We start from the raw sequence: 57,671 nt of genomic DNA on the forward strand, positions 1-57,671 counted from the left end.
GGCTCACAGGCTGCTTGTCGCTCCCGCTTCCCCACACCTGGAAGGAAGCAGCTTGGGAGACACCGCTCTGCTTGTCAAGATCAAAGCCATAGAACACAAGAGAGCGGTCCTTCGTATAGAAAATCCTTCCAAACGGCTTGGCGGTCTTCCCGTTCTCTCCAGTATCGAAGATGTCCGCGATATACAGATTCCGAGCTCCAATGAGGTCTCGGATATCCCTATCGTGGGCAAGGAAGTCCTTGTCCAACGCGAGCATGCGCTGATTTGCATCGAGTGCGGTTTCCTTCTCCGTGAGCTCGACGCTCAACAGATGAACCTTGTTCTCCAGTGCTTCTCTTTGCGTCGCTTGTTGGAGAGCACCAGACGTGGCCGAGGCAACTTGATCTCGGAGCTTCGTTTCCTCCGTCTGGACGGCAGCAAGTTGCTGTTTCAGTTGCTCTCTCTCTGTATCGATCTGCTCGCGTTTAGACTCCTCGTCCAGCAGCTGCTGTTCGGCATTCTTCTGCGCGAGTCGTGATTGAGCCACTTCATTTGCTGAGGTTTGGGCCTGTCGCTCGAGTGCCCCAAGCTTTTCTTGAGCACTTGCGAGTTGCGCCTGCAACGGATCGGGTTCCGAGTGCCGGATGCTAGGCACTGGAGGTCCGCTCTGCCCTGTCGCCGATACATCATGTTTTCGCTCGCTAAGATGGTGCGCGCCCACCATAGCGGCTAGTCCAAATAAACAGGCCGCCAGCGCCAGGCTCACGACTTTCCAGGGAACCACTCGGCTAGGTTCACTCGGCTTCGACGGCTCTGTCGCGGGAAGACTTTGCATGAGCCTGCGCTCTGCGGCCTCAAAGCTTGCAGCGGACTCAATCGGGAGATCCAAGATCTCGCGGGCAGCGCTTTCAGCCATCGCCGGAACGATCTGGGAGAGTATCTGTTGGTATTGCTCAAACTTCGCGCTGCACTCAGGGCAGTACGCGAGGTGAACCTGGAGAAGCGCCCAATCTTCCTGGGTCAACTCAGATTCATGGAGAGCCGTCATCGCTTCCAACTCGATGTGTAGTTGACGGTTCACGAGCTTCGGCCCCCTTGGGAGCAATTCTCTACCATTTCTCTCAATTCAATCGCGCTTTTCTGAGAAGAGCCCGGAACGCAGACATTCCATCCCTCGGTAGTAGTGGTTCCGAACATTTCCAAGGCTCTGGCCGCTCTTCTCTGCAATCTCGCGTAGTGTGTACCCCTCAAAAAAATGCATTTCCAGAGTCAAGCACTGATCTCCCGAAAGCGTCGACCGGAGACGTTTCAACATGGCGCGCCCATCGATGGCGTCTGTCGATGGCAATCCAACATCGGAGGGGACGAGATCCTCATCGAATTGGTCTGTCTTGTAATGACCGCGTGAGATGAGGGATTTGCGACGGTTAATCGCTCGATGGTACGTGATCTGAATAATCCAAGAGATCGCGGTACCTTTCTCAATATCGAATAAGGCCGCTTTCTGAAATAGATAAAGAAAAACTTCTTGGCGAACATCCTCAGCCTCGGCGTGGTTCCGAAGCAGCCGATAGGCTGAGTTGAAGACTACTTGGCCATGCCTTCGGAATAAAGCGGACAGCGCATCCCGTGAACCTAGTCCAACCTCCTTCAGCAGCAGTTCATCGGCATCGATCGTGTTCGACGGAGGCGGGACAACCGATACGGCAACTCGGCTCATCAGTGGCTCCCGCTCTTGGGGCAGCTCTGCGTGCTCAATCTTCGCGCCTTGGAGTTGGCTGGGATAGCATACGCCAGCGTCGGTGCTCACTAGAGGCCTCCGCACAAATATGACAGCAGATGCATTACCATTCCCTCGCTTTCCGCTTTAGGAAAACCAAATTTAGCTATTCCGTAGTGACACTCGGTGTTCCAAAAACCTCAGTCACACCACACTTCGAAGTGTGGCAACATTGCGAAAACAATTCGGCAAGAAATTGCGCTCTATCCGCAAGCGACACGGCCTGACGCAGGAGAAGTTCGCTGAACTACTCGATATTTCCGTCGATTTTCTCAGTTTAGTGGAACGCGGACTGAACGCACCCTCCTTTGAAACCATCGAATCTTTCTCAATCACATTGGGAATTCCTGTGCGAGAGTTCTTCGACTTTGCATCTGAAACCTTAGACAAAAGCTAATCGCGGCCTAACCTACCCGGATCATAACCCGTAGTCTCGCTCGGTGTCACCTCGAAACGACGAACGATTCTCGACCGGGGAAAGCGATTCCGCCTAATTCGAAGATGCGCATGACACATGAAAGGCACGACCGAACGTCAGTCGGCTGTTACTGTTCCGTGAGAAGATGTCCTCACACGGTACTGTGGCGAAGTGTGTTCTCTTATCTGACGGCACGGTTTCCCTGACCTGTTTCAATCTACGCAGGTGCCCTGGTGCACTCGCGAATGATGAGGATTCTCCACACTAATCGTTATCGGCGCCGCACACAGACTTCGCTAAGTGAGCGCTAAACAATGAGGATTATGATGACCCCTTCCATGCCATGGAGACGCGCAAACGCTAAGTTATTGACGGGTAGGCACTTATAAACCGGCAGAGCCGGCAAAACCGGGCATGTGGCCGGTCTTTGACACCAAATTGACACCAAATTTTGAGGGCGTGAGCTGGGTCGTGGCGGGCCAGCTCACACATCACTTTCCTAATAATTTTCCACAATGCAGGGGTCTCAGCTCAACGCTCAGGGCTGAGTAAATCATTCCCATCTGCGGGAAGGATTATAATTATGCATAAGGTGGATCACGATGGAGATGGCGTTCGACAGTCTCACGACAACTGAAGCTGCGGTTGTGGCCGGCGTTTCTGTAGACGACGTGAACCGCACGATCGACCGGAGAATTCTGCCCGAAAGTTTGTACAGCATGACTGCGGTTCGCACTTTGAAACGCGATGCCTGCCTGTGGATTGCTTTTTGGTTTGAGACATCCGAATGGCTTACTCCAAATGCTCGGCAGCGAGTCATTTTGGATGGTTCAAGCCGATGCCCGTCCTGGACGGCTTTGCGGTCGTGCAAGCTACAGGAATCGCGGATGATTGAGGTTGGAATTCAGGAGCTTTGGGACGATGTCAATGCCCGCCTCGAGGAACTGCAAAGCGCACAGGAAATGGTCGTGGAAGACCCTGAGATTCTGTCGGGGACCCCAGTCATCCAAGGCACCCGAATCCCTGTCTATGAAGTTGCCAGTCTGGTAGAGGAAAAGACCCCCATGGACGAATTGAAGGAACTCTATCCACGCTTGTCCGAAAGACAGTTCCGTCTGGCTTCTGTCTACGCGAAGGCTCGGCCTCTCCGAGGCCGGCCAAAGCGGAGATCGCTGCCCGAATCGGACATAATCTCCGTCTCGAAGAAACACCTTCGAGGGGCGTCCGTGTAGGAAATAAGCGTGCAGAAACTGCTGATCGATGAGAACCTCAGCCCAAGTCTGGTCGAACAGGCCAACGCCAAGGGATTCGTCTGTTCACACGTCAATCACTTGGGCTTAGCGGGACTGAAGGATTGGGAATTGAAAGCGACCATTCTCGAAGGAGATTGGACGTTCATCACGAACAACGGAACGGATTTTCGTGGCCCTGCTAAGCATCCGGGAAGTCATGGCGTTTACGCAGGGATTACCCTTCACGCAGGCCTGATCTGCATCGACGCTCCTGGCGGATTGAATCTGGAGCGTCAGAAGCGTCTTTTCGATCTCATCCTGACGAACCTAAAAGAAGAGGGCGACCTCATCAATCAGGTCCTGGAAGTGGTGCTCTTGGAGGACGGGTTTGTACGCCTCACTCGTTACGGAATGCCTAAGTGAAGAGAGAGAGCACACCGCGAGAAAGACCATGATTGGGATGAAATAACAGGAGGCTAAATGTTTGATCGAGAAAAGATGAAAAAAGCGTTTGGCGCGCTCTCCTGGAAAGACGTTTTAGAGACTCTTAACGCAGATGATGAACCCAGTGCTGAAACTTATGAGCGTCTGATTGAAGACGTTGTGCGGACTGGCTGCCTCATCAAGAAGCATGCGACCGCTTCGCAGCGCAAGAGCCGCGATGAATTTCGAGATAAACTCCGGGCATTCATCGTTGAAAAGTGCAGCTCTGATGAAGTGGAATACCTGGACGTTCATATCGATGAGTGCAAGCGTATCGACGACGCTTTCAAGAGCATTCTCGACAGTGTTGGCCAATGTGTAATTAGCAAAAGAACGATCGATGAACAGGCGTGGGCGATTGTTGCTAGGGCTGTTGCCGAGATCGCGCTCGTTCACGAAAAGCTCGGGGAGTTCGTAGTCAAGAGCCCGAGGGCCAATGGTTTTGCGTTTATGAGTCCTCTGAACGTGAAGATCAAGGACGATAACGGCAATCTTTTCAGTCCTGATGCGTTAGTGAATAGTTTTATCAAAGGCATGGGCAGTTCGCTCAAGATGCTGGCCTATCAAGGCCTGCGAGATGGTTCGAGAATCGTTATGCCTCCTCTGTTCGAGCCGAGCGAAGAACTTCAGTTCGAAGCTGGTTCGCATCAGTACTATTCCCAAGTCTGGGAAGAGATAGAAAAGGCGAGCGAACACATCCGATACTGGAATGAATTGCTTACCGTTCAGGACAACGGAGTGGCCGTCGGAGATTCGGGACGACAAGAGCTTCTCCGCTTCAATCTGGAGCTTGGGACAGACGTTCTTTTCAAAACTGCACGGCTGCGTCTTGATCAGCAATTTCTGCAGAACCGAATGAAGCTGAAAAGTGTTGCGAAACTGACGCTCCTTGATCCCCGGACACAGAATGTCCCTTTCGAGAAGAACACTTTCGTCTCTGAAGAAGAAGCTGATGCCTTCCTTTCTCTCGACGCTGTCTACAACTACCCGGTCACCACTTCCATCAAGGAGTACGGCGGTCTGAGGCTACACGAGTGGATCAGGGCCTATGCCGTTCTGGAACGTTGGTTCGCCAAAGATGCTACCGGAAAGCTTCGTCTCGAACTTGTTTCGGTCGATCGACCCAACCTGAGAGACACGCTTGTAAGAGCGTCGCTGACGCCAGCAAAGGCTGATACGTTCATCAACGCCTTGATCTTCTCGCTGGACAAGCTGGACATGTACGACGCCCCGCTGCTTGAGGATCGCAACGGCAAGCTCTATTTCTTCGCCCCAGCGTACGCCGCTGTCTCACTGCCGAGGGTTATCCTCTCTCAGATTCACCACCAAGAAATTCAGGTTGAAGGCAAGGGAGAGCTATTCGAGGCTGAAGTACTGCTCATGTTCCAGAAAGCTGGGATCCAGGCGGTGGGGTTCAAGTACAAGATCGGAGACGAAACATTCGATTGCGATGCAGCCGTCCTGTGGGACGGTCAGTTGTTCCTTTTCGAGTGCAAGAACTACAGTCTACCGGTTGGCCGCGCAAGTGATGACTTCTTCTTCATAAAGAAGTTGGAGGCTGCGGCGCGTCAAATCCGTCGCATATCGAAGCAGCTTCAGGAAGATCCCGAACCCTTGAGAAAGCACCTCGGTAAGAATGCTTCATGGGAAAAGGTGCACCTTGTCGTGTTGAATGCGATGCCGGTTAGCATCGCGGGTAAACAAGAGGACGTTCATTTCTATGACGCGTCAGCTCTCGGCAAGTTCCTTCGCGAGAAGACGATCAACATCCTGGTCGATCCTTCTGGTTCCCTTGGGGAAACGACAGTCGAGGCCACGCATACTCTTTGGACAGGAGATTCACCTAGCGCGGAGGATCTTGTCACCCAACTCAACGACCCGATCCAACTAAAGATCTTTAGACGCAAGCTCACGCAAGATTGGCACTACGTCCGACTGTCCACGACCCTTCTAGCGGCGATCCCATTCATAAAAAGCGGAACTCTTACACCAGAAGAGATGCTTGAGGCTTTAGGTCATAGCAAAGAGAGTATCGACACACTTCTAAACAACGTTAAGCTAAAGATGAAGCAGTCAGAATCCATCTAGTGAGCTCCGTGCCACTCATCACTCTCAATTGCATACTCTACTGCTGCAGGCTATTGTGACACTAGAAAGAGGATTCCAAATCGTCTTCGCCTGAGAATCTTCCCCAATTGTCCCTTCTGTAATCTTTTGATCTTTGACCTGGTTCGGTAGCTGCCAAGATCAGCATTCTCCCAGAATCTAAAACTTCCTCAACGATTTCGGAAAGTTTGTCAGTCTGTCCTTCGCTTGATCCGATCCAGCCGTTGCGAAGTAGGTTTGTAAATTCTCCGTTACTGAAGCGACGTGTGCAGTTCTCCCAAGTGACAACAATGCCTCCTTTTGGGCCGATCACTTTAGGAGAACTCAGCAGTGTTTCCCAAAGCTCGAGAGGCAAGTACATTCCGGCAACCATTCCTGAGTCGAGCCCGATCGATGCTTTCGCTTCGCATAACTTGATGAAGAAGGGAGCCCTGTTCAGACGAAATCCAGAGGTGTCAACGGAGTTTTGTTGCGGCAGAGCTTGAAGTAGCTGCCCTGCGATCCGCATGCGCACAAGTTCTTTCTCATGGTTATCGTCAGAATGGGGACGGTACGTCGGGATACCGTTGTCGTCGACCATCCGCTTGTACTGCACGAGGACAAAGGCTTTGTATTTATGGCTGTAATAGATCAGATCTACGCCCAATGTGCGTTCCAGAGGTTGCCGATTGCAATTCAAGATGGTGATCTGATCCGAACCATCGGTGAGTGTTACCGAGCTGACGATATCGCGCCGCGAGATGACCATGCCGGGGAAGACCGTGTGGTCGTGATTGATTTGAGGATCTTCTCGTGAAATCACATCTCGCAGGCGGGCTAAGAACGGCGCTCTCTCGTCGTCCGTTGGAACTGCTCCTCGAAGCACCTTTCGTCGTACAGTCGGTCCGCCCCATGCTTGCAATGCCGACGCTATGGCATCCCTTTCGAACGCTTCGAGGCCACCATCATTGGCACGCCGGCCAACCCGGTTCGCTTCGGAGAAGGCCCTCTGTAGGGCTCTCATACGGATTTTGTTGTTAGGCGTATCTGGGATCAAGATTGAGAGCAGTTTTTCCCACAACCGAGGAGTCGGCCGGTAAATACCTACTAGCGGTGGCGAGAAGTTGGCTCGGAAACGCTTCGGCAGAGATGCAATGATTTCAGCCGTGCTTAGGCGTTCGACCGATATGAGATTCGAGATCATGACGTTCATTTGGCCGGTAGTGCCAAATTTACTTCGAACGCTTATGCCAAGGTAGTCCGGTTTTCGCCCCTCCAGAGAAACGATGACTAGCTCAGCCCTCCGTGGGTGATAGTCGCCCTGTGGTATCGGATAGGAGAATTGGCCATGTCGGTCAATGGCATATTCGATCTTCTGACCGAGTATCCCGCCATTAATAGCAAGCCAAAGACCGTCTTGCTGCGTCATCCGACTCCTGCCTCCTGAGTATCAATGCAATTCGATGATACGGTCTTGTGATCGCACCAAGTACCGATTTAACTCGACAACGTATTGAACATTGGGGCAACAGTCGAGCCTCATTTGTTGGCTGCTTGCGTGTTCAGAGCACCAACTTCGACAACGGTGACTAGAGACCCCGAAACAGCCGGTTTCGGTCCGACCAACTCCAGGTCCTGGTTCTTGCCCTCAGGGTTTCGAGATGCTGATCTCCCGGTTTCACTCCGGTTTTCCATGCTTTTGCTAGTCTCCAGCAACTAGAATTGTCATGAACATGCATCGTCCCGATTTCCCGTCGAATCTGGCTGAATCGAAGTGAAAACACGTGAAGCATCTCGATCTGCAGAACGAATTCAGAGAGTTGATCGCGCAACTGAGGTTTCAGGTTGAGTCCGCGAGTGCCATGGGAAACTATGACACGCACAAGGTAGCGGAGTTCGCTCTGTGCGGTCCTTTTCGCGAATTGTACGGATGGACGGCCCTTCGCAACGTAAATTCCGAAGAGGTGAACTTCCCAGGAATTGATCTTGCTGACGATTTGGCGAGGGTGGCAATCCAAGTGACAGGAACAGCTGATCTCGCGAAGATCAAGCACACAATAGAGGTCTTCTTCGATCAAGGGCTCGATCAGAAATATGACCGATTAATCATTTTCATCCTAACGAAGAAGCAAGGCAGCTATTCTCAGTCGTCGGTTGATGCTGACACGAATGGGCGCTTCAGTTTTTCCGTCACCAAAGACATCTGGGACTATCAAGACATCTCGGCAAAAGCGGCCAGCGCAACACCTCAACAATTGCGAGCCGTCGTCAACCACCTCACAGCCTATATGAGGGGCATTCCGGTCGGTCTTGCCGATGAAGATATTGATCCGCCTACGGAACCGCCAGAATCCCTCTTGTCCAATCTGGTGGAGCTGTACTTCCCGAGCACTCTGCACATCGCCCAAATGTCTGCAGACCTACTTGATCGGCATGGCAAGAGACGGCCTGGGCAAATGCGTAAAACGATCAGCGAGTTCAACAAGGACCTCAGGAAGCCGGTTCCGTCCGGATATGTCACGCACGGCAAACAGATCATCTCGTTTCTGGACCTGACTGATCCAGGTTCCCCGTTCCGTCATCTGATCGAGCCTGGAACCTCTGAGAAGCACACCCCCGAAGACTTCCTGAACACCGAGCCCGATCGTGAAAGAGTGTTCAAATCCCTTCTTCGGTCTACACTGCAACAACGTCTCTACCCGGAACATGTGCGTTGGGAACACGAAGACCGCCAATTTATCTTTCTCCCACGCGAAGAGGATAAAGACCAACGTTATATCGAGTGGCGCGGTGAGAAAACAGCAACTCGGGCAGTCTTCGATCGCAAGTACTACAAGAAAGATCCATCAAAGATCCTCCAGCAAAAGCATCTCTCATTTGCAGTTCAGTTTCTCCGTTTCGATGACTACTGGTATATGTCCATCACGCCGAGCTGGTACTTCAGCTTTGGTCTCAATTTTTATAAATCGAACTACGCTTTTCAAAGTTTGAGTTGGATAAAGCGAAAAGAGAGCAACCAATCTGTGGTGAACCACTTTAGATTCATCGCGACGTGGCTCAAAACGATAGATGAAGAGACCCTATTCAGTCCCGAGAGCCATGTGGTACTGCTTTCGTTCGGGAATATGTTGACATTCGACGGCGCACCAAGTCTCGATGATTCCAAGTGGCTTCCGATATCTGATTCGTCGGAAGAGGAAGACGAAGTTCCAAGAAGGTTATTCGACTTATGAAGCTATCTCATATCAAAGAACCTCGGCTGGCCTTTGCTGACGGAACTCACATCTGTCCGAGGCGGGGCATTGCCACGTATGGAGTCTATGACCGCCACTCGCAGACCCGGCGCACTCCGATACTTCTCGGAGTCGTTGGCGTCAGCGCCGATCTCGAAGCCATCGCGAGTCTGCTTGAAAGAATGAAGACACCGATTCAAGGTGTTTCGGATGAACGTAAACGCAACCTGTTTCCTGATTTCTGCGGCTTCAATTCTGGGACCGGCTTTTATGCAGAGTTTGTTTTCAATCAGGATCTCGGACGCCCAATCAAGAATTCGGACGTGAGCAAGATAGCAAAGATAAAAAACAGAATCGAAAGGATCGAAGCTGCAATCGATCTCTACTACAACGAGATCAAGTTTTTAGCGCAGAACCGACCTGTCGACGTTATAGTGTGCGTTTTGTCTAAACAAATCTACGATGCTGTCAGTAAAGACGCTGTTCTCGAAGAAGAGGAGCAGCTCGAAACCAGTGTCGAAGTGGATTCGGAACTGAACTTTCGTCGTGCACTCAAAGCGCGAACAATGCACTTCGGAAAACCTCTTCAATTACTGCGGGCTGAAACCTTCAAAACAGACGCAAAGAAGCAGCAAGATGACGCAACAAAAGCCTGGAACCTCTCTACTGCGCTTTATTACAAGGCGGGAGCGACCAACCCGTGGCGCTTGGACAGAGACGCCGACCACCCTCTGTCATGCGCGCTTGGCGTAGCCTTCTACCGAAGCCGTGATAAGAAGAGCATCAATACCAGTTTGGCCCAAGTGTTCGATGAGTTGGGCAACGGCCTGATCATGCGTGGCACTCCCGTCCACCTGGATAAGGATGACCGTGTGCCAAAGCTGACAGCTGAGCAGGCGTATGTCTTATTCAAATCCGCGTTGGAAGAGTACTGGAATGCGTTGCGCACGAACCCAAAGCGGGTAGTTGTTCACAAGACTTCCAACTTCTCGGACGCTGAAGCGGACGGCTTCTTATCTGCAGCGGATGAGTTGCATATTGACACCGTTGATTTCGTCACCGTCATGGATTCCAAACTTCGACTGTTTAGGTATGGGGACTATCCACCATACCGGGGCACATCTGTCGAAATCGGTCAAAATCATCAATTGCTTTACACCCGAGGCTCAAATTGGTATTACGGCACATACCCCGGAAAGTACATTCCACAGCCTCTTGAGCTCCGGGTTCTGCGTTCGGAACAGAGCGCAGACTTCCTCGCCCGAGAGATACTCGGTCTCACCAAGATGAATTGGAACAACACTCAGTTTGACGGTAAGTACCCCATCACTTTGAGTTGTGCCCGGAAGGTCGGGGAGATCATGAAGTACTTAGGGGAGCATGACCATCCGCAGATTCGCTATGGTTACTACATGTAAAGGATCCGAAGCCACGGCCAGTTGGACGTTGTCGAGGTCAACTTGCAGGGGGCGACAGCGAAAGCGATTGAGAAAGACCCAGAGCTTCAAAGATTTTTGACAAACCCTAGGGCCCAACAGGTCCCTGGGACCTTCAACAGCCCTGCCGCCGCAGACGAAATCTGGTCGATCAAGCGGCCCCGGCGAACCTCCTCAACCGATGACTCGATGACTCGGACTACTCTTGGTCATAAGATTGTTCATTCATCGAAGGGCGCCCCATCAATTATGCTCTTCGGGTTCGGCATGGCTATCCAGCTTTGATGATGAGCTAGGCAAGTGCAGAGGCTATAGGTGTGCTGGTATGGCTGTTTGGTTGCGACCTCACGCTGCAGGAGTGCGTAGAAGCCATCCTTGAATCCTAAGCGCGGGAATCGTCGGAGAACCTCCGCCACGTCGTCCGGATCCAGTGCAGATTCCGCATCACCACGTACGTCGAAGTAAATTCCTTTCTGAAGAAGTCGGCTAGTGTCATCGCGGTACAGATTGACGTCCCACTGGTGGAGCGCGATATTGTCCCAGACACGCCAGGCCCGATCATCCGCAATGTTCTGATCTAACAGAAACCTTCTAGCGACGTTCGCGCCCTCAATCTCAAAACGATGGGAGCCCTTCACGTAGTCGGTGAGACCTAAATCATGCAGGGCCGCCGACAGAAAAAGAAGCTCCTGATCCACTGCCGTACCATCGCGCTGCGCAAGTAGCTCCGCAAACCAATAGCAACGCATGACGTGATTGAAGAGCAATGGGCTCGATACCGAGCGTGCAAACTCTTCTGCCTGAGACACGATAAAGCTATTCGCCGGTTTGATTTCGGTGATCATTGTTTCCTCTCTTCTTGTTGGATCGACCGAATGGCAGGTACTTGCTACAGAGGGGTCGTTCGATCGGACGCAACGATTACATCAAACGCCTCGCTGTCGTGGTATTGTCCGAAGGTATTGAATCAGGGCTACTGGAAGCATTAATCAGCACCGTCAAGCGACGGCCTCCGATGACTCATTTAGTGCTGCAGAAAACACCAGTCTCAATGATGTTGCCAAGGTGGAGAAGCTGTTGAGCTTTGTCACTCCTCAAGTTCCCTACCGCAAGAACCGTGTCCCGAGCTTCGAGGAGCTGACGGGCGATTGAGACGCCGACAGCAGAGCCGATGTCGGCGGCGAGGACAACTTGTTCCTCACCACCAAAGAAAATGACTCGAAGAGACATGGCCCGTGTTTCTCTGGCCACTCTTTGGTTCCTTCACAGTTGTTGGGCTATCGGAAGTCTTCTTCTCGGCCGAGACGCTCCCCCATGTTTAGTTCCATGTCTCCAGGCTGCATGAAGCCGAGCTTTATCAGTCTCTGGAATCGTGCCTGCGTATCCGGCCACACCTGCGTTCCTTGGAACGCATGGTTGGAGTTCCACAATTGAGCTTCTGTGGGAAACCCCGTCGTGACGTTTACGAGCTTCTTGGCAAGTTCAAGCGGCTGCTTCAGGAAGCTTCCGACTCGGCGGGCAAAGCGATCGACAAACGCATCCAACTCGGCATCCGGTATGGACCGGTTCACCCAGCCATACCGCTCCGCCGTATCCGCATCGAAGTCGTCCGCTCCGCAAAGGATCTCGATAGCGCGAGAGCGGCCTGTTAGCTGTGCTACCCATTCCGTACCCCCTCCTCCGGGGACACAACCGACACCCACCTCGGGTTGGCCAAGAATGGCCTTCTCTTTAGAAGCAAATCGAATATCGCAGGCAAGAGCGATTTCTGACCCTTGCCCGCGGGCACGGCCTCGAATCTTCGCGACGCTGATGACACGTGACTGGGCGAACCGCACGACCATTCGGGACCACGCAGTGAATTCAGCGGCGCCAGGTTGATCCGGCATGACGTCGGCTCGAAGAAAGTCATAGTGTGCAATAAAGAAATCTGGGTTCGCGCTTTCGAGGACGATCACCTTGACGTCCCTGTCGCTATCGAGCGTATCCAGCAGAACGTTCAACTCCGCAAACATCTCGGGATCGTAGATGTTGATTGGCGGGTTGTCGAACGTGACGACCCAATATGCTGGTGTGATCTTGCTGATCTTGAGACGTTGGCGTGTAGGCATGATTTGACCTCTCTGTGAAGCTGCTTCATTACAGCAAGAGAACAACCCACCGTCTATTGTCTGAAGGTATTGACTCACGGGACGACACTGGGGTCCCTCGCCTTGTGCGATCAACGCTGCGCCACTTAGCGGAGGTGGGCTTCTATCTTGTGATCGCAAGAGCACAGGATTAAGTGTGAGGATTCTGGGGAAAAGCAGACTCGCAGATAAGTGTGATCTATGTCAGTTTTCGCCTTGTTTTTGTCGGACAATCTCAATCCTCCAAGACATCTGAAAACGTGTCGGTTGCCGACGAGGGCGTAACGACTGGGAGGGACAAAATATGAAAGCTTGGTTATGGGATGGATCTGCGGGAGTCGATCACTTGCAATTGGGAGATGCTCCGAATCCGGCGGCAAAGCAGGGCGAAGTTGTCCTGGAAGTTGATTACGCAGCCCTAAATCCGGCAGACCTCTATCTGGCCGAGAGACGATACCCTTACCCCGTAAATCCCCCTCTGCCACACGTGTTGGGTCGAGACGGTGTAGGAACGATTGTCCAGGTAGGCGAAGGTGTGATCGGTGTGCGTGTGGGTGATCGCCGCACGATTCTGCGCAGCCAAGCGGGAGTTTTCCGATGGGGAAGCTTTGCCCAACGGGTATCGATCCCAGCAGAGAGCCTGGTCGAGATTCCACCCGGATGGACTGACGAGGAAGCTTCCTGCGCAACCCTTGTCTATATGGCGGCTTATCGTGCTCTGACTATGTGGGAACCACTTAAGCCGAACTCCGTTGTGCTCGTCACCGGTGCCTCAGGTGGTGTCGGCGTCGCAGCTGTTCAACTGGCTGCTGCGATGGGTCACACCGTGGTCGCTCTTTCGCGCGATGAGGACAAGCAACGGCGCCTGAAAGAACTCGGAGCGGCTTTCGCATTCAATCCGCATGATTCGCATTGGATAAAAGATGTAAAGGACGCGTTGAACTCTCGGGGGGTTGATCTTGCCGTGGACAATATAGGAGGCAAACTGTTTCCCGAGGTTATCGCGACGATGGGCGAACTCGGAAGGATCAGCCTGGTCGGCGAACTTGCGGGCCCAGTGCCTAACTTCGACACTGGAACTCTCTTTTCTCGTCGCTTGCGGATTGGCGCAATGGCGCTCGGCTATTACACGCCGGAAGAAACCAGAACTATATGGCATGAACTGCTTTCGGTGATGGCAAAGTCAGGAGCCCGCCCACAGGTCGATCGCGTCTTTCCGTTCGAGGAATTGCCTGATGCGTTTGAACGTCTGAGAAGCGGTCCGATGGGCAAAGTGTTGTTGCGCGTGAAAGCCTAAGTAGGACGGCGCATAGGTCCATCAATGCGTTGAGAATAAGGTTCACATCACTCTCTTGTTCAAGGGAGCTTTATAAGAGGCGCGTGCTCATTCAAACCAAGGCTGCCAACGGTAGATGCTCTTCGGGGTTCAAATAACTCCGAAGAGTATCCCGCTCGTTCTGAACGAGCCTGGACTGCCAATGGAACTACTTTCACGCAGCCGCACAGCTTCTTCCGCTTGATCGACACACAAAGAGCTGAGCGCTAGGCACACGGTGTTGTGCGGGTGACCGCCAAGACTAAGCTGCCCGTTTACTGCTTCGCATATCGACCGCTATCGGAAAGAGTCTGAACAGCGGCGCAATCCGGTTCCGTCTTCGCCTTTTGGATCGCCCCGCAGACATCGCCGATGCTGGCGTTAGGCAGGAGGAGTTCTTTGATGCCGCCCGCAAAGTGGATGTTTACGCCACCGCCATCACGCGCGACGTAATAGGCGATGGCATCGAGATTTACGTAGTGACCGCAAATGTTGGCAAAGTTCATGGCGGGATCATACTCCGGAATCCACTTCACATGATTCGACAGGTATCGAATGCTTCGAAGCGAACGGATTATGGAGGCGCCGTGTGACGATCTGAGGCTTCGCCTATGCAAGATAGCGCATTGTGGATTCGTCAATGGGACCCGACAGGCGGCTTCCCCTTCACCCTTTGAAAGCACCACACTAGTGCGATACAGCCAAAAAGAAGGACGGCAAGGTACCGGAAGAAATCGACAAAAGCCCAAAGAAGAGCTTGCTGCCCCAGTTCTGTATAGAGCTGTGCTCTCGCAGCTTGTAAAGCGTTTGCAGATCCGACATGAAGCGAGAGGTAGTGCTCTAGGGCAATGATCCGCTCTTGAAACGGACTCGAGGTTTGAGGCACGTAGTTCAGGATTTCGTTCTGATGAAGCGCGCTCCGGCGAATGAGTAACGTCTGTGCCACCGAGATCCCAATCGATCCGCCTATGTTTCGAATCAAATTGTAGAGACCACTTGCATTGCCGATTTCGTCTGGCAGCAATGTTCCATACGATGCGGTGTTGATGGGTACGAAACAGAATGAGAAGGCGAAGCCTGTGGCGATGATGGGAATTAAGAGCGTCGTCGGGCCGATGGCCAGCGTGATGTTTCCGAAGTAGAGAGCGAGAAACCCAAAGAGCAGAAGCCCGAAAGTAAGAAGATAACGTGTGTCGACTCTCGTCCCTAGGTAAGTGATAATCGGGAGCGCGACAATAGCACCGAACCCACGAGGAAAGACGGCGACCCCAGCATTGAACGCGGTGTAACCGAGCATCTCCTGAAAGAACAGCGGGAGTGTCGTGATCAGGGAGTAGAGTGCCGTACCGAACGAAAATATCAGCAAGGACCCCACCAGAAAATTTCGATTTTTGAGGACCCGGACATCGACGAGAGCATTTCGACTGCGTAGGCAGTGAACGATGAACCAACTCAATGCGATGACGAGCGCTAACACGGCCCAACGGAGCCATATTGCCCCGAACCAATCGTCCTCCTGTCCTTTATCGAGTATGACTTGAAGACAACCGGTCCACACGGTGAGAAGGCCAAACCCAAGGCCATCAAACTTGCCCGCAACTGCATTCCTGATGTGGGGCGGATCTTGCACGTAGCGGGCGATCATGAAGAGTGCAAGCGCACCGACTGGCAGGTTGATGTAAAACGCGTAGCGCCAACTGTAGGTGTCGGTAAGCCAGCCACCAAGAGTGGGCCCGATGACAGGAGCGACGACGACCCCTAAGCCAAACAGTGCCATCGCCAAACCACGTTTAGCTGGCGGGAAGCTTTCAAGCAGTATGGCCTGAGATAGGGGTTGCAACGCCCCTCCGGAGGCACCCTGCGCGATGCGAGCGAGCAATAGAAGAGCCAAGGTGGGAGCTGACCCACACAGGAATGATGCAAGCGTAAATAGTGCAACGCAAGCCATCAGGAAGCGTTTTCGTCCGAAACGGCGCGCAAACCAGTTGCTCGCCGGAAGAATCACGGCGTTCGCGACCAAATAACTAGTCAGAACCCAGGTGGCCTCATCGTTCGAAGCAGAAAGAGAACCAGCGATATAGGGTAAAGCAACAGAAGCAATCGCGGTGTCAAGGATCTCCATAAAAGTTGCAAGCATTACCGCCGCTGCAATGAGCCATGGATTCGCGCTTGTTTGATCGATGCTTTGTGAGGGTGTAGCCGGCATGCTGCTGGATTCCTTCCGCGTCCTGACTCGGCAGCAACGCGTCAATCATCCGACTTGCCACCATTCTGGGCAGGCAGCGAAACACCGTGGACCACTGGCGTTACCTTGCGTTTGCTCCGGTTCAATTACAACAAGAGCTCTCGGCGGGGCATATTGTCTGAAGGTATCGAATCATCACACATGGCATCATTTGCATGGTTTTTGTCAATGTACTGCGCTAGGCCAACGAGGTAAGAGAAATGCATCATCACACACGTCAACGTGTCTACACGATGGTGTTGGCCGATACCATCGGATGATTTGCTTTCTGCTCTGGAAACAGCACCATTACCTTCATGAGACAGCGGTTTATCCGATGGTCGATGGCAATGTTGCATCTCGTAACTCCGAGCTTGATGGCGTTATTGCGCATCCTGTCGCGCTAGCTCTTACCAGCTTCGGTAACAACCAAGTATTCCGGCCGACGAGACGGACAACCTTTGGTCGATGAATGTAGATCAATTTCTCGATAGGCCTGACGACCAGGGAAGTACTTTGGGGTGTAGGTCAGGCTACCCAGGCATCTCCGAGGGGAAACGGCTTTCGACACTCCGAACCGCTCGTAACTCACCATCGGAAAACAGTTGCATTCCGCTCCAAGGTCGGCTCACGTCAGACGCCATAAACAAAACACTTGCAGCACTCTGTTCGATTGCCTTTGAGGGAAGACGTTCGCTCTTTTGGCTCTCACTATTGGAAGAACTATGCGAGAGATCGAACGCTCCGGATTCCTGATGCAATCGGCTGTCGCCGACGTGGCGATGAGTCACCACATTTACGCGTATTGAACGCGGACTCAAAACCTTTGCCCAGTGTTCAGCGACAGCTCCGAGCACCGCGGTGGCCAATTCGAACTGAAGCTCATAATTCGGTTGTGCTTCAGGAGCGAACGGGCTACAGAGCACGATGGTACCCCCGTCCGCCAGTAAAGGATGGAGAAAGGAAAGTGTATCAAGAATCGACATCGAGTAGGTGTCAGTAACCGAGGAGAAGTCGAGGGTTGGGCCCTCGTAATTGTTGAGGACGATCGTATCGAGTTTTCCGAACGTTGCCTCGACAAATGATGCGAGGGTGGGAGCGGAACCAACTGTCAGCGCCTCAATGCCAGTTGCTACTTGACGATCGCAGCGAGCAACTCGCTTAGCCTCTTCGTGACTCACGCTACCCGTGGTTAGGACGAAGGCCTTGGCTTGCAGGAATTGTCTCGCGAGTTCGATCCCGAGCTCTGGACTACAACTAGCGATGAGCACCACCTTACCGCTGAAGTTCATTTTGTACCTCGGCGCATAGCCCGATCGTAACCAACAACGGAACTGGAACAGGGCGCCGTGTATAACGGTCGCCCTGTTTCGTGTCGCCTAAAGGTTAGGCAGTCTTGAGCGTCTTCAGGCCATCCATTTGTACGCCAGAGATCAATTGGTTCTGGATCGGCTCGATAGCCGCGTTGGCGGCGTCAGCTCCGAACGGTAAACCGACCACAAGACGTGGGGGGCGCTGGCCGGCTGGTGTGTCGATCAGTTTCGCAATTTGTTCAGCCACGTCATGAGGATTAGGGGCGTCTTTGCTGCTAAACAAGGTTCCAATGAACTCACCGAACGCCTTCGGGATTTCGGCTATTGGACCGTACTCATCAGCGCGCGCACTGTCAGAACCAGCGATGTCGGAATAGAGATTAGTCGGATATGGGCCCGGCTGAACCAGCACGACGTCAATACCAAGCTGTGATAGTTCGTAGCGGTAGCTGTCTGTCATCGCCTCGACCGCGAACTTCGAGGCGCCATAAAGGCCCATAAAAGGAATTGTCAGACGCCCGAGAATAGAACCGACGTTGATCACCAGCCCCGAACCATTCCTACGAAGGTTGGGAAGCACAGCGCGCAGCACACGCTGGATTCCAACGACATTTACATCGAAAATCTGCAGAGCCTGCTCCGAGGTGATCGTTTCGGAAATCCCACTGAATAACGCTCCGGCGTTGTTGATGACCACATCCAGCTTGCCCCCCGTCTTGTCGAAAAGAAGCTTCACGGCCGCGGTGACGCTAGCGTCTTTCGTGACATCGAGCTCGATAACCTCTATTCCCGCAGCCTGGAGTGCCTTCGCAGCTTCACTATGCTTGCCACTAACTCCGCGCATGGTGGCGAAAACATGATGGCCAGATTGCGCGAGGGTCAGGGCGATATCTTTGCCAAAGCCGCTTGAAGTACCGGTAACGAGGACTGTTTTAGACATGATCTTTTTCCTTTCGGGTTGTGTGCTGGCGTTGACCAGCAAGTTGGGTTCAAAAAGACTTGGTTTTTTCAAATATGTGCGGCTGTGTTCAGCCGAGATAGTTGAGAACTTCGCGCCAGTATTCCTGGAGAAGATCGTTGACTGGCAGCTCTCGGGCAAGAGGTGCCGATTGGCCCGCCCACAATGGAAAGCGTTCAGGATCGCTCTTCGCAACGGCGTCGCCAATCATGCGAAACGCAAGCGCAAGTTGGATAGGGAAAGCGGCGGCCTTCGGAGCCCCATCTTCGGCCGCTGCTTCAAGGAAGTCGTTGCGTATTGCCCTGCCACTTCGGCCCGAGAAGGCACGCGTAAGGCGCGTGTCGTGAGCGGCTGCTTCGGCTATCTTTTTCGCCCAGGCAGGATGAATCTTAGCCTCGGGAGTCCGAAGCCATCCCGTACCAATCTGAACGGCACTAGCCCCGAGAATCAAGGCAGCGGCGATTGTACGGCCGTCCGAGATTCCTCCGGCTGCTACAACTGGGATCCTAGCGGCGTCACAAACCTGTGGAAGGAGAGAGAAAAGACCGACTGCCTCAGCTTCCGCGTTTTCAGCACGAAACGAACCTCTGTGCCCTCCAGCCTCTGAACCTTGCACGACAAGAACATCTGCGCCAGCAGCTTGTGCAGTCACCGCCTCCGCCACAGTAGTTACCGTTGCAAACCATTTGATCCCCTGCGCCTTCATTGCAGAAACGAACGTCGAAGGGAATACGCCTAAAAAAGAGGAAATTACAGTGGGCTTCGCCTCGAGGGCAGCCTGGCATTTGCCTTCAAAGTCCTGCTTCGGTATATCGACTGCACTAGAAGGAACCTCTGGTCCCCAGGTACTTAGAAACTGACGCTGCTTTGTCTCTAGGTCCACGTCACGGATTACCGAAGGGCCGGGAATCCAAATGTTGATGTTGAGAGCGCCAGAGCTCAGTGTGCGAAACTCTCTGGCCCATGCAGTGATCGCATCTGGTGCGATGAGCGATGTCCCACAAGCTCCCATCCCACCAGAATTTGAGATCGCGGCCGCCAGAGACACTGGGGAAGCTCCGGTCATCGGCGACATGAAGAGCGGGAATTGAGCATCAACTGAGGAGGCAAAGTCCACCGCTGCTAATAGTGCGTTCATAGAGTCTCCATTCGGTCGTTGACGTTCGCAGAAGTCTGTCCCGCGACCTCTCCGCCTTTCCGAATTTCTTCGTCGGTAATTTTTTGCAGTGTGAGTTCGATCCTGTCCGACCATTCAGCGGAGAGGGAGTACTCAACCCATTTGCTCTGTCTGCTGAGATCAGAGCGATGAACCCAACCAAGATCCTCGAGGGCATGAAGCGTATCGATGAGCATCTTCTTTCGTGCTTGTGGCATGAGGCGTTCGAGAGCACTTAGCCGTTTCGGCTCATTGCAGAGATTCCGAATGATGTCGAATCTCCATTTGCCTTCGAACAAAGTCCTGAGAAGGTCGATCTCGGAAATTTCGTTTGGCTTGACGCTCATGGCTGCTGACCTCACGTTTGAGACTGTCGAGATGTTTTGCCTGCCGGGCGCTCAATGCGTCCGACAGGCTCTAAGGCGCGGGGAGGTCGCCTTATCTCGTAAATGGATCGTTCACTTTGGAGCTTGCCATCCTCCACCAAACGAACGGAATACAAACACTGCTGCCCTAGCGGTGTCAGCACGGTTAGCCGCAAGCTGATCCTGTGCGACGAGCAGTTGCCTATCCGAATCAAGAACGTCGGTGAGCGTGATTGAGCCAGCGCGGTACGCCTGTTGCGAGAGGTCTCGAGCGCGAGTAAGAGACTGAACCTCGGCCTGAACCTCAGCATCGTAGGCCTCCGTTTCAGCGAGACCTGCAATCGCGTTCTCGACATCTTCGGCCGCCTTAAGCACCGTTTGGCGATAAATCAGGAGAGCTTCGGCATTGGCTCCGCGAGCTTGTTTCACCTCTGCACTAACTCGTCCAAAATCGAAGAGCCGCCACCGCAACCCTGCCACCGCAGCTGGTTGAAAGCTATCGGCGGTAAAAAGACTCCCAGAGTTCAAGCTGTCCACGCCGAGAACACCGGCGAGCGAAATCTTCGGGTAGTATTCAGCCACTGCGACACCGATTCGTTCGTTTGAGGCTGCAAGTTTTCGCTCTGCTGCAATAATGTCCGGGCGGCGACGCAACACATCGACAGGTTGCTGGCTAGCGATGCGTGGAATGGAGGGAATCGGCATATCGGTCTCCAATTCATGAGCGTACGTTCCTGGCTGAGCCCCCATCAGCACGTCCAATCGATTGAGCTGGCGTTCCACGGCCAAGCGAAGGGGTGGAAGTGTTGCACGCGCTTGTTCCAGAAGAGCTTCTGCCTGCGCAATTTCGCGTTTGGTGGCAGCTCCCGCTTCGTAGCGGTTCTGAACGAGCTTTAGCAAATGCTCATCCGTCTCGATCTGATTCTTGGTGATCGCAATCTGTGCCTGGTAACCACGGACCTGAAGATAGGCATCCGCCGCGTCCGCCGTCACGATGACCCGGGTGCCGATGCGATTCGCCTCCGCAACTTGCACCTCATCCCGCGCCTCGGCTGCGTTATGCCTTATCCCGCCCGCAACGTCGAGCTCCCAACTTGCAGCGGGGCCAACGGTGTACTCATGGATATTTCGGCGAAAAGACGGAACGTTGCGAGAGACGTTGCCCAAGTTTCCATCTAGACTCTGATGTTCGATGGTTGCAGCCGCATCAAACTCCCCTGAGGGATAGAGCCGCGCAGCTGCACCACCGGCTACTGCTCGAGCTTGATTAACGCGCTCTAGTGAGGCCGCGAGATCGAGGTTTTGAGCTAAAGCACGCTGGATGATCGTAACGAGTTCGGCATCTTTGAACCCGGTCCACCATTCATCTAATGAAGGCGAAGGCACCTTGGTCAAATCCGATTCAGGCAACTGATTATGAAATGGCGCCATCGCCGCACCTGGGGGTTGCGGAGCCTTGTACTTAGGCCCCACAGAACAACCCTGAAGGAACGCTGCTAGCAGAACACCGCTTAGAGCAACCATGGCGGTAAAAGAGTTCGACTGTTTCATGCTTTCCTCCCCGTTTTCCCAACGAGCGCGTAGAAGGCTGGAGTGAAAAGAAGGCCGAAGATCGTCACACCCAGCATTCCGGAAAACACTGTAGTGCCCAAAGACTGTCGCATTTCAGCACCTGCGCCTTCAGCAATGACGAGTGGAAATACTCCAGCAATGAAGGCAAAAGATGTCATAAGAATTGGGCGCAGGCGAACTTGTGCAGAATGAACAGCAGCTTCCTTTGCGTCCACTCCATCGTGATCTTGTCTTTGCTTCGCGAACTCGACAATCAGAATCGCGTTCTTCGCGGCTAACCCGAGTAAGACAACAAAGCCAATTTGAGCAAGGATATCGATGGGCAACGTCCTGATATTGAGCCCGGTGGTAGCTGCAAGCAGGCACATGGGCACGATCAAAACGATAGCGAGAGGAATCTTCCAACTCTCATACTGTGCGGTGAGAACGAGGAAGACGAAGAGAGCTGAGGCGCCGAAGATAGCTACAGTCGGAATGCCCTTCTTTGCTTGTTGGAAGGCGAGGTCCGTCCATTCGAATGAAATACCTGGGGGCAGATTCTCCTTCGCCAGCTCTTCGATGCGCTTCAAGGCCGCACCTGACGAGACACCTGCTGCTGGCTCACCCATCACCTCTGAAGCGGGGTAAAGGTTATAGCGAGGCACACGATAAGGGGTTGTCTTCTCCTTGAATGTAGCGACAGTGCTGATGGGAACCATATCTCCGTTAGCGTTGCGTACTTTCAGCCGACCAATCTCATCCGTTGTCTGTCGGAACTGTTGATCACCTTCAACAAAGACCGGATACGTACGCCCGAGCAGGTTGAAATCGTTGACATACTGCGATCCCATGTAGAGTTCGAGAGTTGGAAAAATATTGGAGGTTGAAAGCCCGAGCTTCTCCGCCTTCTCTCGATCTATATCCGCATAGACGCTTGGAGACCCTGCGTTATAGAGCGTGAACACACCCGCGAATGCGGGATCGTGGTTTGCAGCGTTTACAAGCTTCTTTGTGGCCTCCGCCAAAGCCTGTGGTCCAAGTTCGTCGCGATCCTCCAACATCATCTTGAAACCGCCTGCAGAACCAAGACCCTTTACCGCCGGTGGATTTACGACGAGAATGTTGGCGCCCTTGAAACCTGCAAACTTCTTACGGAGAGCCTTCACCATGTACGCCGCATTCACGCCCTCAAGGTGTTCCCCGTACAGAGAAGGCAGGGATGTGAAGACTGTTCCAACATTTGGAGCAATCGTGTTCGTAGTCACATCTAGGCCGGTCACCGGCGAGGTGTGTTTGCTGCCATAGGTGTTCAGGGTGATGTCGTTCACTTCGCGAACCACTTCATCTGTCCGCGCCAAGCTCGAGCCGGGCGGGAGCTGGCACACAATCGCCAAGTAACCGATATCCTGCTGCGGGATGAAACCAGTAGCCATTCTCGACATTTGGAGTCCCGTCAGCCCGATGAAGGCCAGGTAGACCAGAAAGATCACTCCGGTCACCCGAACGAAGCGGCTCGTAAGGTGCCCGTAGCTCGTCGACAACCATTCGAAACCTGCATTGAACCGCGAAAAGATTGGGCGAATGATCCGAGCTATGCCGGTGGGCTTGTCATGCGCGCCAACAACTGCGTGCGGCTTCAAAAGCATTGCGCACAAAGCTGGGCTGAGCGTTAGAGAGACGAAACACGAAATGATCGTGGATCCAGCGATCGTGATCGCAAACTGTTTAAAGAACAGCCCTGGGATCCCGGAGATGAAAGCCACCGGCACGAACACGGCACAAAGAGTGAGTGCGATTGCGATAAGGGCCGTCGAAACTTCAGTCATGGTTTCATGGGCGGCCTCCAATGGAGTCAGACCACGAGCCATGTTTCGCTCGACATTTTCGACTACGACGATAGCGTCGTCAACGACGATGCCTACGGCTAGCACCAGTCCGAATAAAGACAGGTTATTGACAGACCCGCCCAGAATTGTCAGGATCGTGAAAGTTCCGATGAGCGATACGGGAATCGCAACAACAGGAATAAGAGTCGCACGCCAGCTCTGCAAGAACACGTACACCACGACAACCACGAGCAAGATTGCGATGAAGACCGTGACAATCACTTCATGGATCGACTGACTCACGAATGTCGTGGGATCGTAGATGTGCAAGTACCCGACGCCTGAGGGGAAGGTCTTCGCCGCCTCGGCCATTTTGGCCCAAATGGCGTGTTCGAGCTGAACCACGTTCGCATCAGGAGTTGGAACCACAAAGAATGGGGCGCCTGGGTGACGATCTGCATACCCGAGTGAACTGTAGTCAGCTGCTCCAAGCTCTGCGCGGCCAATGTCCCGGATTCGGGTGACGCGTCCCTGAGGGTCAGTCTTTACGATCACATCTTCAAATTGCTGGGGCGTACTGAGTCTTCCCAGCGCCTCGATGTTGATCTGAAAAGCACCTTTAGTCGCTACAGGTGGTTGATTTAGGACGCCGGCTGAGATTTGCGCGTTCTGCGCTCTCAGGGCCGCAAGTATCTCCGTAGCGCTGATGTTGTAGGCAGCGGCTTTGTCCGGATCGACCCAGATACGCATTGCGTACTGACGATCACCAAATAGTTGAAAATCTGAAACACCAGGCAGGCGGGCAATTTCATCCCGAATGTGAATCATGTAGTTCGAAAGATACTCAGGGGATCTAGAGCCATCCGGTGAATAAATGTGGACACCGAGCAGTAGATCGTCAATCGCTTTCTTGGTCTGCACGCCCTGAAGCTGAACTTCTTGAGGGAGGCGGGAGAGGGTGTTTTGCACGCGTGTTTGCGTGAGCAAAAGGTCCGTGTTCGGGTCGCTGCCGATCTTGAAAATTACCGTCAATGTCAGTTGTCCATTGCCGGTCGATTGACTGCTGATGTATTCCGAACCTTCTACGCCGTTGATGGCTTGCTCGAGGGGCGTCGCTACCGTTCGCGCGATCACATCGGCGGAGGCACCGGGGTACAAAGTCGTAACCTTGATGGTCGGGGGAACGATGTTGGGGTATTGGGCGATTGGCAATGAAAACATCGTGGCAAGGCCAGCCATGACGATGAAGACATTCAGAACAATCGCAAAACGGGGATGCTCGATGAAAAAGTGAGGAAGTTTCATGGCTTTCCTTAGTTGCTCCCTTCATCAGATCCAACAGCAATCGAGCCGTCCTTCGTGGACACCTTGCTGTCAGGACGAACCGGCGGACCGCCGATGACGATACGGTCCGAGGCCGAGAGGCCGCTGTAAATCACGCGCAACCCATAACGAAGAGCTCCGGTCTGCACTTTCTTTGCCTTGACAATACCGTCGGGGTCTACGATCAGGACCATTCGATCCGTTTGATCAGCGCTCACAGCGGTGTCCGGCACAAGGAATACTTGACTCGACGATTGGAGGTTTACGCGAACGCGCCCAAACTCTCCTGGAGTCAGGAGGAGGTCTTCGTTAGGAACGGTCGCACGGGCGTGGATTGTGCCACTGGAACGGTCCAACGTGTTATCGAGGAAGTTGAGGGTTCCCTGGCGAACGAATCGGCTTTCATCGCTTAGCGCGATATCGACTTTGTTGTCGAGAGTGCTCCTGTGTGAAGTTCTCTCACGTTCGAAGTTGAGGTAATCACCTTCACTCATATCGAAGTTGAGATAGATGGGGCTGATGGAAACAATCGTGGCGAGAAGGGTCGTCGAACTGCCACCGACACGATTGCCTGACACAAGGTTTCCGACAGAGACAAGATGTGTTCCCATGCGACCCGAGAACGGAGCGTAAACATGTGTGCGATCTAAATCGAACTTTGCATCGCGGACCAACGCCTCTGCTACGTCTAACGCAGCTTGGGCTGAACGCTGCTCCGCCAAACGTTGATCCACGTTTTCGACAGTGCCGGCGTCTGTTTTCTGGAGGGTTTGAGCGCGTGTCAATTCGGTTCCTGCGAGTTCAAGCCTTGCCTTTGCGCTGGCGATCTGTGCAGTGCCCTGGTCAAACTTGATCTGGTAGGGAGTGGGATCGATGGTAAACAGCAACGTACCCTTGCGGACAACATCTCCGTCTTTAAAGCCTATGTAGGTTAAGGTCCCGCCGACTTGTGCCCGGAGCTCTACTTGGTCAACAGCGGAGAACTGACCGAGGAATTGAAGACGGCCGTGAAGATCTCGCTGAACTGGTTTTCCGACAACCACCGTAGGTAACGGAGCAGTGGCCGTGACTGGGTGTTCGTGGAATAGTCGCGGACCAACGACTACGGCGGCGATAACTATTAGGACTAAGGCACCGATTCCGAGATAAAGTCTGGCCTCGTTCTTTGCCGGGACTTGTTTATCTGAGTTCTCAGTCGTGTGAGTAATTGTGTTTTCCATGTTTTCCCTTGTCTTAGGCATTCCCGCATCGATGCATATCTGTTTCAGATCTTTGTGCTTTCGGGTGATTGGTCAGCAACTCGCGTGAAACGAATGCGAAGGACCAGGGCATGCCTCGCTATCGCGACACATGCCCTCCCTATGTGCTACTCGAAGACTGCTTTTGCTAATTGCTCCAGAGCTCGAAGAGCATCCACGTAAGGCCCTGCCCCGTAGCTGATACGTGCGACCCCGTTATCCGCGAGCGCTCGAACCTTCCCAGGTGAGTCAACGAGAATATTGACGGGAATAGGAGAGTGCTTCGTTAATGTCGCGATCAAATCAATCGAGGCTAACCCCGGAACGAAAAGTCCACTGGCTCCGGCCTCCGCATACGCGTGAGCCCGTTCGATCACATCCGCCAGTAAGGCTTGGTCGTGAGGTACAGAGGGTCCATGAAAAAAGAGATCGCATCGAGCGTTGATGAAGAAGGAGAGGTTCGCGTTAGCGGCTGCTTGACGTGCACTCCGAATCCGGATGGCCTGTTTAGAGGTCTCTCGAATCGTTCCAACTCCTGGAACACTGTCTTCGAAATTGCAGCCGATGGCGCCAGCGCCAATGGCCAGAGAAATGCTCTGGCTTACGGTCTCGGGCGATTCCCCATAGGCACTCTCGAGGTCAAACGACACTGGAAGTTCCACCGCCACGGTAATCTCTCGGAGATTGCGGATCGCGTCTTCGTACGGAAATTGTTCGCCATCATTCGAACCGTGGGCCTTAGCGACGGCCCAACTGCTGGTTGCAATGGCCTTCGCTCCTACCTTGGCAACGGTTTGCGCGCTACCCGCGTCCCAGACGTTATAGAGCACCAACGGTTTTCCTGGGACGTGCAGTTGTGAAAATACATCGGCCTTCGAAGCCTGATCTTGTGCTGCTGAGTTTCTAGCCGATCCCGTCATCAAGAGTCTCCTTATTTCGATAGCCGCTAAGAGTGGTGAATTGGAACTTAGTGCGAGCACCCTTATGGACGCGTATCGAAAGAGGAAGATTTGACATATAAGAGGCAATCTCTGCCACGTGGCTGGCAAGAGATAGGTCGCAGCGCGCAGGCCTTCGTGGATCTTCATAGAACGCAAGGTTCTGAGCTAAATCCGCTTTGAAATCCGCCGTGTTCGCTTCAGTCGTGCAGCGGCTCAAAGCCGCAATGAATGCACCGGACGTTGTTGGGGTGAAGTAATTTTGCGCAATTGAAAGCGCTGCGCCGCTCAATGACAGGTGAACAGCGTCGCTCGACCTCGGCTGCGATTAGCATTCCCAACACGGGGCCGCACAGATACACCCATATATGGTTCCACATATGACTTGGGAACGCTGAAGCCAAAGTACGCGCTGGATTCATGCTTGTTCCCGAGACAGGCGATTCGACGGCGATGAACGTCGCAATCAAAATGCCAATAGCCACGCCTGTAAAAGGAGCACGACGCGGGGACCGAATAAAGAACAAGATCAGCGCCATGAGGAGCATCGAAATACCCGTCTCCGCTAGAAACGCGAGAAAGGCACCTGCTGAACCAGGAACAGTGATCGCACAGAGAATTGGCGGTTCGCTGAAAGTGCTGCCAGCGATAAGCAGGATGCATAGGACGCCGGTACATGCGCCCAGAAGATGCGCAAGGATGTAAAACAAGGCGTTCCACGGTTGGACACGCCGCAGGCGGAGAAACGCGATCGTAACTGCTGGGTTCAGATGCGCCCCCGATCTCTTACCCCAAGGCGACTGAATCAGGAGTGTTGCGATCAGACCGATCGCGGACGCAAGGATCACCAGACGGCTCATACCGTTCGGGATAACTCTGTAGGCTGCAGAGTGAGGAGAGTCGAACACAACAATGAGCAGGCACACTGAAAACATGAAGGCTGCTATGAGGCAGCCTTCAATCAGGTACTCCGGCCAGTTAGTGCGCAATGATTGCTTAGCAGTCAAGGTAAGGATTCATCTCGTAGAATTTGGACTCTTTGGTATCTTTGCTCCATGGCGTGTCTCGTCAGGTCCAATTCGACACGCCGCTGTACCTATTTCATCCGCTAGAGATGCGGTTTCAGGATTGCCTCGCCACTTTCATGGAAGGCGACTGCGATGGCCTGCTGGTGTTCTGCGAAGCTAAACTCTCTAGCAATGGGCATCGAGGTATCCTGCCACCACTAAAGAGAGTATTTCTTCATAGCGCCCTAAGCTAGCATCGGGAAGCCGCCAGATGATTAATGTCCGGCGGTGCGGCCGCCATCGACGTAATGAATTTCACCGGTAACGTAGTTGGCGTCTTCGAGATAGTTCATGGCGCGAACCACATCCTCAATCTTCCCGTTGCGGTTCAATGGCGAGAACCAACGGAGATCGTCAGGGTTGGAATTCTTGTGCAGCGGCGTTTCCACGATTCCTAGAGAAATAGTGTTAACTCGGATATTGCTGGATGCGAGCTCCATTGCCAGGCCGCGGGTCGCAGCAACGCAAGCGCCTTTAGACAATGATGCAAGTACCGCTGGAACGTTCTGCAAAGCATGCTCAACGAGGCTCGTTGAAATCTGCACGATGTGACCCCCACCCTGGTTCTTCATTGCAGGCACCGCCACCTGCGTCGCGAAGAACACACTGTCCAAGTTCGTTCTCATCACTTCCCGGAAGAGAGTCTCGGGAATTTCCTCGACTTTGCCGGGTCGCCAGATTCCAGCGTTGTTGATCAGCGTGTCGACGCGACCGAAATTATCGATCGCGGTTTGAACGACCTTGCGAGCGATTGCAGGATCTCCAATATCTCCAGGAACCGTAATGTAATCCGGATTCGTGGAAGGGGCGATCTCTCTTGCATTACCGACCGCACGCCAACCGCGGGCAAGATAGGCATTAACGAAGGCCTCACCCAAGCCAGAGGACGAACCGGTGACGACAACAACTTTGCGATCTGTGCTCATAATATTTTCTCCAGGTCATTGCGGTCATAACGCGACGCAATAGGCGATAGTGTGTAAAAGTTTTAGCTGCCTATCAATGGCTGAGGACGGCCAGTTGGTCAAGGCCGAAGCCGTGATCTGAACCTGGAGAGCCGAGGATTACAGAACCCCCAGCTCTCCAGCTCGTCGCCTCATCAGGCTCAACCAGAAGGAAACGTCGTCCATGCAAGAGACATCTACGACCTTGCGGCGTCCCTCATCTTTAGGACAGCTTCTTGAGTCGTCCACAGCGCATTTGCCATGAAGCGGTAGTTGACCATTGCGGCTTGGTACCCATCACCCTCTTCGTTCTTGGGGCCGGCAACAGCGTCCCGGATCATTGCGACTTCGATTCCGGACTCGATGATGTCGCGCATATGCGATTCGAGGCAAATATTTGCAGCCGGTCCAGCCATGATGACCTTCTCGATTTTGCGCATATGCAGTTGCTTGATCATGTCGTTCGCCTCGCAGCCGAAGTGCTTGTGAGGAGAGGTATTGCATGTGTGTCCATCCATGAGGTACTTCTTGAACGGCTCGTAGTAATCAGCCCTCGAGCCTTCGAACCCGTCGAGACTGACCGGATCTTTGCGGCCACAGAAGCCGATTCCGCCGAGGTAATGTCCAATAGCTCCGCCTGGAACCGTCCATTGAAGATCGGTTGGGTAGTACCAGTGTGGAGAGTGAAGAATGTAGTACCCCAACTCCTGGGCCGTTTTGAGGAGTTCTTCAGTGTGCTCAATCACGTTGCGCTCCTTGAGCGCATCCGCAATGAGTTCGTAATAAGTTCCGGTCTTCTGCTCGAAGAATTCATTTTGCATATCAACCAGCACAAGTGCGGTGCGCTTATGGTCGAGCTTCATCTCAGGGTTTCGATGGGTGAACAGCATTTGTCGGGCTCCTTTGCGAGGGAACGACTGCAAGTCGCCCTCGATGCCTCCTTCGACAACTTTTTGAAGCGCTCAGATATGCCAAAAATAGCGCAAATTCTGACAGCTTTCTGTTGCTGTCGTGAGGTCGTTAGGACAAGCAAGGAATTCTTGACGATCTCTTTCGATATCCCGGCCGTTACTAAAGGACATGACATCTATCCTCGAATCAGTACCTTACAGGCCCTTGGATTACGGTCACCGATCTGGGAGCTTTCGCTGTCCGCGGGTAGCTGGACTTCATAGAAGCTGCGTGGGAAGGCGTCGACCTTTGGATTCACAACTTGTCACCATCTTCGTGTCGCGTGTATCGAAGGATTGGAGGCGGAATCGATGATCCGACCCCCTAGGTGAGGGCTGCTGGAACTGCGATGGATTCGACTGCGGAGTTGCGGGTGTTGCGAATCGCGAGGGCACTGGGCGACCCCACGCGGTTTCTGATTTACAAGCACATCATCGACGCTGGGGAGATACGGTGTGGGGATATCAGTCTCGATTCGCCCGTACGTGCGTCAACCGTGTCACATCATCTCAAAGTTCTCTCAGGAGCAGGCCTCGTTTGCTCTAGGCGTGAAGGCCAAGGCGTGTATTACAAAGCGCTTCCATCGTGCCTCGACGGTTATCTACGCTACATGAGGGATTTCGAGCGGAAAGGATCAATACAACAGAGCTCTCATGCTCGGTAAGAGCACCAGTGATCTAGAAAAACGCACTGATGATGAGCCCGATAGTCACACATGTCTATGCCGCAACGTCCTCGAACTATCGCATTCCTTATCGATTCACCCGGAGACCTCCTGAGCTTAGTAGCGATGGCCTCTGTCTTTTCGTATCCTAAGGTCGAGGGTAAGCCTGCATATCAGATACGAATCTTGTGCGCGGACTCTGGATGTGAAGCTCACGGACGTGGCGGTCTCGTTCTTGGCGGATGTATCCCCTATTCCGACTTCAACGGTCCAATCGATACGCTAATCATCCTCGGTGGCGAGTCAGCGTTCGCCGAGCCACGACAAGAGGTCCTTCGATGGATACGCAGACGGGCGCCACACGTGCGACGTCTCATTGGGGTTTGTGTCGGAGTGTTTCTTCTCGCACCAACCGGACTGCTTGATGGGAGGGCTGTCACAACTCATTGGCATCATGCCCCAAAGCTTGCAGAGCTTTACCCAAAGCTAAATGTAGACAGGGACCGGGTCTTCATTAAGGACGGGAATGTCTATACGACCGCGGGCGTCACTGCCGGAATTGATCTCGCACTAGAGATCGTGGAAGAAGACATAGGTGGGAGCGCCGCAGCGACCATTGCCCATACCCTGGTACTTTACTTGCGTCGTCCTAGCAGCCAGACGCAGTACAGCAGCCTCCTGGCTCAACAGGCTGATGTTCGAGGCACACCACTACGAGACCTACCAGCATGGGTGAAATCAAATCTGACCGAGAAGCTTGATGTCAGCTCTCTGGCTCGATTGGTCTCTATGACGCCCCGCACTTTCGCTCGGCAGTTCGAGTTGCATTTCCGAACGACACCGGCGCGATGGATACAATCGCTCCGAATCCAGGCCGCGTGTAGCCTCCTGGCGACAAAGGAGCAGCCACTAAAGATCATCGCGCGGTTAACGGGATTCAGAGACGAGCAATCGTTGCGTCGTGCTTTCATCCAACAGCTCGCAATCACCCCCAAAGAATACCGGGAACGCTTTAGCAGGCTAAGAGTTCCGGAAAGCGATTGATCGGTCGTTCGAAGGATGATCAATACTTTTTCTCTACCTCAACTACCAGAACAGCGACGTTTCGCGATGCTCGGAGGTGCGGACTATGCCGAACATGAAGACCGAATGCGAACTATGCGAAAAAGCTCTCCTTCTCGATTCGGAGGACGTACTGATCTGCTCTTATGAGTGCACTTTTTGCAGCGATTGCTCGGAGTCCCGACTAGGGAACATTTGCCCAAACTGCGGGGGAGAGCTCAGCCATCGCCCTACCCGTCGCGTGAAGTGAATAAATGATCGCGCCACCCCCCGCACTCTCGACACTTCTGCCGTACACGCCTCCCTATGACTGGCAGGCATGTCTAACGTTTTTCAGGCATCACAGCATGCCAGGTCTTGAGACTGTTGATGAATCCGGTTACGAACGCGTAGTGGAAACAGCAAAGGGTCTCGGTTGGTTTCGTGTTGATCACAGAACAGAGGGCAACTGCCTGCGCCTATCACTTTGGAACGGAACGGAAGCGGAGCTGCTAGCCATCACCGTCCGGGCGCGTAAGATGTTCGATCTCGATGCCGACCCAGCAGCCCTCGATCGCCATATGAATGCCAACGGGGCTTTGTCTGAAATCTGGCAACGGTACCCAGGCCTACGACTCACCCGAGCATGGAATGGATTCGAGGCAGTCTTTGCGACGGTACTTGGACAACTGGTATCAGTCAAATTCGGAAGGATTCTGACGAAGGAATTGATGACTGCAGCTGGCCGGCTAGCCGCCCATCCGAGAACAGGAATCACCGTGAATCTCTTTCCCTCAGCAACAGAGATACTTAGCTCAGATCTCTTGGAAGTCAGAACATCCGCGAAGCGCCGTTCCACGCTTCATGCCTTAGCCTCAGCGATCAACCATGGAGATCTCTCACTCGAAGCAACACAGGACTCGATTGGGCTCAAGCGCTCGCTCCGAAATATTGCCGGCGTGGGCGCGTGGACGGCGGAGTATGCAGCGCTTCGTGGCTTCGATGACGATGACGCGTTTCCTGCCACAGACTACGTCTTAAAGCGAGAGCTCAAAAACCACGCTGCTCTAAACCTTGAGGCAGTTCGACCACTCCGTGGATATGCAGCAATCGCTTTGTGGAGGCATCATGCCCAGCGAGAACAACCCTAGAGCATCTTTACGAGAAACTAGAAGATCGACGGCGAGTGACCGTCGAATGTGGCGGCAACTCGGACTTTACTGTACCAATACCAAAGTACAATGGACTCTGGGTTTGATTTGCCCGACCATGAAACATTAGAGGCCGAACGATTTGGCGATGATGGTTTCCACTTGCTGCAGTGTGCTCACGGCATCGCATGGCTGTTTGTCTAGCTTCGACTGTCGGACACGTCCTTTCTATCCGAGCAAGCTATCAAGCGTTAGCCGCGAAGGACGTTCATGGATCAGGTAGCGACGGTAATCGTTGTGGATGACGATCAGTCAGTGCGAGAATCTCTACCTGAACTCATTCGAGAATACGGCTATCATTCCAGAGCCTACACATCAGCGGAGGAGTATCTGTCCTCGAGCGATGCGCAGTCTGCAAGCTGCCTTATCCTCGACATGGCGATGCCTGAGATGGGCGGCCGCGAACTTCAGATCGAACTTCGCCGACTGCAGGCCAAGCTTCCGATCATCTTTATCACTGCGACTCAGAGTGCCGCAGCCCGGCAGTTAGTAATCGATGATGGGGCGGCAGCTTGCCTCATGAAGCCATTTCGTGACAGAGATCTTCTGAATGCAATTGAACATGCTCTCGAGAGATCTGAGCGGTCGAACTTGTGACCTGAGAAAGCGTAGAGTGCTTGCGCTCCGCTCAAAGCCACGCAAATCGGATCGCCAACACCACAGTACCCGATACCATCAGACAATATCGCTGTGCACCCAGCTTTGTTGTAATCCCTTCAAGCATCAAGTGTCCGCGAATTTCACACAATCATTCGAGGACAGTTGGTGTCGCAGCCCTTCGGGTCGTTCTCATCAGAGCGGAAAGACCTTGAGTGCTCGTTCATCGGGCGGTTCGCTTTGCGGATTGAAGGAGAAAACCATGCACAACGCCATCTTCGTTAACGAGCTGCCAGCACCGCCTCTTGGCAGGCAAGTGCCGAGCGGTGCTTCAATGCATCTTCCTCAGGCAGAGCGTCCATTTGTGTTTGAAGAGCTGGAGAGGATGTATTCTCGGCGACTTTTCAAACAGATCATAGCCATCACGAGGCACCATGAAGACGCTGAGGATGCGCTTCAAGATGCTCTTTGTAGTGCTTATATGGCCCTGCCCCTTTTCGAACGACGCTGCCACATCTACACCTGGCTTAGCAGAATCGCTATTAACTCCGCATTGGTCAGGGTCCGAAAGCGTAAAAACCTACGTGAATTTTCTATCGAGAAGCAAAACGAGTGGGATGAAGCTGAGCCCATGCACGATATTCCTGACAAGAACTGGTCGGCCGAAGATCTCTACTGCGCAGAAGAGAAGATGCGACAGATTGCAACTGTTGCGGATTCACTTGATCCCATTTCGAAGAAGGTGTTGCATCTCCGTGCTAGTCATGAATACTCCATGGAAGAGATTGCTTTGCGTTTGGATATGTCTGTGTCGGCGGTCAAGGCGAGATTGTATCGGGCTCGACACGTTCTTCGAGTCTTCTTGCCGGACGACGTGGTACGCAATACGAGAAATTGACGGCCTTCATGAACTAGGTCTCGATGTTTTAGGGCGCGCCACAGCCGGCAGGTCAAACCCGAATGTGGCGCCACCACGATCATTGTTGCGAGCCCAAAGAATCCCCTGGTGAGCTTCGATAATGGACCGACTCACTGATAGCCCCATTCCCATCCCGTTTGGCTTCGTCGTGAAAAACGAATCGAAGAGCTTCCGCGATTGTTCAGGTTGAAATCCTGCGCCCGAATCTTCTAATGTCAACGAGATCCTATCCTCACCCTTGTAAGTGTGAATCGAAATGCTGCGGCGTGATCCTGGGTTGCTAGCGATAGACTCAATCGCATTACGCAACAGATTGAGCACCACCTGTTGGATCTGTACCCGATCACCCGCTGTTTGCCCCATTTGCGAACTGAGTTTTCGGTCTACCGTGATCCCCTCTTGCTCGAGATCGAAGCGCGACAATTCGAGTACCTCAATGAGAGCTTCGTTGAGATCAAATGCTTCGTGTGTGGGTTCTCGATCACTGTAGAGATCCCGTAGACGACGGACTATCTCTGAGGCGCGATTTGCATCACGGATTATCCGGCCGATCGCCTGGGTTGCTTCGCTTATAGGCGTTGGCTTTCGGCTCAACTTTCGAATTGAAAGTTCTGCGTTTGCCATAATACCCAGAAGCGGTTGGCTGACCTCGTGCGCTATGGCGGCGGCCATTTCTCCCATCGAGGCCGCGCGCGCAACTGCGGCCAGGTCTGCTCTAGCTTGGGCTAGAGCATCTTCACCCCTGCGCCTGGCTGTGATATCAGCGATCGCCCCGTGATACTCAAAAGTCCCGTCGGCACTGTCCGTTCGGCTAATCTTGACGAGGACGACTTTCTCGGACCCGTCAGCCATGATGAGCCTGTTCTCATGCTCGTCGGTTGTCGTTATCGGCTTATCTCTAAGTGACATCACCCGAAAGCGACCATCTGGGTGGACTCTATCCAAAATCCTTTGAAGAGTCACCGGCGTACCGAGTTCTAAGTCGAGGATTCGATAGAACTCTTCAGAGCATTGGAAGGCCTCTTGTTGCCTGGACCACGAGAAGCTACCCACGTTTCCGATTCTCTGTGCCGCGCCAAGAGAAGCCTCGCTTCGACGAATCTCGTCCTCCACTAACTTCCGATCGTGAATATCAATGTTTGTGCCGTACCAGCTTCGGATTGCTCCCGATTGATCCCTCAATGCGCAGGCTCTCACTAAGAACCAACGGTATTGGCCATCGGATCTCCGAAATCTAACTTCAACTTCTGCCGATTGCGCGGTTCCAGTGGACATCAGGTCTTTCCAGCGCTTTAGGCTTGGCGCAATGTCGTCCGGATGAATTACGGCTATCCAGCCGGCTCCAAGTGCCGCCTTTGCGTTCATGCCTGTATAGGCTAGCCAATTCTCACTCAAGAAATCGACCATTCCATTGGGTTCGGCTGACCAGACCAGGATGGGCATCGAGTTCACGACGCGCATAAGCTGATCTCCGTTGTGCGCGACTCGTTCAGCTCTCAACCTTTGGAGTTGCGCATTTAATTCCTTATTGTTTTCTCTGAGCGTGGCGTTTTCCAGGCGCAGCTCTGCAGGGTTAAGAGGGCGCGCCTCCTCTCGCGGCCTGTTCTCTTGGGTCAGGTCACAGGACGTATCGATCCGGTTGTGCTTCTCTTCAACGATCACGGACCTGCCTTCTTTGATCAATACCGGCTCGTTGTACTCAGTTCCTTCCCTTTACCGTTTCGTTGTTCAACGGTCCTGCCGGTATTCCTATACCTCAGTAGCAACGACGGAGTCCCGAAGCACCTCGAGCCTGATCGCCATCTGAATCAGCGCAGCTAACGAATCGGCATGAAGCTTGCGCATCACGCTTCCTCGGTGAGCCTTCACTGTTATCTCGCTAATGCCCAATTCAAAACCAACGTTCTTGTTGGCGAATCCAGCGACTACCAAAGGGAATACGGCTCTTTCTCGGGGGGTGAGTTGTGCATATCGCCGTCGTAAAACGATCATGTCCTCTTCTGCTGATTGCGATCTTCTTCCCGTCTCGACCGCCGAGCAAACGGCGTCGATGAGGGTGCGATCTGCGAAAGGCTTCGTCAAGAACTCCACAGCCCCATTTTTCATCGCTTTTACGGACATCGGTATATCACCGCTTCCAGTGATGAATATGATGGGCACAGATGGACACTCAACTTGTAGCAATTGCTGAAGCTCCAACCCGTCCTGGTCAGGAAGATGGATGTCGAGAACGACGGAATAGGGACGGCCCCTGCGCACACCAGTTAGCAGTTCCTCTGCAGAATGAAATGTCCCTACGACGAAGCCCTCGTCGGTCAGCACTGCTTCAAGTGCCTCGCGTACCGAGACATCATCGTCAACTACAAACACGTCTGTCTTTGGTGTCACAATGCGCTCCGAATCCTCGGCTCGACCGATCTTGAATTGGATCAGTGCTTTGCATCTTCATGCAGATCTCTCATGTGGGAGAAGTGACGAATGTTCCGGTTCTCGAGTGGGAGCTGGGACCATTTCTCCCGCATTTTCGTCCAGAGGAATCGATGAACATCGATTTCTCTGCCTGCAATCATCTTCGATTCCTGTCGCCAGATGCTGCCATTGTTCCTTCATTTTCTGTCATCATCGGTCCCACGCCGCACCGGGACGTAAGTCATCGGCTCATGTGTCTGCGCTTGAGAAACGAGGAGGTCATTGAAACGAGAACGTGCGGTGCCCCGTTGAGCCAGAGTTGTGGCACTGCCTCCATGTGGACTCTCTGAGCGCAGTGCGGACATCTCGTTTCCGTCGGTTGTTCCCGGATTTCCAGATCAACCCCTCGAAGGCAGCAAGGGCACGAGACAGGTACAGCTCTGTTGCGGAGAACATCATCCCGTTCTATGGCCATCCAAATAGGAGCTGGCTGTCGTTCGGACAGAAAACCATTACCCACTCTTTGCTCAAGTATCTTGATAAGGGACGTTCCTTTGAGGCCGCCTTTGGCATAGAATGCGTCTGCGGCGACTCCCATTGGAACTGTAGCGCCAGAATAGGAAGCACTTGTAGCGATTACAAAGATCTCGGGAAATCTCCGGCGAACAATAGATAAGAGTTCATAACCGCTCATGCGCGGCATATTCAGGTCGCATATCAAAATGTTGGGAAGCGCTTCTTCGATCGCCGCCAAGGCCGCGATTCCATCTGCAGCGCTTCTGGTTTGATAGTCGGAGTCCCGGACCATCATCTCTATGGTCAAACGGATGAGCGGCTCGTCGTCCACGACGAGCACCTGGTCTGGGCATTGAGCTGGCATCGAATCCTCCACGGAGACATCGTGTCGAGGGTGCGGCCGGAGTTTTTCTTCACTGGGCACAGCCGCACTCGAAGGATTCGCAGACAAGCCTCAGAGCCGGATCATCTCTTCGAATCTTCAGACTCCATTAGGCAGGATCGACATTTGACCGCGCTATTAGACGATGGTATCGGGACTAGGCGAAGTTGCGCTCAGCTGTGGCCACACAGCATGCAAAAACCTCGCTGCGTGAGCAGCGAGGTTCTTGCACAACTTTGTTTATCAGTGTGAGGCGGTAGATTAGGCGCTTGCCAACTTCTGTGTCGGGTGAACAGCGTTTGAAGCATTAATCTTCCACGTCGCCAGTTCAGCGAAAATTAGGGCGACAACGACACCTACCGCTCCTAGATAACCAAGATGATGGGCTCCCACTGAATGAAGTCCCACAGCGCCAACGATACCGGCGGTGGTCACTCCCAAGTAGGTGCAGGACGTGTTCAACCCAAGAACAACGGGTGCCGTCTGAGGGGCTACAGCCACCAATCGATGTTGCTGGGGGGCCAAGATTCCCCAGCTGGTCACGCCATACACAACTAGTGCGGGAATCGTCGTCCAAAGGCTAGCGCCCGTCCAGGATACCGTCAGGAGGAACGCCGTAAGGATAATCAACATCCCAAAAATCAACTTGCGGCTCCCTATCGTGTCTGCGAGACGACCCGCCACAAGATTACTGATGCTTCCACTTGTCCCCCACAGAACCAAGAGACCTCCTGTGAGCAATGCATTGTGGCCTATAGCCCGGTCGAATACGACCGTGAAGTAGGTATAGATCATGAAGTGCCCGCTCTGATAGAGCCATGTGCAAAGGAGAGTCAGAGCAACTCTTGGGTCCGCAACGGGAGCGATTCTTGCCCTGAGAGAGATTTTGGGCGGGAGAGGAACTTCCGCCAGGAGGAACGCTACCCCTACCGCCGAGAGAACGGCGAGGGCTGATACGAAGGCCATAGTCCAACGCCAATCTCCTAGACCTCCGATCACAGCTCCAATCGGAGCTCCCAGTGCGGTTGCAAATGTTAGTCCCGCGATTACGATAGAAAGTGCCTGACCTCGACGTTCGGGAGCGACCATTGATGCAGCCGCCCCTGTCGCCGTGGGAGCGAACATCGCCGCACCGACGCCGGCAAGAATACGGCTCGCGATAGCGATTGCGAACGTCGGTGCGCCTGCGGTAATCAAATTAGCAACGCCGAAGATCGCGAGAGCAATCAGGAGCATCCGTTTCCGAGGGACGTGCGCAGCCACGGCGGCAATGATGGGAGCCATCAAGGCATATGTGATTGCGTATGCCGTTGTTAGCTGACCAGCGACACCAATGTTCACATGGAATGTATGAGAGATTTCTGGCAGAACGCCCGCCACGACAAAACTGTCTGTACCTAAAGCAAACATTCCGAGAGCCAACACAAGCAATCGCCTATCCATCTGATCCCTCCAATTAACGAGCAGGCTTTGGATGTATGGCGCTCCAAGATCAGGCCGACAAAAAGAGGGCAAATCGCGCCATTTTGATGGCTGTTCACCAATCCCTTTTGTAGTTCGAGCCAAATCCTTGCCTGGACACCAAGAATTTCGTTGCTTGCGAACCAGCAACGCGAGTCCAAGGGAAGGTCAACCCACTCTATCGACCGGCAGCAGAATCTCGAGAATCGAGAGCGCTGACGGCGCTGCAAACTCACACTATGGGGGCATATATATGAGCGAAGCAAATGGATCGACTAATCCGGAACAAGGACAGAGTGGCGAATATCTGAGCTGGCTTGGCACACAATGGAGAGCCGATCTCGCATACCCGAAACTTACCGACGACATGATTGAGAGACTGCATGCCTACGGACAAGAAGAGAGGTTTCCGAGCGGTATTTGCTTATACAGCCATGGTGACCGGAACATTGACCTCTTTGTTGTGCTTGACGGTGGTATCGACGTTTCGTTGCCTGCAGCTGCCGGTGGGAAAAAAGTTTACAACGAGATTCGGGCCGGTAATTTCGGAGGAGAGTTTAATCTTCTCAACTCGCAGGGCGCCGTGGTCGAGGCACGGACGGTTTTGCCTAGCCTCCTTCTCCGTATACCTCGACACAATTTGCGCGATTTGATGCGAGCCGAGGGCGATATCGCCAATCTCATCGTGCAAGCCTGCATTTGGCGGCGCATCAGAATTGTTGAAGCTGCCGTAAGCGGGGCAATAATCACGGGACATACCGACGATCCGCAGATGACTCTGCTCAGACGGTTCTTCCTAAGAAATATTTACCCGCATCGCTTTGTTGACCTGACACAAACTGGTTCAGAGTCCGGGTCGACACGCTACCCGACTGTGACGCTGCCCAATGGGAAGGTGCTGGAAAGGCCGGAAATTTCTGAACTAGCGGACGAACTCGGGATCACCGAACTCCCTGACCCGAGAACAATTTTCGATGTGATCGTGGTGGGTGCGGGCCCTGCGGGTTTAGCATCCGCCGTGTACGCCGCTTCAGAAGGTCTATCGACAGTCATCATTGAAGGCGTCGCGCCCGGCGGTCAGGCGGGGACAAGCTCCAAGATCGAGAATTATCTTGGGTTCCCCACCGGAATTGGCGGTCAGCAATTGGCTATCCGGGCTCAGATGCAAGCGCTTAAGTTCGGTGTCAGCTTCGCCATCTCTCGCCCCGTTGTCACAATTGGTCACGAAGACGGTATACACCGAATGGTCCTTGCCGGTGGCCAGGCCCTCTGCGCCCGGGCCGTTGTTGTCGCGACCGGGGCGCAATACCGAACTCTGAACGTAAAGAACTACCAGCAGTACGAGAATCGCGGACTCTTCTATGCCGCGACTTCGATGGAGGGAGTTTCTTGCCGTAACCAAGAAGTGATTGTTGTCGGAGGCGGTAATTCAGCGGGACAAGCTTCCTTGTTCCTCTCTGGCATCGCAAGACGTGTTCATCATATAGTTCGTGGGCCTTCATTGGCAGCCACGATGTCGCAGTATTTGATTTCCCGTATCGAGGGATCTAAACGTATCTCCCTGCATACCAACTCAGAAATCACCCGGCTCAGTGGAGCGCCCTCCCTCAGTCATGTGTCATGGCTCAATAAATTGAGTGGCGAGACTACTGAGTGCGGCATAAGCGCTGTGTTTGTCATGATAGGTGCCGAGCCGAATACTGGCTGGCTGTTCGGCACCGTTCAGTTGGATAGTAAGGGATTTGTCCTGACGGGTGGTGTGCATGGGTTTGAATCGACGCCGTACGCGACCAGCGCGCCCGGCATCTTCGCGGTCGGCGATGTGCGGGCAAATTCAGTCAAACGTATCGCCTCGGCAGTGGGGGAAGGCTCGGTCGTCATCTCTGACATCCATCGCTACCTAGCTGCGAGCCGAACTACCTCCGATGCTGAATCAGATGACCGAGCTGGGCTTCGATAAACCACAATCCAACAGGGCTGGCTGACTGCCTATACGCGCAAACAATGACGCGCCGATTAGATTTGGGATTCAGAACCTGGGACTCGTACAGAGTCAGGGAACAACGAGCCACCTAGACCTTCGAGGTGGAGCAGATGTTCCTTTGCGCCCAAACCACCCGCGAAACCAGTCAATTTGCCAGAAGCACCGATGACGCGGTGGCACGGAACCAAGATAGCGATGGGATTGCGACCATTTGCAGCTCCGACTGCACGCGTGGCGTTTGAGTTACCTAGTTGCGCGGCGAGTTGTCCGTACGTTCGTGTCTCCCCAAAAGGAATCGCGAGCAACGACTTCCACACCTCTTTTTGGAAGGAGGTTCCGCGCATGTCCAGAGGTATCGTGAAGAGATTTCTCTTTCCAGAGAAGTACTGCCGCAGCTGGTCTTCTGCTTGCCGAAGGATTGGGTGTTCCGGATTCTCAATCAGTTCAGGCAAGACGACTCGCCGCGGTCGCTCTTTCTCCCACAGAACTGCCACCAGTCCCTCTTCACTCGCAACGAGTCTCAAATTGCCAATGGGAGTGGATATCCACTTGTAGGAAAGGCCCTGCTTCATGTTTTGTTTCCCCCGGCATTAGGCCATGTTTCATGATCCCGATCTTTATTAGAGACATCGAACCTACCGGTATGTGCCGAAGCGCGCATTCCGACGTGTCGGTCTCAGCGGCTCTTCTTCAGCATTACCTCGAGACGATCAAGCCCGAGGTACAAGGGATCAAAAGGGCCCTCGGGGATTGAAGCATCTTGAACTTCTTTTCTCACAACTACAGAGTTCCCGGAAGTTGATTCAATGAAACGGGCTAGTTCGTCGAAGCCAGAACGAACAGAGTCTTCATGAGCAACTGCTGAAGTTGCTGCAACAATCTTGCTATTCATGGTCTTCTCCCGGATGAATCGGATTGTGACGCCAGATAGTTGATGTCGGAGTGATCACGCTGGAAGTGTCAATAAACACTCATTTGCTGCCAAAGGTGGATGTGCATCCAGCTGGGTGGATCTATCGAGAGAACGGTTGAGTTATGCTTCTTCAGCGTGATATCGCTGAATGATTGTCACTTTATAAAGACTTGAGTGTTGCTATGCGTCAAGCTCATCAAATCAACGCGAGACACAACCATCTCGTTCTTTTTGCCGCGATTCTCGGCTCAGGAATGGTGTTCCTTGATGGAACAGTCGTCAATCTTGCGATACCGTCCCTGCAAAGCGCTTTCAGGTCCAACTTCTCTGCGGTGCAGTGGGTGATCGAAGCCTATACGCTCACACTGGCATCTCTCCTTCTGACTGGTGGCGCTCTTGGAGATCGATACGGACGACGCAGAACGTACGTTTTCGGCGCTGCTCTTTTTGCACTGTCATCCATCGCTTGTGGATTATCAGTCAACAGTGTCGAGCTGATAGGGGCTCGGGCAATTCAAGGGGTTGGGGGTGCACTTCTTGTGCCCGGCAGTCTCGCGCTGATTACATCAGCATATCCCGAGGACGTTCGTGGCCGAGCCATTGGAACTTGGTCTGCTTTCTCGGCGATTACGACAGCAGTGGGACCCGTTGCTGGTGGTTGGCTCATCCAACATGTGAGTTGGCGCTGGATCTTTTTCTTGAACGCCCCCATCGCGGTTGCTGTTTGGCTTCTCTGCCTCGCCATGGGAGAGAGTCATGATGATGCGGGTCCCAGAGCGATGAACTGGCGTGGAGCAGCCCTCACAATCATCAGTATGGGCAGTCTGACGTATGCGCTGATTGAGTGGCCCGTAGATGCACGTCACAGGTTGCTCGTGAGCCTGGCGGTCGTGGGAATTGCTGCTTTGGCGGGGTTACTCACCCTTGAGAGGAAGACCGTGGATCCCCTCATTCCCGCGGAGGTCTTGCATTCACGCAATTTCTCAGGGGCCAACGCCCTCACGTTCCTTGTATATGGTCCCTTGAGTGCAATGTTGTTCTTCATTCCCTTAGATTTGATTCAGGCTCAGCACTATTCGGCGATAGTTGCAGGGGCCGCATTCTCTCCATTTGTAGTGATCATGATGATTTTCTCCCGCTCGGCGGGGAAGCTAGTTGAGCGATACGGAGCGCGCCTGCCGCTGACACTGGGCTCGCTGATTGTGGCCCTTGGTTACATTTTGTTCTCTATGCTCCCACAAGACGGACGCTACTGGACGTCCTTTTTTCCTGCTGTTCTTGTGACTTCGATAGGGATGACTCTCGTTGTTTCTCCCCTCACCACAACGATCATGAATTCAGCTCCACGGGAGCATGCCGGCATTGCGTCTGGCATCAACAACGCCGTTTCCAGACTCGCTTCTTTACTCGCTGTGGCTTTCTTCAGCGCTCTGTTGCTCGCTGTTTTTGTTCGCCGTCTTGATCAGCAGCTAGCGCTCTTGCCTATACCGCCTGGCGAGGCTGCGGAGGTTCTGGCAAGTCGCTTTCAGCTTGCGGCTATCAAGTCAACAGACCCTCTCGTACAGCGGGCAGTTCTTGCCTCGTTTATCCACGCCTACAAGCTCGTGCTTTGGTGGATGGCGGCTTCGTTGGCCGGGGCAGCAGTCATTGGATATCTTTTTATCGATGGGCAGGAGCGGGAGGCCTAATCAAGACCTCGACGAACATCGCATGATGATTTGTTAAAAGACCCGTCTCGGAGTCGGCGGCTCTCACCATTAGTCTTTTCCGATTTCATTGCCCCCTCCCAGTGCTGTCCGTCTCGGCTTCTCGGAGAGATGCCGAGACGGCATATAAGCACAATCGTGGTCGCCATCGAGTGGCCCGCTAGGCCAAGACCCGGTCTACTGTTTGATCGATTGTGCTCTTCGGCACATAACCTACGATCTGTTCAGCAATCTGGCCGTCTTTGAAGATGAGTAGTGCAGGAATACCTCTGATCCCGTATTGAGCCGGTGTGAGATTGTTTTGATCGACATTCATCTTCAAGACTTTCAGTTTTCCTTCATAAGTGGCGGCAACCTCCTCGACGATCGGGGCTACCGCGCGACATGGGCCACACCACGATGCCCAGAAATCTACCAGCACCGGCTCTTGCGATGCCAAGACCTCACTGGCGAAGGTGGCATCACTGACTTCCGCGATGCTTACCATTTTTTATTCCTCTCGTTAGGGTTCGATAACAACTCACGTTTTGCCGTCGCGAATCAGACACCGACACATCTCACAGCTACGTCTTCATCCCCAACCGCTCTGTCTTGTCTGCACGATCTGGCATCGAGAACAGTAGAGTTCAACAAACGCAGGGTTCTAGATGAGTTGACTTCTAGAGTTGAATTGACAGAAAAGAGGCGAATTCAGCCAGGAGCGTAACTCAAGAAAGCGGCTTAAATGCCAGAAAACAATCATTTTCTGCCACGTTATGATGGACCGCATGGCTCCTCGCGCTCGCGTAATCGCATTCCTCGTGGCTCCTCCATTCGAGTTGCTCAATCTCACCGGGCCAATGTCAGTCTTCTCGAAAGCAAAGTTGAATGGGAAAGAGTATTACACGATCAAACTTCTATCCACTGTGCGTTCTTCGATGGCTTACAGCACATCCGGAATCTCCCTAAGTCCGGTTACATATTTCGCAGACCACAGCGGTCCGATTGACACCCTGATTGCGGTCGGTGGCGAAGGCTCAATGGCGACTCCCGCTCCTGAGGTTTTGCCGTGGATACGAAACAGATTCAATCATGTCAATCGCATTGCGTCGGTTTGCACCGGAGCTTTTCTCTTGGCGGAAGCCGGAGTATTGAATGGAAGGCGAGTTACGACGCATTGGCAACACGTTGACGAATTGATAGCGCGTCACAAGCATCTGAGAGTCGATCGAAATCCGATTTACATTCGCGATGGCAAGGTCTACACGACAGCCGGCACAAGTGCAGGAATCGATCTGGCTCTCGCACTGCTAGAAGAAGATCTGGGCCATGCCATTGCAGCTTGTGTTGCTCGCGAGATGGTCCTATTCCTGCGTCGTCCCGGGAACCAGGCTCAGTACAGTTCTCTCCTGGCACAGCAGGCAGATGTGAGCGGAACTCCAATGCGCGAACTTCCTTCCTGGGTGACTTCGCGATTAGAAAAAAAACTGGATGTTCATGAACTAGCCAAGGTGGTCTCGATGACACCCCGAACGTTTGCTCGGCAATTCGAGCTTCATTTCAGAACAACGCCTGCACGATGGGTGCAATCCGTTCGGGTCGAGGCCGCCCGCCAACATTTGGAGACGGGGGAAATTGCTTTAAAGAGCATCGCGCGACTCACAGGGTTTCGCGACGAACAGGCACTGAGGCGGGCGTTTCTGCAGCAGCTATCGCTGACACCCAAAGAGTACCGCGAACGATTCAGCGCTTCCATCTCTGCAACTGGCTCAGTCAAGGTTTAGAGGTGAGCTAGCGATAGATCTCCCAAGTCCGCAAAACATGCTCAAAGCGCTGCATATCGACACGCGTTCCCATAAACTCGACACCCTCAAGCTTCAGTCGTTTTCGCTGTTCGCGTGCTCCATCGCCCGGAAGTTTGATCTGTCCTCCAGCACCCACAACCCGATGCCAAGGAAGATGGTCGACCGGCACGGTCCGTAAGAGCCGAGCGACGGCGCGGTGGTAGCGAGGATAACCGGCCGCGGCTGCTACCGCCCCGTACGTGCTGACCTTCCCTGATGGAATCGCGAGGATCATTCTTTGGAACGCTAAATCGCGAGGCTCGTTGGTTTGGATTGCATCGCGCCGCAGCTTCTTCTTTCCCTGTTCAAAGGCAAGCTGGTCGAAGACAATTGCTCGTCGACCGCGGGTTTTAGCTAAAGAGTTGTTATTCGCCACACCCAATGATGCACGATTTTTGGGGGCCACGTTTCTGACAAAGAACAGGCATTCCATGCCAGATGGTTTCGTTTGGAGTTTTCTTGCAATGTCTCGCGTTCCTTCGGTCCGAGGAACCGCCCTATGTTCAAAGGTCCTTTCTAGGACTGTGCTTTACCACCAGAAAAGCGCCTCGATAACCCGTAATTCAATCCGATTGGTTCGGGAGTCGCGGTTGGAGGACTCACGTGGAACCGAGCTCCTCGTGGAAGGAGGAACTGTCCCACCGAGCAGCGACTGCTGTGACCGGATCACGCTGAGTGTCGGCGGTGGTGGTTTGGCATTTGAACGCGGCCTTCAGGGCGCTGCCTTCGCCACCAACGCATTGCCAAGATGGAAGTTTCGGGCATGGCAGTTTCCACATCATCTAGATTCCAAGCGGGCATATAGCCTCATCAAAAACCTTTTGATAAGACTCTGCCGTGGAATGTGCACGGAATCGCTGATTTGGCAGAAAGAAGCATCTGACGGCGAAATCTGCCAATTATGAGATACTTTCTACATGCCGGGACGCCAACATCCCGTGATCGCCTTCCTCGTCGCATCTCCGTTCGAGATCCTCGATCTGACAGGTCCTTCGTCCGTTTTCGAGCGTGCCACAGTAGACGGAGAGCGTTTTTACTCGATCCAGATACTCTCCACCGGCGAGACCGGTACAGTCGAAACCGCAGGCGGGATGTCCATCGCCAATGCTGCCAGATACTCCGATTATGTTGGGCCGATTGATACCCTAATTGCGATCGGAGGTGATGGAGCGGTTGCACCCCAATCACCTCAACTATATCAATGGCTGCGCGAACGTGCCCCGTATATTCGGCGAGTCACATCTATATGCACCGGAGCATTTATCCTCGCTGGTGCAGGCCTGCTTGATGGTCATCGTGTCGCTACACATTGGCTTTGGTGCGATCTTCTGCAGACCCGCTACAAGCATTTGAAGGTGGAACGCGATCCGATCTTCATCAAAGAGGGCAAGTTTTACACCACCGCTGGTGTAACCGCTGGCATCGATCTCTCTCTGGCCCTCGTAGAGGAAGACTTGGGCCACGCCTTGGCGGCGTCCATCGCGCGCATTCTGGTTTTGTTCTTGAGGCGTCCAGGCGGTCAGTCCCAATACAGCACCTTGCTCGCACAACAAGAGGACATCGATAACGCGAGAATGCGTGATCTGCCGGCCTGGGCCAAAGCGCATCTCCATCAGAAGCTGGACGTTGCTCAGCTTGCGAAGGCTGCCGCTATGGGCTTGCGGACGTTCATGCGGCAATTCAAAGCGCAGTTTGGCATGACGCCGGCACGTTGGGTTCAATCGATTCGAGTTGAGACTGCAATGCAGCATCTCGAAGATCGGACGCTCTCGATTGGTAAGGTTGCGCGACTGACCGGCTTTCGTGACGAGCAGGCATTGCGTCGAGCCTTCGTTCAGCAAATTGGTGTGACCCCCAAAGAGTATCGGGAACGCTTTGGAGAATTGGATCGCAGTCATGATGCGCGACCGGATTCAAGTGGCAAGTTCGAGACGGACGTCCCGAGCAGGATAGTTACATCGAGTCTCACAAATAAACAACCCGTCGTCGCGGAAGCGTGAAGGCAAGCTAAAGCTTTCCATGCAGAGGGTCAGCGCGAAGCGACAGCCATCAACGTAAAACGATCACCGTGTCGGGTGAACCGTACCCCAAGAAATATGTCTGCGGCAAACGCTAGTAATCACGTGGATGGACCGTGCGCTTTGCACGAAGTCTCAACGCCCATCCTCGTAATCGAGGAGCGTAGTGCCTCTGTGTAGGCCGAGCCTATCAGACGACTGCCAACTCAACGATCCCTAATCAGAATTTGCTTGCCTAACGTCCAAGCTTCGGCATTGTTGAAGAATTAGCTTTGATTGATAGTTCCTCGTAGAAAAGGTCCTCGGCGTTTGCGAATGAGAGCGGTACAGACTATGGTCTGTACCGCTCTCTGCGTAAAGACCTATCGACACGTAGGAAATAGGGTTGCGCTGTCCTCGTGGTCACGCTCGAGTGGCCGATACCATCAGACAATTTCCCTTCCATCTATTTGCCTGGATGATGTCATGAGAGGCAGTCATGCTAGATAGGTTTGACCCAACGAGATCACGGAATCGGTCCTTACTTGAAGCTGCAGAATCGGAGCTTGAACGACAATACTCCTTTTGTCAACGCGAGGAAGCTACCCAAATTCGTGAAGGTGAAGATGCTCATCTGACCGGCACGACACGGTCTCTTGAACGTCGCTTGCTGGGGTTGAATGTAACGGCGCTTGGGGCTTTCCCGGACATTGACATTGGTCTGTAAGCAAGAGCTTGCACAGGAATAGCAGGCATGGATTGCCTAAAGAAGCTACTTCAGGGAGGGACATACTATGCGACAGGAAACGGACCAGCTGGTTGTAGATGCGCGCGAGGGCGATGCAGATGCGTTTGCCGAACTGATGTCGCGCCACTCCGGAACGATGCGGCGTACGGCTTTCGCCATCATGAAAAACTTTGATGACGCAGACGATATCGTTCAAGAAGTATCTCTCAAGGTATTTTGCAAACTTCACACATTCCAGGCCCAATCGGCGTTCTCTACCTGGCTAACGCGAATAGTGATCAACACGAGCCTGATGCATTTGCGCAAGTCACGGCGTTCGAAGCTTTCGTCCCTCGACGAATTCATGGATGGGGAAGACTCGCGCCCGCGCGAAGTTTCAGATCCCACTCCCGGTCCAGAGCAGCAGTACATATCCCGAGAAGCTCAGCAGCGTCTGCATGAAGGTATGGGTAAACTGCCTTCGTCGTTGCGAAGTGCCTTGACGGACAAGGTGTATGGAGAGCTATCGATGGACGAGATCGCTCAACGGAACGGTGTGAGTGTCGCAGCCGCCAAGTCGAGGACCTTACGTGCCCGCGTCATGCTCATTGAGAAACTGAGAACACCGAACCGCGCCCTTACGCGTTCAGCAGTAAGGTGAGCTGGCGCGTGAGATAGCCGATTTGTGGCTAAAACTTCTGTTTGTTATTGCTTGTAAGCCTGAAGATTCCGGCGAATTGGACGCCAAATACATCGTCGAATCAGCTCTTAGGGGCAGCAAATACCGTGGGAATGATGTCGGGCTTGCGCAGTGCTCAGATAGACGAGTTCCATCCAAAGAACGAGAGCAAACGCGCAACAGGACCGGGCCGCTCCTGTCTGAACGCAATATCCCCAGGGATCACAAGACTCACCTCAGTTCCACCCTTGCGTGAGGTAGAGATTGAAATACTCCCTCCGATTCGCGTTGCTCGTTCCTTCATGCCCTGTAGACCGAAGTGTCCATGTTTGCCTTGTGCCAAGACCTCTTCCGAGATCCCAACCCCGTTATCGCGCACCACGACGCGCAGAGTCGCACCGTAACGGAGTTCAAGGGACACGTTTGTCGCTTCCGCATGCCTGCAGGTATTGGAGATCGCCTCTCGGACGACCGAGTAGATCTCATCTCTGACGACGGAGTGAAGTTTACGCGGATCACCCAATACGGTGAAGCCCGCAGAAATGTTATGTCCCTCACAAGCTTCTGTGAGCTGCTTATGAAGGCTTTCCGCAAGCTCGCTATGATCCATGGTCGTAGCACGCAACGCAAAAACAGCGGATCGTCCTTCTGTAGTGGCACGGCCGAGCCAAGACGACAAATGCTCTAACGCCGTGCGCATTCGAGCTTCGTTGGTGCCGGGCATCAGGGCTTTATCTGCGATCATCTTGCTACTTTGGACGGTTTGCAAGACCGTATCATGCAAATCGCGGGCCACGCGCGTGCGCTCATTCAGACGTTCGTCGAAACCAGCCTTCATCGCGGCAGCGACATAATTGACCCGCACACGATAGGCAACCCAAACAATCAAAAACGCCGCGGCGATCATGATCGTCTTGAACCAAGCTGTCTGGAACCAGGCCGGCTTGACATCGAAATCCAAGGTGTCGCCGACGGTATTCCAGACTCCATCGTTATTCGAAGCGATCACGTGGAAGCGATAGTGACCGGGTTTCAAATCGTTATAGAACGCTACGCGGCGGGTACCGGGATCTTGCCAAGTGGACTGACGCCCATCGAGCCTGTACCTGAAGGTTACCTTCTGTGGAACACTCAGACTTAATGCGGTATAGCGGAGCTCGAGATCGCTAACACGCGGACCAATCACAAGTTTCGCAGTCGGTTGGAACTCTTGATGATTTGCAACCAGAGCCTCAACGTGAACAGGCGGCGGCAGAACGTTGTAATCTAAGCGGTCTGGATCAATAACCTCGATACCGTTCTCATTTCCAATCCAAATGCGACCGTCAGGGGCGAGTGCCATCTGAGGAAAAAACAGCGACCGAGAAAGCCTCGCTCCATCGAAGGTGTCGATGAGCCGATAAGCTATCTTGTCGTCTTTCCCGGACCACCATTTGTTTATCGCGTCACGGTCAACCTCGACTAGACCACAAGAGGTCCGCATCCATAAAGATTCCTCTTGTGAGAGGACGAGGCCGCTAACGTCTTGGCAAGGTAGACCACTTCCCGGAGCCAATAAACGGACCGTATGATTCTTGACGACCCAAACCCCCGAGTAGCTGCTGCGAAACACAGTGCCGTCTGCGGAAACGAGAAGATCGTCTTGCGCGGAAAACTTCTCAGGCCCCTGAAATCCGGGTGTCCCGTTGAAGGGAATCCACTCGATTTTCCCATTCGCGTAATGAACTACTGACGTTGTCCCGGTGATCCAAACGCCATCCTGGTGATCTGAGGCGACTCGAAGAAGCAATCGTTTGTCGCTTAGAGACTCGACCACTTTGTCGTCCTGAATATGGATGAGTTGCCGAGGTAAGGATTTATCGAAAACGACAGCCCAAACGCTGCCGTCCTGAGCCAAGGCAAGACTGAACACCTGACCGGTGGGTTGTCCGTTGGGACGCTTCACGACTCTGAGCCGATTATGGTCGAGAATAACCAGCTCGTTGCCTACGCCCATCCAGTAACGGCCTACCTGGTCTTCTAACATCCCCTGAATATTTCCTTTGGGCATTCCAGCGGCAAGGGGTAGAGACGAAAGCTTACCGTCGCGAAGGACACTAACGGCATCGTCAATACCAACGAGAACACTACCCTCACGGGTTGCGAGTATCGACCGAACGTAGCTGGCAGGCAGTCCTTGATCGGCAGACCATGAGATTGCTTTATGGTCTCGGAAGCAATCGAGACCACCATCGGTAGCCACCCAAACATTACCTTCTCGATCTTCGAAGACGTTCCTAACAGAATTTCCCGACAGCCCCATGTTTCGGCTGATGTGGGACACTGTTCCCTCACTCACCTTATAGAGCCCGTCACTGCGTGTACCGATCCAAAAAGTACCCTTGCGATCGCCATAGAGTGCTTGGACCTTGAGCCTTGCACCATCCAAACCGGGCAATGAAAAGGGAGCTTGCTCGTTCTGGACTAAGAGCTCTAGGCCTAAAGTCGAACCTGCCGTGTCAAAGCCGACGGCGAGAGAGCCGTCTGCCCGATGCTCCAAGGCAGATACCCCCGTCGATCCTAAAGGCAACCCAGCAAAGATGTGCGATGAGATCAGTCCCTTCGCTGGACTCCAATTGATCACCGTGCCATCCGTACCCAAGGTGAGACTCCCGTCCGAATTGGCTATTAGTCTCTGTCCAATCACAAGAGGGATGCCGTCTGACCGTCCAAAACATTTCGTTTGCTTCCCATACACCTCACAGAGAGAGGTATCGGCCCGGCGCGACACGGTAAACCAGATCTTTTGGTCGCGGTCTTCGACGATCTGATTTACGTAAAGTGCTTTCTGGGATGAGACGACTTTGAGGGTCCCATCTTTCCAAGACGCCAGGTTTGTTGGAGTGCCGATCCACAGTGTGCCGTCGTGAGCCGTGTAAAGCGCGTTTATCTGATGGCCCGCAATAGCCTCCCAGCCTGGCGGTGTCCATTGTTGAAAGTGGACGCCATCAAAACGGACCAACCCGGTTTCAGTTCCGATCCATAGATAACCGTCACCTCCCTGAGCAAGCGCGAGCGGCGCGGAATTGAGAAGACCGTCTTCGAGCCGCCAGGTGGTATGGCCATACTGCGAGATTGGAGTTCGCGGATCGACGGCAAGCGCAGATCTGGTATTCGCCAGTAAAGAGAGGAAGGCGAGAATAAAAATGCGTTGTCGGCTTAGTTGTTTCACCCACGAGCTGTGCAGGTTAGCGTTCATGGCGGGAAGCTTTCAGTCTAGCTGGTGTGCTCAATCTTATGGGAACCGACCTAGTTCAAATACTCGGCGGATGCGTGGTCCGTGAGTTGATTGGCAGCCTGCTTGGGCGGGAAACGCTCAGGCTGCATGTGGAACGGATCCTATCCTGATGGGTAGCTGAAGTTTCAGACCCATCCGAATGAGAGCCGCCAGTGAATCCGCGCTCATCTTCCTCATGACGTTAGCCCGATGTACTTTCACGGTAATCTCGCTGATTCCAAGCTCTACTCCGATCTTCCAGTTTGCAATTCCCGCCGCAACGAGAGGGAATATGACCTTTTCTCTCGGGGTGAGACGAGCGTAACGGCGACGCAGTGAATTCAGTTCTGCCTCGATCAAGCGCATTTTGCGGCAATGCTCGGCCGCAGAGCGAACTGCGGTGATTACGTATTCTTCCGGGCATGGCTTAGTGAGGAACTCGATGGCGCCGTCTTTCATAGCGCGCACGGACATCGGGATGTTCGCGACTCCAGCTACAAACATAATCGACACCGCAGGCCATTCCGCTTTGATCATCTGTTGCAGTTGCAAGCCATCCAGATCCGGCAGACAAGCTTCAAGAATCACGCAGATGACGCGGTCTTGGTCGGGGTGCTTCAAGAACTCCTTTGCAGAGCCGAAGACCCTCACGCAGAAGCCTTCCGAGCGGAGAGCTTCTCTTAGAGACTCTCGAGTTGAGACATCACTGTCAACGATGACAACGTTTGCTGCCGGATTTGACATGGTTTCCACACCAACATTCCGAACTTCTCGCTCAACTCGCATATCAAAAGCTTCGTTGATAGGCTCGGTGCGTGAAACCCCAAAAAGGGGAGCAAAGCACCTATGAAAATTCGGAGGCGTTGAACGAAGGGGACTTTACGGGGCCGGTTCGGACGAGGGGCATAATCTGCCGTAGTTCATTTAGAATCTGCCAGGAGCCCTTGTTTTGACCCAATCTGAGCCAATTCGAATTCTGAGCGTCGAGGACCATCCGGTCTTTTGGGAGGGATTGCGTTTTATCGTGGATTCAGAACCAGATATGAAGGTGGTAGCCCACGCACGCAGTTTGGAGGAAGCGCGTTCAGAATTTCAAGCTCATCGTCCCGACGTAACTCTTATGGACATTCGGTTAGGAGAGGATGACGGAGTGGCGGCTGTCTCCGCCATCCTGAAAGAATTCCCTCGAGCGCGCGTGATGATGCTTACGACGTTCGAAAGCGACGCACAACGAGCACTGAAAGCCGGAGCAGTCGCATATGTCTTGAAAAGCACACCCCAAACGGAGCTCCTCGCCGCGATTCGAAAGGTGCATGCTGGGAGAAAATACGTTTCCCCTGAGGTCGCCGCTCTTCTCGCCGAGAGCGTAACAGATGAAGATCTCACCGCTCGGGAATTAGAGGTGTTAAGCCTGGTTCAGCATGGCTTAAGAACGAAGCATATTGCTGACCGACTTGGAATCGGTGAGGCAACGGTGAACTTTCATCTCAAGAACCTGACAGGAAAACTGCAGGCCAATGATCGCGCTCACGCCGTGACGATCGCGTTGAAGCGCGGTCTGTTGCGTCTTTAGTCGAAGGCACTCGGTAGAGTTGGGTCATTTGTAGCCTGCAAATCCAAGACTGAGATTGCTCGGAACGAAATACCTATCAAAACTAGGGGGCAATTCGCCCCGTTTTATCGTGTTCTAAGCGGTCACCCTAATGAGAAAGAATCCACTCAGGGCTTGGCTCTGCGGAGGAGATACTCTCATGCCGTACGAAACACACGTTCAACCTCGCGTCATCGCTTTTCTCATTTCCCAACCGCTCGATCTTCTGAATTTGACTTGTCTTTCCTCCGTATTTTCAACTGCCAACGTAAACCGCCGAGCCTACACGACGAAGATTTTGTCACTGAAATCGGAACGACAGATCCGAGGCGTCGACGAAGCGGTGATCATCAACAGCACCCCAATCTGCGAATTCGTGGGCCCTATCGATACGCTGATTGCGTTAGGCGGTTCTTCAAACACGGAACTTTCTGAGCCCACAATTAGCTGGATTCGAAACAGAGTGACGATGAGTCGCCGAGTCGCGGTTGTGGGTTCTGCAAGCTTCGTCCTTGCTTCAGCGGGCGCGTTGGACGGAAAGCGCGTGACCACACATTGGCGCTACGCCGAAAAGCTGGCAAAGCGCCATCCGAGCGTCAAAGTTGAGAAAGACCCGATCTTCGTGAAAGACGGAAACCTTTATTCGACAGCAGGGCATATGGCGGGTGTCGACATGGCACTCTCGCTAATTGAAGATGACCTCGGGCATGCAGAGGCCATTTCAATCGCGAAAGATCTGATCTTGTACATGAGGCGATCAGGGACCGAGGCTCAATGCAGCACGATCCTAGCTCAACAAGAACACGTAGGAGGAACGCGCATGCGTGATCTGCCAGCCTGGGCAAAAGCACACATTGCGCAGAGGCTTGACGTCAGCACGCTTGCCAGAGCGGCTGCTATGGCGCCACGCACTTTTGCGCGACAGTTCGAATTGCATTTCCAGACGACGCCGGCACGCTGGGTACAATCTCTCCGGGTCGAAGCAGCTCGCGCACATCTTGAAACGCGAGGGACCCCGTTGAAAGCAATTGCAGGTCTCACCGGATTCCGTGATGAACAAGCGCTTCGCCGTGCATTTGCGCAATGTCTTGATCTCACTCCGAGGGAGTACCGGGAGCGTTTCGGCTACTTTGCAGGCGGCGAAAGGCCTGATCAGCTAACGCCGAATGATGGAGTTCCTTGCGCCCATAACGGAGAAGCAAACCACAATCGCTTCTCACCGTTGCACTGAATCGCTTTGCCTTTCGAACCTCACTGGGGCGTACCTTCAATCGGCGCACCTGGCGCTGGGCGAACGAAGAAAGAGTGTCTTGGAAAGGGACTTTCAAGCCAGACTGGCTCCAGGATTTCGCCGTTTCGGAAATTGGACGCGAAGAGACAGCTGGATCAGTGGGGCGAGGACGGAGTCATGCACTGGCTGAGCAGTTTGGGTTCACCACCATCGTCCCGCATCAGCTTGCCTTCGAGAACATGCCGATTATGAACGGTGGCGGTGAAAACCGTTCCATCTTCGAAGTCGATACTAACCTCGGGGCCATAGGGTCCATCCTCGTGTAGCTTGAGCGAACGGACGATGCGACCGACGACTTCTTTGCATTCAATCATGGATTCACCTCCATAGGCCCGGCTCCAGCGGAGCATATCACACTCATCGTGTGTAGACTCATAGTGGTCAGGCACCGAAGCATGGATATGTGCCTGCTCAGTCCCTCAAACAGCTCTTCGGAAGGTCCATACGGACGTTACGGGAAGAGCGCGGTTATTCGCAAGAGGAATTAGCGGAGCGTGCTGGTCTTCACCGGAATTATGTCGGCGGGATAGAGCGTGGCGAGCGAAATGTGGGACTTGAAAACATCGGCAAGCTCGCCAAAGCTTTGTCGGTTCGTTCGGGTGACCTATTCAAAACCATCCCCTAAATCAATCGATTTGACAGCGTTCCTTTCCTCGGCCAGGAAGGTACCACAATGATTGTCTCTTCTCTTTCTGGAGCAAATTGCGCAGCCGCATCGGGGAACTCAAGGCCCGCGCGATCCGCCAACGCGTTCTCTAGATATGTCCCCTTTGGGCCTTCTGATGCGGGAGAGGGATCTCGTATGTGTGCAGCTCCATGCATGGCTTCGGACGTGAACCGCGTTTATCGAGCGTAAACACGCGAACGGCTCTCCTCTGGCAGCACGAAACGGTGGTTTGAGTGACGAATGGAACTCTGAAGAACAGGGGGAACGTCGTCCTGCCGCGCAGCCGGCGAGCGGGGGCCGGAGCCAAAGCGGGAACGTGGGTTGCAGGGAGAAACCGAAGCGGTGTCTTCCTGCGCGATTTTTGGGCGCACGAGAAAATAAAAGGCGGCAGGTTCGCCGCCCCTCAAAGGATGGAACGCTAGGCCACTTTCTTGGTCTTGGCAACGGGTTTGGCTTCGGGCTTGGGTTCTTTCTTCGCCTTGGCCTTGGCTGCGAACTCCTGTTTGACCTTCTGCCCGATGGCCTCGGTGTTCACCCTGTACAGGGTCGCCGCATCTTTCAGGACAGTCGTTCCGTTCTGGCGGGAAGCTGCGAGTAGGATCGTCGCTTCGACCATCAGCCGGGACAACGTGCCTTCATCGGCACGACGCATGAACGCTAGCAGCGTCTTCGTGATGCCTCCCTCGTCCCGCTTCTGACGGATGCCATGCTGACGCGCCAACGTTTCGATACGTGACTCATCCAAGACCGTGACCAGCTTCTCCAGAACGAAGAAGAGGTCACGTTTGAGCAATCGCACTGGGACGGCTGCGGCGATAGCTGAGAGCACACGAAGCCCGGTCGCGTTGGCGATGGCTTGGTCGCGCCGCTGCTTTTCCTGTTCGGCCTTCCGCTGCGCATCATCGCGGTTGCTGGTTTGCTTGGGATGATGCACTGGGCAAGTCGAGTTCGCGCATACCTTGTGGATGGTGCCGACATCGCTTCCCTCGGTGATGATAGCTTCGGTGGTGAACTTGCACTCTTTGAACTCGGGCCGCTTGGCGTCGTCCTTCGACTTCGGGCGGTCATCCCGAATGGCGGTGTACTTGTTGCGCGGCAGGACGGGGCTTCCTTCCGACTGCACGCCGTAAGCGGTGCTGATCTGCACCAGCTCCGGTTTCGCAGCGATGGTCCTCGCAACGTGCGCGTCTACCTTGGCCTGATAGCAGGTTGGGTCGGTGCACTGGTCGCCCTGCTTGCCAAGGTCATCCCCGAATAACAGCTTGTTGTGGCCTGTGCGCTTGGGGCAATCGGCGCAACTGCCAGCAGTCGGCACAAGCTGCGCGTCCCGCTTATTGAAGGGCGCATCCTTGAGGATGAGGAGGACATTGGTCGCAATCCAGAATTGGAGATTGCGGACGGGCAGGAGAAGTCGCGCTGGCTTGTCTCCGTTGGCGTAGACCTCTTTGAAGCAAGCCTTGAGTGCCTGCTCCTGCTGATCGGCCGACAGTTTCGCCAGTAGCAGCGCATGCCCTACGCCGATGCTATCGGCATAGAACGCCTCGACCGCTGCGGGTGCAAGGTCGCTTAGCTTGAGACGCTGCGCCACAAAAGCGGGAGTCTTCCCAACCTTGGCTGCGATCTGCTCGATGCTGTACTTGGGGTCTTCCAAATCCAGTAAGGCGCGGAAACCCTGCGCCTCTTCCATCGGATGGATTTCGGAGCGAATCAGGTTCTCGACTAGCTGGGCCTCCAGTGCGGCGGCGTCGGACAGGTGGACGATGCGGACGGGCACGGAGAACTGTTCCGCGATCTGTGCGGCGCGGTAACGCCGTGCCCCCGCGATGATCTCGAAGCCGTTCTCGGTGAGAGGCCGAACCAACAAAGGCGAGAGAACGCCCTGGCTGCGGATAG

The 57,671-nt window shown here is 53.6% G+C and carries 51 protein-coding genes (1 of these 51 running past the window's edge); 21 read left to right on the plus strand and 30 right to left on the minus strand.

From position 1 onward, the window contains the following. Positions 1-1,060: hypothetical protein (locus OHL14_RS00555; RefSeq protein WP_263377354.1), on the minus strand; the 1,060-nt coding region annotated here is incomplete at its 3' end. A 45-nt stretch (positions 1,061-1,105) separates the two neighbouring features. Continuing rightward, positions 1,106-1,789 (minus strand): RNA polymerase sigma factor, encoded by a 684-nt coding sequence (locus tag OHL14_RS00560; RefSeq protein WP_263377355.1) that lies wholly within the window; start codon positions 1,787-1,789, stop codon positions 1,106-1,108. Positions 1,790-1,922: 133 nt separating this feature from the next. On the opposite strand from OHL14_RS00560, the gene OHL14_RS00565 reads away from it, so the two are divergent. From OHL14_RS00565 to OHL14_RS00580, 4 genes are all read left to right on the plus strand, one after another. Continuing rightward, positions 1,923-2,156 (plus strand): helix-turn-helix domain-containing protein, encoded by a 234-nt coding sequence (locus OHL14_RS00565; protein ID WP_263377356.1) that lies wholly within the window; start codon positions 1,923-1,925, stop codon positions 2,154-2,156. A 623-nt stretch (positions 2,157-2,779) separates the two neighbouring features. After that, positions 2,780-3,409 (plus strand): DUF433 domain-containing protein, encoded by a 630-nt coding sequence (locus OHL14_RS00570; RefSeq protein ID WP_263377357.1) that lies wholly within the window; start codon positions 2,780-2,782, stop codon positions 3,407-3,409. Between the two features lie 9 nt (positions 3,410-3,418). Continuing rightward, positions 3,419-3,832, plus strand: a complete 414-nt coding sequence (locus OHL14_RS00575; RefSeq protein WP_263377358.1) for a DUF5615 family PIN-like protein — start codon at positions 3,419-3,421, stop codon at positions 3,830-3,832. Positions 3,833-3,889: 57 nt separating this feature from the next. After that, positions 3,890-5,980 (plus strand): hypothetical protein, encoded by a 2,091-nt coding sequence (locus OHL14_RS00580; RefSeq protein WP_263377359.1) that lies wholly within the window; start codon positions 3,890-3,892, stop codon positions 5,978-5,980. Between the two features lie 61 nt (positions 5,981-6,041). On the opposite strand, the gene OHL14_RS00585 is transcribed toward OHL14_RS00580, so the two are convergent. Continuing rightward, the gene (locus tag OHL14_RS00585) at positions 6,042-7,406 is read right to left on the minus strand and encodes a hypothetical protein (protein WP_263377360.1); all 1,365 of its coding nucleotides are present in this window, start codon (positions 7,404-7,406) and stop codon (positions 6,042-6,044) included. A 355-nt stretch (positions 7,407-7,761) separates the two neighbouring features. On the opposite strand from OHL14_RS00585, the gene OHL14_RS00590 reads away from it, so the two are divergent. Together OHL14_RS00590 and OHL14_RS00595 are read left to right on the plus strand one after the other, a co-directional pair. Beyond that, positions 7,762-9,210 (plus strand): SMEK domain-containing protein, encoded by a 1,449-nt coding sequence (locus OHL14_RS00590; RefSeq protein ID WP_263377361.1) that lies wholly within the window; start codon positions 7,762-7,764, stop codon positions 9,208-9,210. Then, positions 9,207-10,628: an argonaute/piwi family protein gene (locus tag OHL14_RS00595; protein WP_263377362.1), complete on the plus strand. Its 1,422-nt coding sequence runs from the start codon at positions 9,207-9,209 to the stop codon at positions 10,626-10,628. The genes OHL14_RS00590 and OHL14_RS00595 overlap by 4 nt, the downstream gene beginning before the upstream one ends. 239 nt (positions 10,629-10,867) lie before the next feature. Here the strand turns inward: OHL14_RS00595 and OHL14_RS00600 are convergent, their stop codons facing one another. Both OHL14_RS00600 and OHL14_RS00605 read right to left on the minus strand, forming a co-directional pair. Further along, positions 10,868-11,491 carry an HD domain-containing protein gene (locus OHL14_RS00600; RefSeq protein ID WP_263377363.1) on the minus strand — a complete coding sequence of 208 codons (624 nt, stop codon included), beginning with the start codon at positions 11,489-11,491 and terminating at the stop codon, positions 10,868-10,870. Between the two features lie 432 nt (positions 11,492-11,923). After that, a complete protein-coding gene (locus tag OHL14_RS00605; protein ID WP_263377364.1) occupies positions 11,924-12,757 on the minus strand; it encodes an enoyl-CoA hydratase/isomerase family protein in 834 nt (277 codons plus the stop codon). A gap of 322 nt (positions 12,758-13,079) precedes the next feature. Here OHL14_RS00605 and OHL14_RS00610 point away from each other — a divergent pair, with 322 nt between their 5' ends. Continuing rightward, positions 13,080-14,072, plus strand: a complete 993-nt coding sequence (locus OHL14_RS00610; RefSeq protein WP_263377365.1) for a quinone oxidoreductase family protein — start codon at positions 13,080-13,082, stop codon at positions 14,070-14,072. Positions 14,073-14,365: 293 nt separating this feature from the next. Here OHL14_RS00610 and OHL14_RS00615 read toward each other — a convergent pair whose 3' ends face one another. From OHL14_RS00615 to OHL14_RS00675, 13 genes are all read right to left on the minus strand, one after another. Beyond that, positions 14,366-14,596: a hypothetical protein gene (locus OHL14_RS00615; protein WP_263377366.1), complete on the minus strand. Its 231-nt coding sequence runs from the start codon at positions 14,594-14,596 to the stop codon at positions 14,366-14,368. Between the two features lie 131 nt (positions 14,597-14,727). Then, positions 14,728-16,296, minus strand: a complete 1,569-nt coding sequence (locus OHL14_RS00620; protein WP_263377367.1) for a DHA2 family efflux MFS transporter permease subunit — start codon at positions 16,294-16,296, stop codon at positions 14,728-14,730. A gap of 551 nt (positions 16,297-16,847) precedes the next feature. Continuing rightward, a complete protein-coding gene (locus OHL14_RS00625; RefSeq protein WP_263377368.1) occupies positions 16,848-17,606 on the minus strand; it encodes an SDR family NAD(P)-dependent oxidoreductase in 759 nt (252 codons plus the stop codon). Between the two features lie 94 nt (positions 17,607-17,700). After that, positions 17,701-18,567 (minus strand): SDR family oxidoreductase, encoded by an 867-nt coding sequence (locus OHL14_RS00630; protein WP_263377369.1) that lies wholly within the window; start codon positions 18,565-18,567, stop codon positions 17,701-17,703. Positions 18,568-18,655: 88 nt separating this feature from the next. Then, positions 18,656-19,723, minus strand: a complete 1,068-nt coding sequence (locus tag OHL14_RS00635) for an NAD(P)H-dependent flavin oxidoreductase (RefSeq protein ID WP_263377370.1) — start codon at positions 19,721-19,723, stop codon at positions 18,656-18,658. Then, the gene (locus OHL14_RS00640) at positions 19,720-20,088 is read right to left on the minus strand and encodes a winged helix-turn-helix transcriptional regulator (protein ID WP_263377371.1); all 369 of its coding nucleotides are present in this window, start codon (positions 20,086-20,088) and stop codon (positions 19,720-19,722) included. Before OHL14_RS00640 ends, OHL14_RS00635 begins: the two co-directional genes overlap by 4 nt. Positions 20,089-20,199: 111 nt before the next feature. After that, positions 20,200-21,657 carry an efflux transporter outer membrane subunit gene (locus tag OHL14_RS00645; protein ID WP_263377372.1) on the minus strand — a complete coding sequence of 486 codons (1,458 nt, stop codon included), beginning with the start codon at positions 21,655-21,657 and terminating at the stop codon, positions 20,200-20,202. Beyond that, on the minus strand, positions 21,654-24,788 hold the full coding sequence (locus OHL14_RS00650; RefSeq protein ID WP_263377373.1) for an efflux RND transporter permease subunit: 3,135 nt from the start codon (positions 24,786-24,788) through the stop codon (positions 21,654-21,656). The genes OHL14_RS00645 and OHL14_RS00650 overlap by 4 nt, the downstream gene beginning before the upstream one ends. A gap of 8 nt (positions 24,789-24,796) precedes the next feature. Beyond that, complete coding sequence (locus tag OHL14_RS00655) at positions 24,797-26,026, minus strand: efflux RND transporter periplasmic adaptor subunit (RefSeq protein ID WP_263377374.1); 1,230 nt, start codon at positions 26,024-26,026, stop codon at positions 24,797-24,799. A 146-nt stretch (positions 26,027-26,172) separates the two neighbouring features. After that, positions 26,173-26,964, minus strand: a complete 792-nt coding sequence (locus OHL14_RS00660) for an isocitrate lyase/PEP mutase family protein (RefSeq protein ID WP_263377400.1) — start codon at positions 26,962-26,964, stop codon at positions 26,173-26,175. 218 nt (positions 26,965-27,182) lie between these two features. Beyond that, positions 27,183-27,989 (minus strand): MIP/aquaporin family protein, encoded by an 807-nt coding sequence (locus OHL14_RS00665; RefSeq protein ID WP_263377375.1) that lies wholly within the window; start codon positions 27,987-27,989, stop codon positions 27,183-27,185. A gap of 275 nt (positions 27,990-28,264) precedes the next feature. Further along, positions 28,265-28,975 carry an SDR family NAD(P)-dependent oxidoreductase gene (locus OHL14_RS00670; RefSeq protein WP_263377376.1) on the minus strand — a complete coding sequence of 237 codons (711 nt, stop codon included), beginning with the start codon at positions 28,973-28,975 and terminating at the stop codon, positions 28,265-28,267. 215 nt (positions 28,976-29,190) lie between these two features. Next, positions 29,191-29,883, minus strand: a complete 693-nt coding sequence (locus OHL14_RS00675; protein WP_263377377.1) for an isochorismatase family cysteine hydrolase — start codon at positions 29,881-29,883, stop codon at positions 29,191-29,193. Between the two features lie 410 nt (positions 29,884-30,293). On the opposite strand from OHL14_RS00675, the gene OHL14_RS20075 reads away from it, so the two are divergent. From OHL14_RS20075 to OHL14_RS00690, 6 genes are all read left to right on the plus strand, one after another. Then, positions 30,294-30,608, plus strand: coding sequence for an ArsR/SmtB family transcription factor (locus OHL14_RS20075; RefSeq protein WP_396270624.1), 315 nt, complete (start codon positions 30,294-30,296; stop codon positions 30,606-30,608). Positions 30,609-30,734: 126 nt separating this feature from the next. Beyond that, positions 30,735-31,652: a GlxA family transcriptional regulator gene (locus tag OHL14_RS20080; RefSeq protein WP_396270625.1), complete on the plus strand. Its 918-nt coding sequence runs from the start codon at positions 30,735-30,737 to the stop codon at positions 31,650-31,652. A gap of 94 nt (positions 31,653-31,746) precedes the next feature. Beyond that, positions 31,747-31,920, plus strand: a complete 174-nt coding sequence (locus OHL14_RS20085; RefSeq protein WP_396270634.1) for a DUF1272 domain-containing protein — start codon at positions 31,747-31,749, stop codon at positions 31,918-31,920. A gap of 4 nt (positions 31,921-31,924) precedes the next feature. Beyond that, positions 31,925-32,800, plus strand: a complete 876-nt coding sequence (locus tag OHL14_RS00680; RefSeq protein WP_263377378.1) for a DNA-3-methyladenine glycosylase family protein — start codon at positions 31,925-31,927, stop codon at positions 32,798-32,800. 270 nt (positions 32,801-33,070) lie between these two features. Continuing rightward, positions 33,071-33,457, plus strand: a complete 387-nt coding sequence (locus OHL14_RS00685; protein WP_263377379.1) for a response regulator transcription factor — start codon at positions 33,071-33,073, stop codon at positions 33,455-33,457. Positions 33,458-33,719: 262 nt separating this feature from the next. Next, complete coding sequence (locus OHL14_RS00690; RefSeq protein ID WP_263377380.1) at positions 33,720-34,355, plus strand: RNA polymerase sigma factor; 636 nt, start codon at positions 33,720-33,722, stop codon at positions 34,353-34,355. Between the two features lie 6 nt (positions 34,356-34,361). On the opposite strand, the gene OHL14_RS00695 is transcribed toward OHL14_RS00690, so the two are convergent. The 4 genes from OHL14_RS00695 to OHL14_RS00705 all read right to left on the minus strand — a co-directional run bounded on the left by OHL14_RS00695 (position 34,362) and on the right by OHL14_RS00705 (position 39,126). Further along, a complete protein-coding gene (locus OHL14_RS00695) occupies positions 34,362-36,059 on the minus strand; it encodes a PAS domain-containing sensor histidine kinase (RefSeq protein ID WP_263377381.1) in 1,698 nt (565 codons plus the stop codon). A gap of 66 nt (positions 36,060-36,125) precedes the next feature. Next, complete coding sequence (locus tag OHL14_RS00700; RefSeq protein WP_263377382.1) at positions 36,126-36,764, minus strand: response regulator transcription factor; 639 nt, start codon at positions 36,762-36,764, stop codon at positions 36,126-36,128. Positions 36,765-37,026: 262 nt separating this feature from the next. Next, positions 37,027-37,665: a response regulator gene (locus tag OHL14_RS20090; protein ID WP_396270627.1), complete on the minus strand. Its 639-nt coding sequence runs from the start codon at positions 37,663-37,665 to the stop codon at positions 37,027-37,029. Between the two features lie 279 nt (positions 37,666-37,944). Continuing rightward, entirely contained in the window at positions 37,945-39,126 is a 1,182-nt protein-coding gene (locus OHL14_RS00705; RefSeq protein WP_317890385.1) for an MFS transporter, read from the minus strand. A 271-nt stretch (positions 39,127-39,397) separates the two neighbouring features. On the opposite strand from OHL14_RS00705, the gene OHL14_RS00710 reads away from it, so the two are divergent. Next, complete coding sequence (locus tag OHL14_RS00710) at positions 39,398-41,104, plus strand: FAD-dependent oxidoreductase (protein ID WP_263377383.1); 1,707 nt, start codon at positions 39,398-39,400, stop codon at positions 41,102-41,104. A gap of 56 nt (positions 41,105-41,160) precedes the next feature. Here OHL14_RS00710 and OHL14_RS00715 read toward each other — a convergent pair whose 3' ends face one another. Beyond that, complete coding sequence (locus OHL14_RS00715) at positions 41,161-41,700, minus strand: methylated-DNA--[protein]-cysteine S-methyltransferase (RefSeq protein ID WP_263377384.1); 540 nt, start codon at positions 41,698-41,700, stop codon at positions 41,161-41,163. Positions 41,701-41,804: 104 nt separating this feature from the next. Beyond that, positions 41,805-42,020 carry a hypothetical protein gene (locus tag OHL14_RS00720; protein ID WP_263377385.1) on the minus strand — a complete coding sequence of 72 codons (216 nt, stop codon included), beginning with the start codon at positions 42,018-42,020 and terminating at the stop codon, positions 41,805-41,807. Between the two features lie 173 nt (positions 42,021-42,193). Here OHL14_RS00720 and OHL14_RS00725 point away from each other — a divergent pair, with 173 nt between their 5' ends. After that, entirely contained in the window at positions 42,194-43,729 is a 1,536-nt protein-coding gene (locus OHL14_RS00725) for an MFS transporter (RefSeq protein ID WP_263377386.1), read from the plus strand. Positions 43,730-43,907: 178 nt separating this feature from the next. On the opposite strand, the gene trxA is transcribed toward OHL14_RS00725, so the two are convergent. Beyond that, complete coding sequence (gene trxA, locus OHL14_RS00730) at positions 43,908-44,234, minus strand: thioredoxin (protein ID WP_263377387.1); 327 nt, start codon at positions 44,232-44,234, stop codon at positions 43,908-43,910. Positions 44,235-44,514: 280 nt separating this feature from the next. Between trxA and OHL14_RS00735 the strand changes: the two genes are divergently transcribed. Next, a complete protein-coding gene (locus tag OHL14_RS00735; RefSeq protein ID WP_263377388.1) occupies positions 44,515-45,510 on the plus strand; it encodes a GlxA family transcriptional regulator in 996 nt (331 codons plus the stop codon). 7 nt (positions 45,511-45,517) lie between these two features. Here the strand turns inward: OHL14_RS00735 and OHL14_RS00740 are convergent, their stop codons facing one another. Next, positions 45,518-46,003 carry an MGMT family protein gene (locus OHL14_RS00740; RefSeq protein ID WP_263377389.1) on the minus strand — a complete coding sequence of 162 codons (486 nt, stop codon included), beginning with the start codon at positions 46,001-46,003 and terminating at the stop codon, positions 45,518-45,520. Positions 46,004-46,487: 484 nt separating this feature from the next. Between OHL14_RS00740 and OHL14_RS00745 the strand changes: the two genes are divergently transcribed. Both OHL14_RS00745 and OHL14_RS00750 read left to right on the plus strand, forming a co-directional pair. Then, on the plus strand, positions 46,488-47,570 hold the full coding sequence (locus OHL14_RS00745; protein ID WP_263377390.1) for a GlxA family transcriptional regulator: 1,083 nt from the start codon (positions 46,488-46,490) through the stop codon (positions 47,568-47,570). A 791-nt stretch (positions 47,571-48,361) separates the two neighbouring features. Next, positions 48,362-48,955, plus strand: a complete 594-nt coding sequence (locus tag OHL14_RS00750) for an RNA polymerase sigma factor (protein WP_263377391.1) — start codon at positions 48,362-48,364, stop codon at positions 48,953-48,955. Between the two features lie 154 nt (positions 48,956-49,109). Here the strand turns inward: OHL14_RS00750 and OHL14_RS00755 are convergent, their stop codons facing one another. Further along, on the minus strand, positions 49,110-52,211 hold the full coding sequence (locus tag OHL14_RS00755) for a sensor histidine kinase (RefSeq protein WP_263377392.1): 3,102 nt from the start codon (positions 52,209-52,211) through the stop codon (positions 49,110-49,112). 117 nt (positions 52,212-52,328) lie between these two features. Then, a complete protein-coding gene (locus tag OHL14_RS00760) occupies positions 52,329-53,015 on the minus strand; it encodes a response regulator transcription factor (protein ID WP_263377393.1) in 687 nt (228 codons plus the stop codon). Between the two features lie 163 nt (positions 53,016-53,178). Between OHL14_RS00760 and OHL14_RS00765 the strand changes: the two genes are divergently transcribed. Then, entirely contained in the window at positions 53,179-53,802 is a 624-nt protein-coding gene (locus OHL14_RS00765) for a response regulator transcription factor (protein WP_263377394.1), read from the plus strand. A 178-nt stretch (positions 53,803-53,980) separates the two neighbouring features. Then, the gene (locus OHL14_RS00770) at positions 53,981-55,051 is read left to right on the plus strand and encodes a GlxA family transcriptional regulator (protein WP_263377395.1); all 1,071 of its coding nucleotides are present in this window, start codon (positions 53,981-53,983) and stop codon (positions 55,049-55,051) included. A 155-nt stretch (positions 55,052-55,206) separates the two neighbouring features. Here the strand turns inward: OHL14_RS00770 and OHL14_RS00775 are convergent, their stop codons facing one another. Beyond that, positions 55,207-55,425, minus strand: a complete 219-nt coding sequence (locus OHL14_RS00775; protein ID WP_263377396.1) for a hypothetical protein — start codon at positions 55,423-55,425, stop codon at positions 55,207-55,209. A gap of 89 nt (positions 55,426-55,514) precedes the next feature. Between OHL14_RS00775 and OHL14_RS00780 the strand changes: the two genes are divergently transcribed. Next, on the plus strand, positions 55,515-55,736 hold the full coding sequence (locus tag OHL14_RS00780) for a helix-turn-helix domain-containing protein (RefSeq protein WP_263377397.1): 222 nt from the start codon (positions 55,515-55,517) through the stop codon (positions 55,734-55,736). A gap of 460 nt (positions 55,737-56,196) precedes the next feature. On the opposite strand, the gene OHL14_RS00785 is transcribed toward OHL14_RS00780, so the two are convergent. Then, on the minus strand, positions 56,197-57,671 hold the 3' portion of the coding sequence (locus OHL14_RS00785; RefSeq protein WP_263377398.1) for a ParB/RepB/Spo0J family partition protein. The gene runs 121 nt beyond the window's last position; the window shows 1,475 of its 1,596 coding nt (coding positions 122-1,596); its start codon lies off the right edge, out of view — the gene reads right to left on this strand; the stop codon is at positions 56,197-56,199.

The organism is Granulicella paludicola, assembly GCF_025685545.1.
Classification (GTDB): Bacteria; Acidobacteriota; Terriglobia; order Terriglobales; family Acidobacteriaceae; genus Granulicella; species Granulicella paludicola.

Coding starts and splice junctions, on each gene's coding strand:
- OHL14_RS00680 (WP_263377378.1), top strand. CDS start 31,925: ATGATCGCGCCACCCCCCGCACTCTCGACACTTCTGCCGTACACGCCT.
- OHL14_RS00650 (WP_263377373.1), bottom strand. CDS start 24,788: ATGAAACTTCCTCACTTTTTCATCGAGCATCCCCGTTTTGCGATTGTT.
- OHL14_RS00660 (WP_263377400.1), bottom strand. CDS start 26,964: ATGACGGGATCGGCTAGAAACTCAGCAGCACAAGATCAGGCTTCGAAG.
- OHL14_RS00655 (WP_263377374.1), bottom strand. CDS start 26,026: ATGGAAAACACAATTACTCACACGACTGAGAACTCAGATAAACAAGTC.
- OHL14_RS00675 (WP_263377377.1), bottom strand. CDS start 29,883: ATGCTGTTCACCCATCGAAACCCTGAGATGAAGCTCGACCATAAGCGC.
- OHL14_RS20090 (WP_396270627.1), bottom strand. CDS start 37,665: ATGCCAGCTCAATGCCCAGACCAGGTGCTCGTCGTGGACGACGAGCCG.
- OHL14_RS00750 (WP_263377391.1), top strand. CDS start 48,362: ATGCGACAGGAAACGGACCAGCTGGTTGTAGATGCGCGCGAGGGCGAT.
- OHL14_RS00600 (WP_263377363.1), bottom strand. CDS start 11,491: ATGATCACCGAAATCAAACCGGCGAATAGCTTTATCGTGTCTCAGGCA.
- OHL14_RS00630 (WP_263377369.1), bottom strand. CDS start 18,567: ATGTCTAAAACAGTCCTCGTTACCGGTACTTCAAGCGGCTTTGGCAAA.
- OHL14_RS00705 (WP_317890385.1), bottom strand. CDS start 39,126: ATGGATAGGCGATTGCTTGTGTTGGCTCTCGGAATGTTTGCTTTAGGT.
- OHL14_RS00755 (WP_263377392.1), bottom strand. CDS start 52,211: ATGAACGCTAACCTGCACAGCTCGTGGGTGAAACAACTAAGCCGACAA.
- OHL14_RS00690 (WP_263377380.1), top strand. CDS start 33,720: ATGCACAACGCCATCTTCGTTAACGAGCTGCCAGCACCGCCTCTTGGC.
- OHL14_RS00740 (WP_263377389.1), bottom strand. CDS start 46,003: ATGGAATGCCTGTTCTTTGTCAGAAACGTGGCCCCCAAAAATCGTGCA.
- OHL14_RS00610 (WP_263377365.1), top strand. CDS start 13,080: ATGAAAGCTTGGTTATGGGATGGATCTGCGGGAGTCGATCACTTGCAA.
- OHL14_RS00760 (WP_263377393.1), bottom strand. CDS start 53,015: ATGCGAGTTGAGCGAGAAGTTCGGAATGTTGGTGTGGAAACCATGTCA.
- OHL14_RS00720 (WP_263377385.1), bottom strand. CDS start 42,020: ATGAATAGCAAGATTGTTGCAGCAACTTCAGCAGTTGCTCATGAAGAC.
- OHL14_RS20075 (WP_396270624.1), top strand. CDS start 30,294: ATGGATTCGACTGCGGAGTTGCGGGTGTTGCGAATCGCGAGGGCACTG.
- OHL14_RS00620 (WP_263377367.1), bottom strand. CDS start 16,296: ATGCCGGCTACACCCTCACAAAGCATCGATCAAACAAGCGCGAATCCA.
- OHL14_RS00735 (WP_263377388.1), top strand. CDS start 44,515: ATGGCTCCTCGCGCTCGCGTAATCGCATTCCTCGTGGCTCCTCCATTC.
- OHL14_RS00640 (WP_263377371.1), bottom strand. CDS start 20,088: ATGAGCGTCAAGCCAAACGAAATTTCCGAGATCGACCTTCTCAGGACT.
- trxA (WP_263377387.1), bottom strand. CDS start 44,234: ATGGTAAGCATCGCGGAAGTCAGTGATGCCACCTTCGCCAGTGAGGTC.
- OHL14_RS00715 (WP_263377384.1), bottom strand. CDS start 41,700: ATGAAGCAGGGCCTTTCCTACAAGTGGATATCCACTCCCATTGGCAAT.
- OHL14_RS00580 (WP_263377359.1), top strand. CDS start 3,890: ATGTTTGATCGAGAAAAGATGAAAAAAGCGTTTGGCGCGCTCTCCTGG.
- OHL14_RS00595 (WP_263377362.1), top strand. CDS start 9,207: ATGAAGCTATCTCATATCAAAGAACCTCGGCTGGCCTTTGCTGACGGA.
- OHL14_RS00570 (WP_263377357.1), top strand. CDS start 2,780: ATGGAGATGGCGTTCGACAGTCTCACGACAACTGAAGCTGCGGTTGTG.
- OHL14_RS00585 (WP_263377360.1), bottom strand. CDS start 7,406: ATGACGCAGCAAGACGGTCTTTGGCTTGCTATTAATGGCGGGATACTC.
- OHL14_RS00645 (WP_263377372.1), bottom strand. CDS start 21,657: ATGAAACAGTCGAACTCTTTTACCGCCATGGTTGCTCTAAGCGGTGTT.
- OHL14_RS00635 (WP_263377370.1), bottom strand. CDS start 19,723: ATGAACGCACTATTAGCAGCGGTGGACTTTGCCTCCTCAGTTGATGCT.
- OHL14_RS00685 (WP_263377379.1), top strand. CDS start 33,071: ATGGATCAGGTAGCGACGGTAATCGTTGTGGATGACGATCAGTCAGTG.
- OHL14_RS00710 (WP_263377383.1), top strand. CDS start 39,398: ATGAGCGAAGCAAATGGATCGACTAATCCGGAACAAGGACAGAGTGGC.
- OHL14_RS00625 (WP_263377368.1), bottom strand. CDS start 17,606: ATGAACTTCAGCGGTAAGGTGGTGCTCATCGCTAGTTGTAGTCCAGAG.
- OHL14_RS00745 (WP_263377390.1), top strand. CDS start 46,488: ATGCCGGGACGCCAACATCCCGTGATCGCCTTCCTCGTCGCATCTCCG.
- OHL14_RS00605 (WP_263377364.1), bottom strand. CDS start 12,757: ATGCCTACACGCCAACGTCTCAAGATCAGCAAGATCACACCAGCATAT.
- OHL14_RS00670 (WP_263377376.1), bottom strand. CDS start 28,975: ATGAGCACAGATCGCAAAGTTGTTGTCGTCACCGGTTCGTCCTCTGGC.
- OHL14_RS00615 (WP_263377366.1), bottom strand. CDS start 14,596: ATGAACTTTGCCAACATTTGCGGTCACTACGTAAATCTCGATGCCATC.
- OHL14_RS00775 (WP_263377396.1), bottom strand. CDS start 55,425: ATGATTGAATGCAAAGAAGTCGTCGGTCGCATCGTCCGTTCGCTCAAG.
- OHL14_RS00770 (WP_263377395.1), top strand. CDS start 53,981: ATGCCGTACGAAACACACGTTCAACCTCGCGTCATCGCTTTTCTCATT.
- OHL14_RS20085 (WP_396270634.1), top strand. CDS start 31,747: ATGAAGACCGAATGCGAACTATGCGAAAAAGCTCTCCTTCTCGATTCG.
- OHL14_RS20080 (WP_396270625.1), top strand. CDS start 30,735: ATGGCCTCTGTCTTTTCGTATCCTAAGGTCGAGGGTAAGCCTGCATAT.